The organism is Paraburkholderia solitsugae (assembly GCF_013177695.1).
GTDB lineage: Bacteria > Pseudomonadota > Gammaproteobacteria > Burkholderiales > Burkholderiaceae > Paraburkholderia > Paraburkholderia solitsugae.
On sequence record NZ_WOEY01000027.1, the window covers coordinates 1 to 56,702 of the forward strand.

The following is a 56,702-nucleotide window of genomic DNA, read 5'->3' on the forward strand; positions in this document are numbered from 1 at the left end:
TTTGCAGAACGACCGGCGGAAACGATGAGCTTTGGTCTTGTCGTCCAACGGCTCGAGACCGTCGCTCGTGAAGACCACTGTGTAGTTGAATCCAATTCTCACACTCGGTTTGATGAGCACGTTCGGCGCGACGGCGAAATGCCAGCGGGATGACAGCTTTCGGCTTTCGCCGTTAAGGGCACGTCTGCCGGATTTACCTGTGCCATCGAGGAACGTCAGCTGCTTCCCTTCAGAAAGGGGCCACGGTAGATACCAGGCAAGTCTGCTGTTCGCGAGCTCATAGGCGTGCAGGCCTCGAATTGTCATACACCGCTCCCAACCCTGTCTGACGATATCGGCAAGGATAGAGAGTCGGTCGCGCGACGACAGCGTCGGGAGCTGTGCGCAATTTGGTGCGAGGTAGGCGTCCAAAAGTATCTCGGCGGAGGTTACCTTGCCAACATAATGTTTGCGCGCGACAAAGTCTGACGCTCGAGCGAACGTGATGACGGTCTTTCCCACGACGCGCGCGGGCCATTCTCCTTTGAATGCGCGGTCGCTTATTGGGTCGCCTTCGAACTGATGCAACCTGATTCCTGCTGGCGCGTTATCTACCATCAGCCAGTTCGAAAGGAGCGTTTCGTCAGCCGTCAGCGGTTTCTGTTGTTCGTCGAGCTCTGTGGCGGTCCAGGTTGAAGCAGCGACTTCATCGTCAATCCGGCGGGGAACCTCGTCCTTATCGAACCTCTTTACCAGAGCCGCGAGGCCACGATGCCAGCCGTCGGTAAAATCGAGAATCTGCTTGTCGTGGATTTCTGCTGGCACATCCGAATGCTCGATGTCATCAGCCCGAATAGGGATAATGAATCCAGGGGTTGCGCATTCAATTGCATCGGCCATACTCAACTCGCGTCGGTAGCCAAACTTCATGGTGGCTGGCTTGGCGACAACGGTCACAAATTTTGTTGCTTGCGTTCTGATTGCCGACTCGATATCCGGCCAAAAACGGTCGCCCGCCTCGAGTTGGCGAAGCTCGACCCAAACGTTATAGCCTGAAGCGGTTAATCGCGCGGCCAGCCAGCTCGCGAACTCGTTGCTCTCGGGGGCTGCATGTGAGATGAAAATCAGGTCTTTGTTGTTCAATTTGCCGCTCGTCTATCTTGGACTTTGTCGGTTCGCAGACACTGACGATACTGACTTGATTGAAGTCACCGCGAACAAGCAGTATATCGATTTCAGCTTCAGGCGCCCTACAGGCGGCGGTCTGCCCAGCCAGAACGCTCGACGTCGGCTTTGGCCTAGTTTTTTTGAGGGAAAGGACATGGACGTTATGGACTGGCTCTGCCAGCGGCAGCAAGGTTTTGGCGAGCTTCAACAACATGAGCGAATTTGCGTGTTCGAGTTTGCAATGATATGGACCTACTTCGAATCCAAGGTCTGCGCCGCCAACGCAAACCCTACCATTCTCGTCGACACCGCACGGGAGGCGGTTGCGCATGATGCCTTCAGACCAGAAATAGTCGCAGATGCAATCGCATATTTTCGTGCTCGCTATGTTACTGAAGGTGCTCTCAATGAGCGCTTCCCGCATCTACACTTCCTGCACGGGCAAAATGAAGGCTTGGTGATGGACGTGTTGTTGGGGAAATCGAACGAATCCGCAGACACGCTGGCTGCGGCACTTCTTATTGTGCTGCGGTATCGAAACAACCTCTTCCACGGGACGAAGTGGGGCTATAACCTCAGGGACCAAGAGCAGAACTTCAAAATCTCGACGAACCTCCTCAGAGGGATGGTCGAGATTTTCGACCAGATTCGCCCTGAACGAAGGTAAAGAGACCCACTCGAGTTAAACCACGCCAATCGCGCCCGCCGACGCAACGAAAAGCGAGCTCTGAGTGCTCGCTTTCACGGTCGCTTAAGCAGCCGCAGCTTCCGGCGCGGCCGCGACATTCGTCGTCGCGCGCATCTTTTCGGCGCCAACCAATTTTTTCGCCGGTGCCTTCTTCGCTACCGCCGTCTTTGTCGCGGGCTTCTTCGCGACGTCTTTCGGCTTGCTCGAAGTGCCAGAATCCGCAACTCCGCTACCAACATAAGCAGCGGCTTATTCGATAACTCCATGTTGCCGCAGCCACTGACCGTGCTCAGAGACAATGGTCGAGAACGGCGAAGGATTTTCGCGGTACATCACCTTGAACAAAGAGAGGCAATCCGGGGGCGACTTGTCTGTGCTGACACTTTGGACTGACGCGTCAACTAATGAACTTGTGGGACCAAGCTGGATGGCCTTCTCTGCAGCGACGGTCGTTGCCATCATGTCGTCGGTACCCTGTAGAGCACATGTTTGGAAGGCGCTGCGGGCGGCCGTGTTAAACGCTGGGCTTCCCTTAACTTGTCCGAACAGTCCGAATTCGATGTTCATAGTCTGATGCCATATCTCCAGCTGTACTTTTTGCCTCTCAATGTCGGCGCCGGGCGTTTCGAAGAACACCGCTACTATCGAGAGACCCGTACAGAGGGCAGCACCTGCGTCCCACCACGGCGAACGCAAAGAATCGATGAAGCCGAGCATAACCGCCGCGCCGACCAAAATCCCGCACAAAAGGATAGCTGCCGCACCAACGTACTCAGCCGCAACCAAGGATTTGATAGCAAGGCCCACTCCCAACAAAAGAGCCGCAGCCGAAAAAGTAGGTCGGATTCTCATAAACTCCTCAGTAGCATTTTCGTGAGTCATCAGCGACCTGCCGACCGTCGCCTAGCTCGTTGAAGGAAACGGAGCGCCAAGCGCCAGGAAAAATGCGTGACCAGACGACATTTGGTCCGCGCGTCAGTCGCCCTTACTTTTGAGCAGCCGCCCATGTATTCAACCATCATTGATTGCTATCCTTCAGCGGACGCCGCTTACCTCCTAAGGCGCCCCGCCTGCCTCGGCCGCAAACTGCAGTACCTCGAGCAGTTGCCCAAATTTCTGCAGCAATTCATCGAAGGTGTGCTCGCTGCGTCCAACCTGCAAGGACTGGTGGGCGGCCCGCCTGTCTAGTTAGAAGCCGCTTTGGTCCTGACCGCGCTGGGTTCGCCGGTTTGCTTGAACATCTCGTCCATCAAGTCTTGGACCACGCCGTCCGCATTGGGAAACTGATGCAGGACGGAATTCTTCCAGTGTCCCGACGTGATAAGGCCGCCACTTGGCGCCTTGTAAAAGCGGATGTCCATCGAACGCAAGTACATAACTATGTCCCAGAACCAGCTGTCGGTGTAGGTGACATTCATGTCGGCTTTGTCGCACGCGGGGGCAACCGACACTGACACGCCGTGGTTTTCCAGATTGCGTTGGATTGCTGCGTCCATGTCAGCAGACTTGCCGCCGTGCGCAGTAAAGCACGCTGTTGTCATCGGCGAGCCTTTCGCCTGCGGACCAGCGGTGACGTTTTGGGTCGTTGAACATCCAGAAAGAATAGCGAGCGCCAACACAGCGGCGACAGCGGAGACCAGAGTGCGCATTTTATTTTTCCTGTTTGAATGCAAAGACGGCACTCTGAATATCGGCAGCTACGTCGCGAACTTGAGCGAACTGAAGACCTGTGCCTGGGCGTTGGGTTCTTGGAGTTCAACTACCACGTGGCGCAACTGCAGGTCCTGACGAGGTACCGCGCGCGGTGCGCCGACGTCGGTAATGTCGTGTTACCAATCTCGCACCGCCGTTTCACATGTGTCCGACATCGCTTCTTACACTCCGAGCCGTATTCACTGACATTGCACTCGATGTGCGAGGAGTGGCGAAGATGAACAAGAAGATACTTGGCGCAGCACTTGGTCTGGCGGTTCTGGCGGCATCAACGGCAGCATCGGCGCACGTCGACGTCGCCATCGGACTGGGCATCCCCGGAGCCGTGTATGCGCCGGCAGAGCCAGTGTACGCACCGCCACCTCCCGTCGTGTATGCTCCCGCACCTGTCGCCGTCGCGTACGGCGGTGACGACGACTGGCGAGCCCGCGAATGGCGCGAACGTCGCGAGTGGCGTGAACGTGAATGGCGCCGCCAGGAATGGCGTGAGCACGAGTGGCGCGAGCATCGTGATTGGCGCGGGTATTGAAACGACGCCTGAAGGCGCCACATCCGAAAAATCCGACCTCGGAGTACTTTCGAATGAAAACTAGCCCGATAAGAATCGCCTTGATTGCAGCGACGCTGGCCTTCGCAACGGTAGGCACTGCAAACGCCGCAGGCTGCCTCAAGGGCGCGGTTGTAGGCGGGGTCGCTGGGCATTACGCGGGGCACCACGCTGTCGTTGGTGCGGTCGGTGGCTGCATGGTCGGCAGGCACCTTGCGAAGCAGCACGCTCAAGAGCACGCTCAACAGCAAGCCGCGCAACGTCAGGCAGCACAGGCGCAATAAAACGTCGTCGGCTTGGTGTACCCGGTGGAATCAGAAAATCGCTGGTCCACCGGGCACCTGACTGTTACGTTCAGTTTGTCAACTCAGCGCCAGACTCGTCTGTGGTCACCGGAGCGGGCACGGCCACGCTCTTGCGCGGCGCTTTTTTCGCCGGCACCTTCGCGCTCACGGCCTTCTTCGCAGCAGTTTTCTTCGCAGTCGGGGCCTTCTTCGCGACAGCCTTCGTGACCGCCGGTTTCGCATCGGCCGCAGCACTGGCGCCAACAATCAGAAACTTGCTGCGGTCCTTGGCACCAGACAGCCAGGCCGGTGCCGGACCGCGTCCGCTCCAGGTAGCGCCAGACTTCGGGTCGCGATACTTAGCCGGCTGCGGACCTTTCGGCTGACCCTTGGTAGAAGTCGCATCAACTGCCTTCGAGGCGTTCTTCACCGCAGCCTTCGTCTTGCTCACAACAGATGCGTTCGTCGCAACAGTTGCTTTAGCGCCACCTGCAATCAGGAACTTACTCCTGTCTTTGGTTTCGGCAATCCACGCCGGCGCGCGGCCGCGTCCACTCCACGTCGCGCCCGACTTTGGGTCCCGGTACATCGCCGGCTGCGGCCCGCGGACATAGTTGCCAGCCGCCTTCGCTTTGCTAACAGAAACCGGTTTCGTTGTCGCCGTACTTCCGTCAACCAGGAATTTGTCTCGGTTCTTCGCGGCGGCAATCCAACTTGGAGCCCGGCCGTGTCCGGTCCAGGTTGCACCACTCTTCGGGTCGCGATACTTGACCGCAGCAGCGCTGCCTTTGCTCATGGTCTTAGCAACTGCCTTCTTGGCGCGCTGCTTGCCGCCAACGTGCGCGTCAATGTCAGCGGTGGTTAGGCCGTGCTTCGCCATTAACTCGCGAATCTTTTCGATGACGCCCGACGATTGCTTTGCAATAAGCGCATCCGCCTGCGCTTGCAGTTTTTTCATCTTCGCCTGCACTGCTTCCAAAGTTGTTGCCATCAGGTGACCTCCGTATGATTGTGGCCGCAATATGCCACGGTCGCGCTAGAAAAGGCTAGCGCATTGACTAAAGCGGCGTATCACCAAAAATCACAACACTGCGTCGCCGCGCTCCATACCCGTCAATGCGGTCCGCTCAAGGCTTGTCCTTGCCGCGAACATTACTTGGTGGTTCCCTGGTACTTCCACCGCTCCTCCTTCGGCGTCGGAAGAGAGCGCCGAATCCAACGGCGACAAGCAATGCCGTCATCAGGCCGGCGCTCATGCCGGTCGTGCCACGCGATTCACTCGCGCCCGAGGGAGCAGACGCGACCGTAGGCGAAGAGGCTTGTGTCTCCACGGGTTTCGGAAGCGCCACGCCGGCGGCACTCCCTTGGCGCACCAGAGATGCTTCCAATGTCGGCAAGGCTTGGGAAGTGGGGAGGACAATTGCTTCCGAGGTAGGTCCGACAGGAGCCATGGCAGTAGCCGAGGCCATAACCGGAGCCACTGCAGCGCGAGAAGTGGTTTCGACAGACTTGGCCATCACCGCCCACCGAACAAATACGCGGTCGATACAGTGGACGTCGGTGCAGGCGCTCCGCGATTGCCTCCACCGGGCGAGTTGTTCGCGCGAGAGCTTCCCACTGCTCAGCAGAGCCTGCTGTTGCGCGAAGATATCGTCGTACTCATTGTTCAGGATGGCGTGGTCGCATATGACGCGCTCAGCCGGTTGTCGCGTGGTTGCACATTGAATATCGCTCGCCCATGCTCCGGTTGAACCCAAAGCTGTCAGTGATAGCAGCAATGCCAGATGTCGTGTCAGATGCACCGCTCCTCCTTGAAGGTGATTGCCGTGATTAAACCGCAGTCGCTTGTGAGCGAATTCGAAATTGGTGCCAGCCGTACCCAAGGGACACTTGCCGGTTCGGCCGCGCTAGGCGTGCCAGTTCAATCGCGGGAAGGTGTGACTTGATGTCTTCTACTTTGGCCGCAGGAAGCGTGGGACCACAATGAATCCCCCTGGCTCATCGCCATACACATCGACTCGTCCCTCAAGTAAATAATTTGCCGTCAACGCACACAGCGCCGCATCAACGTCATCGATAGACCTCAGTGACGTTATTTCAACTCCCTCACGTTGGAGGATTTCCCGGCGCTGAGTTCCCTTTTTCTTCGCAGATGCGACTTCCTTCCCAAAGAATGCACAAGTTATTGCGTGGGGAAACGTCTCAAAGCACAGCCGGCCCCCCAATTTCTCCACCGTTCTTGAAAAGAGGAAAGTGTGGGGCGAATGCGTCATATACCCTCTCGCCGTTGAACATCCATCCGTAGAATCCGCTTTTACTCGCCATGGCCAGTTCACGAGTCGGGGTCGCAAACGAAAAGATTCGGTGCCGTGCAAGCGCTTTCTCAGCTTGCCTTCCGGCCTCGCCAATCCGCCACCGACAGGGTGCATCAATACCTACCACTGCAACCTCAAACTGGAGGCACTTTTCGAGCATATGCTCCGGCGCCTCCTTGCGGAGGTTGCACACAATCTGGGTGCCGCGCAGGATAACCAGATGATTTCCTTTCAGGTCGCCGCCGATATCGATTCCAGCTACAGCTCGCCCCGAGCTCATAGTCCAATTGCTTTTTTTTGATAAGTCCCAGTGCTCGCAGGGGAGGAACGCAAAGCGTTCCGTTAATGCTGGCCGGCGTTTAGTAGCATCCAAATCTGCCGCGTCGGCGGCCCGGCAAGAATTCGCGCAAACACCGCGCGACACCGAACGCAGGTGTAGTGCTCTTCTATTCGCGCATCCTTCACCGCGCCCGCGCCCGCGCCCGCGCCCGCGCCGTTGAGCGTGAGGTCCTGGTGCGGAAGCTCGTCCGCCGGCTTACCGTACAGGTGAGCGCAACGCGCGCAAGGTTGAATCCAAAGGTCCATTCGTGGGTTGCCAATACTTGCGCGCGCTCCTAGCTAACAGCTTCGGTTGCGCGAGGAGCGAGGTCGTTCGATTTACCCAAGCCCTCGTCCCAGAGCAATATGATGGCCGTCACGCCGCCAACCTGTGCTCGTATAAGGTCGGTCCCTGTCATCAAGTATCGCGTGCAGTGCCTCCAAGTTTGACGCATCCGGGTTGAGCCACGCGTCAACGTTTTCAGGTTTGATGGGAACGATGCAGCGGTGGTGTCCGGCGGCGGCGACCTCAGGTGGCAGCTCGTCCGTAATGGCCGCAAATGAGAGCAAGTCTGGCTCGCCCGGGAGACGTCCAGCGCGACCAGAGAAAAATGCCCCGCATGTCGTGCGCGGGAATCAGCCTAAACTTCAAAACAACATTCTCGTTCTTTTCGCCCTCCGCCAGCTCACGGCCCTCCATCTTCGGGCAACTCACTCACCAGCTCGGCATTGAACTTGTCGATGAGTGCTTTTACCGCGCTCGTCATCGGACTGTGACACCGAAAACGCATCTTCCATCGCCTTCGGAATCTTCGCTTTGCCGCCCTCGGCGCGCTCACAGACACCCGACGCTGGACTCGCGCGAGAGGTTTGCTCCTCTTGCCCGTGCTTCAAATCCTTTCGCATAGCCGTTTGCCTGGGCGCAGCCTTCTGCGGAGGGGTCCAGGTCATCGTTTTTGCGTCACCTCGGCGCCAAACCCCTTGTTTTGGGCCTCCCCCGTTGCAGAGTCAAATCCGGATTGCTACGCTAGCGCCGGCCTGAGGATTTGGACCTTTGCGTATTGTCGGTGACTGTGCAAAGGCAAGGGTCTCGGGCCAACCTTTGACCAATAACGAGGAATCTATGGCAACAACGAGTGCAACGAAAGCTGCAGCAAAGCCGGCTCCGAAGAAAGCTGTAACGCCGGTCGAGAAAATGGCGAAAGCGCCGACGGTGAAGAAGGCTGCGGCTCCTGTCACGAAGAAGGCGGTCGCTGCCACGCCGCTGAAGCCCATCAAGGATTCGTTCACGAAGGCTTCGCTCGCTACCCACCTCGCCGAGCGCGCAGGTGTCGAGCCGAAAGCCGCGAAGGCTTTGATGGCAGCACTGGAAGAAACGGTGCTCGCATCGGTCCACAAGAAGGGCTCGAAGGAGTTCACGCTGCCGGGTCTGCTGAAGGTTGTTGCTCAGGACGTGCCGGCAAAGAAGAAGCGCTTCGGCAAGGACCCGTTCACGGGTGAAGACAAGTGGTTTGCCGCGAAGCCCGCGTCGGTGCGTCTGAAAGTACGCCCGCTGAAGAAGCTGAAGGACGCCGCTCTCTAAGCCGGACCGCTGGAAAGGAAGCCCCTCGCGACGGAAGTCTGAGGGGTTTTTTGCTTCTATGCCTGAGGCGCACGGGCCTTCATTTAATCTGGCTACTCAAGATGAGCTGGGCGATACTGCGGAGCACTCGGCGTCCACTGCGAGGAGCAACATATGCGAGGACGACCTCATCTCAGCGACGATGGGAAGTCGAGCGCACCTACCCGGGCACCCACATGGGGTAGATGCGCGACTTCATCACCTGGTCGAAACCGCCGGCGAACATCCGCCAGCCCTTCACGCCGCGCTTGGTGCCCCACTTGAATGCCGCGTTGGGCACGACCGAGGTCGCCTGAAACAGAGCATGGCTTTTGCCCCATAGCTCGCCAACGTCGTTGATGCCGAGGAGATTCTGGAACTCGAAGTGGCGCAGCATCTTCAGCAGGTTGGGCCGCATGCTATCGCCGCCGAACGAATTCAGGCGTTTGACCGTGCGCAGTATGTCTTCAAGGGTGGATTTTGCAACTAAACCTTGAACGTAACACTGAGAGGCGCATCTCGCGGACGAAGTCTAGCTCTCGCAAACGCCAAGTTTCCTGCTTGGCCACCAAATACGAGTGTGAGTGCTCACTTCTCTGTCCGGCTGGCTGCTTGCCGCGACAGTTGGTTGCCATGCGTACGATGTTGGTTCGTAACCTACCGAACAGAATAAGTAAAGACACGAGCTGAGTATTGGCGGACGCGCCTCAATGGCGATGAATGGAGGCTCTATGAAATCCGAAGATTCACAGTTCGTGCGCGATGTTGTCGACGCGCTGCGGAATGTTCGCCACGCGAATGTCGTTCGCGCCTCGCACTCGATTACGTTCGGGGACGAAAAACCCGTGGAGGCTAGCGTCACGCTTACACGTAAAGACATTCGTGAACGAACTGGGCGACAAAGGGTGCGTGCACCTGTACTTGTGCAACTTGCGACTGAGTTTGGTAGCCAGCACGGCGTGGAGGCGTCTCTAGTAGAAAACGAGGAACTTCGTGTGCAGACGGTTCCGGTCGAAACGGAGTCCGCCTTTTCATCCGTGGAGCAATTACTCTCCGCCTCCAAAAGTTCGACCAGATTTCTAGGCGAGTATGAGGAGCCTGAGAATAATCGATGAACAGTCGGCCTCTAGCGGCGCATTTGACTTGCTGTATGACACTGGATTGTGTTTGGTTCGACTACCGGATATCGACAGTCTGTGCCCAACTACGAGCCGACCATCGCAACCTCAGGCGGAGTCGGCGACACTTCTCTGACTGGCTGACGCACCTGCCGTCGCCAACGTGAAAACAAAACCGGTGTTGGCAGCGACGCTATCGACGGGGATGCCACGTGAGCAGGACCTCGCCGCTTAATCTACCGTGAGCCGAGGGCCAATCCTTACAGGCAGATTCAAGTTTTCCTAAGGTGGCCCGTTATACAAAGAAGGGCCGTAGCCCGATTACTGCGGCAAGAGCATAATCGCTCGGGGCGTGCCAAGCTGCGGCATGTGAGCGATGAGCGTTTGATTTGATTCGATTCAAACAGCATAATTTCGCGCCGGATATCGAGACCAGTCCAGAACTATGAAAACAAGAATTTTCCTCTTGCTATCGGGTATAGCGTGGACGCCGTACGCCTTGGCGAGTGTGGGCATCGGCACCGTGTTGGCAGACACGCCGACCACGATGTTCATCTTGGTGAATATCGCGCTGACCATATTCTTCACCTTTATCAGGTTTGACCGTTTCGCTGTCGTGCACGGGCCAGAAATTCTGACGACTGTTGGCATATTTGGCTGTTTTCTCGGAATCGCCTTGGCACTGTTGCACTTCGATGCATCAAACGTGTCGGACAGCGTGCCACACCTGTTAGAGGGGGTGAAAACCGCCTTCTGGGCTTCGGTCAGCGGCGTCGCTGGCTCGCTGGTCATCCGGGCGAAGCACTATTTCGTGAAAACCCCTATCCCGCAGACAGCCGGCACACCCAAGTCCGCCACCTTGGACGATGTCGTCGCTGCAACACAAGCTCTCCAGCTCAGCCTTTCGGGAAACGAACAAGGTAGCCTACTTTCCCAACTGAAATTGATGCGCCAGGAGCAAGGCGACGAGCTTCGCCTGCTCCGAACGTCGTTCGATACTTTCGCGCAGAGAATGTCGGAGGACGGGTCGAAGGCTCTCATCGAGGCTCTGAAGGAAGTGATTCGTGATTTCAATACGCAGATTAACGAGCAGTTCGGTGAGAACTTCAAGCATCTCAATGCGGCGGTCGAGAAACTCGTTATCTGGCAGCAGCAGTACAAGGAGGAACTCGACAAACTGCAAGCGCTTCAGAAATCTTCCGCCGATGATTTGCGTGGCGCAGCTTCCGGTCTTGCTCTATTCGTCGACCGTGCCTCCGGTTTCTCCAAGACGGCAGCGGCGCTGGAAGACACGCTAAGAGGGCTCGCACAGCAACACCAACTTGTCGACCAGTCCCAGCGCTCCATGGCCGAAGTCCTCACTCAGATGAAGGATGTCACGCCCCTGTTCTCGCGGAAGGTCGACGAGATGACCGAATCGATGAAGCAAGGCGTGGCGAAAGTGCAATCGGATGTCGCGGACGTCGTCAAAAACTTTGGAGTGCAGGTGCAGTCCTCCTCCTCAGAAATGAAGCAACTCTTGACCGACACGTTGCGCAAGTCCCAGACTGAAGTAAATGACGGGCTTGTTCGCTCAATGGACGCCGTCCGTCAAAGTGTTGTTACGCTGGACAAGGGATTACAGGAAGAACTCACTAAGAGCCTCGAAACGCTTGGAAGACAGCTCGCGTCATTGTCCGAAAAGTTCGTCTCTGATTACACACCGTTGACCGACCGACTGAGGGAAGTCGTTCGAATCGCCGGAACTGCGTGAGGTCAAGGTGGATTTCGAGCATAGCAACCAATCTCATTGGATACCGATGGCAGACCTGATGACGGGTCTAATGATGGTGTTCATGTTGTTGACCGCAGCGTTCATGCTTCGTGTAGAGCAGACGACCACCCTCGTCGTTAAAGAATATGAAACCACGAAAAATGACATGCAGCTCGCGTTGCAAAAAGAATTTGCAAAGGACCTGAAGCAATGGAACGCCGAAATCCTCGGAGATATGACCATCCGCTTCAACGACCCATCGGTACTTTTCGCCACCGGGTCGTCGGAGCTACGGCCGCGCTTCAAGGAGGTACTCGGTCAGTTTTTTCCGCGATATGTCGCCTTGCTAACGTCCGGTCAATATAAGGACGCGGTCAAGGAAATCCGCATTGAGGGACACACGAGCGCATCGTGGACCGGCACAACAGATGAGAGAACTGCATACTTCAGGAATATGGAGCTATCTCAGGCGCGTACCCGGAGCGCGCTCGAATATCTGCTTTCGCTCCCTGTGGTACAGGGCAACGAAAAGTGGCTTGTGCAGCACGTAACAGCGAACGGACTCTCGTCGTCACAGCCGTTGACTCAAGGTCCACAGACTGCCGCTTCCCAGTTGGCGAACCAACGCGTTGAGTTTCGCATCGTTACTAACGCAAGCGAGAAGATGGACCTCATCGCGAACCAGTTGGCGAAGAAATGAGCTTCGAGTTACCTAATTTCTTAAGCTGGGGTTCGCTGAACGCACTGCGGCAAAAGATGGGCGCGCCACTCGCCGTCAGCTTCGTTCCGGACCATAGGTACCGGGAAATTGACCTTCCGGTACTTGAGCGCCTCCAAAGTGATGGCGTCGACGTCAAATTCGACGAGGTAGAGGTTCTCGACGACCGCACGCTCGCTTACAAGGGATACCGCGTCTTACTCTACATTAGGGACATTGCGGCAATCGGCCAGCGGGAATCCATGCCTCGCTATCATCTTGCCTATTGCCGAACGCTCGACAAGATGCGCAGAAATTCTCGATTTGAACGGTATGTTGTCGCGAATGGAGACAGTGGGAAATTTCAGGTCAACGTCATCGAGAACGAGGTGCGGACCCAGCACGTTAAACTGAACGTGTGCCAAAACTGTCTGGACGAAATCCACTGGAATGGATTCAACATGAAGATGCCGCCGGAGGGACGTCTTAACGTTGTTTCCAAATTCGCCCTTCCTGACTTCTTCGAAAAGTACCCGCGCGACCTGATGGCAGTCAGACCAACGCACTCCTCCGACACTGCGCCGCTCAATGCGTATTCGAAGGATTGGAACGAGGTGTCAGAACGTACCAAACAGCAACGTGGTTATCGATGCGGTACTTGCGGCGCCATTCTCAGACAGGTAGATTCGAAATTTCTGCATGTGCATCATCGCAACGGCCAGAAGCACGACAACGGTGATTCGAACTTGGATGTGCTATGCATCGGATGCCACGCGGAAGAGCCAATGCATGGCCATATGAAACGCTTGCCCGAGTATCAGACGTATATCCAGCGATATCGACGTTAGGGTCCCGTGTAACCCCTGTACCCCGATTCGCTCAAGGCGTTGCCAATCATCGAGACCGGATTAACGATGTAGCGTGGGTCTGCCCGGGACGACGCATCCCCCTACGGCTTTCCTGACAGGTTTCAGCAGTTTACGACGGAGCGCCATATGAGGCCCCTGCAGTGCCCTAAGTGCCAAAATGCCAACGCATCGATTTACAAGAAGCGAGAATTGCGCAAGGCGTTCGGCGCCGCCGCCGCACATACCGCGACAGCGGGTGTGATTTCTCCAGCGGTTTTCGCGACAATCTCGGCGGGAGTGCTTGCGTTGCTTACGCACGTCGCCGCGTTCTTCCACGAGCGTGAGCAGGACTATGGAGTGTGCGCCTCGTGCGGGCATCTTTGGAAAATCGATTGAACGTTTACGTACACTCCGAAAACCACACCTGCAGCATAACAACGGAAAACAAATCGACCATGGCCAGGTCCGCATTTCAAACCAATCCGATATTCCTCCGAGAACTTCTCGACGATTGCCACGACGGCGCCCTGCAACTTCCTGACTTCCAGCGCAGTTGGGTCTGGGATGAGGACCGCATCAAGAGTCTAATTGCTTCAATTTCACGCGCGTTCCCTGTCGGCGCGCTGATGACGCTGGAAACCGGCGGCGATATTGAGTTCAAACCGCGACCGGTCGAAGGTGCGCCCGACGAGGCAAAAACGGCTCGACCGCGTTCCCTACTGCTTGACGGCCAGCAGCGCATGACCTCGCTCTACCAGGTGACGCTGCGCGGCAAAGTCGTAGAGACGGTGACACCGAAGAACAAGAAAGTTAAACGTTGGTTCTACATCGACATCGCCAAAGCGATGGACCCTTCCTGCGACCGCGAAGACGCAATCGTCGGCGTTCCGGAAGACCGGGTGATACGCAAGGACTTCGGCCGCTCTGAGGTCCTCGACCTTACGACACCACAGCGAGAGTACGAGACGCTCATGTACCCAGTGTCTCGAGTCTTTGACTGGGACTCCTGGCAGGACGGTTTCGACGACCATTGGAAGAACGATGCAAATGCAGACGCCCAGAAGACGTTGTTCCGCGCGTTCAAACAGGCAATCCTGGAAAACTTCAAACAATATCGCGTTCCGGTAATCGCGCTCGACAGGTCGACCTCGAAGGAAGCCGTGTGCGTCGTGTTTGAAAAAGTGAACACAGGGGGCAAGCCACTCGATGCGTTTGAACTCGTCACCGCAATGTATGCAGCCGACGGACATGAACTGCGGAAGGACTGGTTTGGCAAGGACAAGGAGAAGGGCCGCCAGAGCCGCTTCGCGGAGACTCTCCGTCCTGCGGGCGCGACCTCAGGCATCATCGCAAATGTTACCAACACCGACTTCCTGCAAGCTATCTCGTTGTTTTACACACGCGAGAAGCGGAGAGAGGCTGAGCGGGCCGGGAAATCCGGAAAAGACCTCCCAGCGGTCAGTGGCAATCGCCAGGCGCTTTTGAGCCTACCGCTCGACGCATACAAGAAATACGAGGCGCAGGTCGAAACCGGATTTGTCCACGCAGCAAAGTTCCTGCACATGCTGCATATCTATCGCCTGTTTGACCTTCCGTACCAGTCGCAGATTGTTCCGCTCGCAGCCATCTTGGCAGATATCGGAAGCGCATGGGAGCACGACACCATCCGCGCGAAGCTGGTTCAGTGGTATTGGAACGGCGTCTTCGGCGAACTGTATGGCTCGGCGGTTGATTCGCGTTTCTCGCGTGACTTCTTGGAGGTGCCGACCTGGCTCAACGGAGGTCCTGAACCGACGACAGTCAGCGAGACTACGTTCCGCGCGGACCGGCTAAAGACAATGCGCATGCGCTTGTCAGCCGCGTACAAGGGGGTGAACGCGCTCTTGATGAAGAAGGGCGCAGAGGATTTCCGTTCTGGTCAGAAGTTCGACCACATTGTGTTCTTCGGGGAGAACGTTGACATCCACCACATTTTTCCCCAGGACTGGTGCAAGTCCCAAGGTATCAAGCCGGCCGTCTTCGACTCGATTATTAACAAAACGCCTTTGTCATACCGCACGAATCGCATCATAGGTGGAGTCGCTCCGTCCCAGTATCTTGGGAAACTCGAGGCCGGAAACTCGACGAGTCCGCCGATTAGCCCCGCACGCCTCGACGAACACATTCGCTCCCACCTGATTAATCCAGAGCTCCTGCGCGGCGATTCATTCGAAGCCTTCATGGCTGACCGGCAAAATCAGTTGCTAGTGTTGATTGAAGAGGCAATGGGCAAACGGGCCTACACGGGTGACGCTCACGAGGAAGGAGAAGACTACGAATCGGAAGAAGCAACGGATGAGGCGGACTTGACCATCGCCGCTGCCTGAAATTCGGAATCGGAAAGTTGTGGTGAGGGTTGCCGGAAGGCAACGTTCAACCTGACCGCTGCTCTCGTCTGTTAGACAAGCTTGGGAAGAATTCCTCCTACGTTGCAGTGGTTCGCATATGCCCGGCTGGCCCCTCACTGTCGCGACTAACACCTCGTCGGCTCGGGGAATCCGGTGGCCGGCCATTTGCCAGCAAGAGAGACGCCCTAGCTAGGGGATTGCACGCGGCACGCACAATCGTCGACGACCTTTTCGGCTAAAGGTTGTGCCATCCCGCCGGCTAGGCTGCCCTCCAAAATGGACAATACGGAAACGCGTGGCAGCCAGGTCAACTGCGTCGGTATGTGTAACCGACCTCGCTACGCCATCACGCCGCCAACGCGTTAAGACTCAACCTTTTGGAACGCCACCTCACCCGCTGGGAACAATTTCGCTTGTGTTTACGCATGCCCTATTGCCACGGACCAGATTACTGCAGCAATGATAGAACCGATTACACCGACGACTACTCCATAGGCCCGCTCCGTCCACTTTGCTTTTGGACTGTTGGCGCCGCGTATTTCAGCGCGCATCTCCTCAATCGCCTTGTCGCGCTTTTCCAATTGCTCATTCAGTCGCTTCAGAGCGTCGACGAGCGCCTCACCTGCTGAGGGAACCTCTTGAGGTGTGAGATGGCGAACCATCTCGTTCCAAGACATCGGCTGGGTCATCGTCGCCTTGCGAACGAACGGAACGCCTTCAGCCTTCACAGGCAGTGGTGACCGCTCGACCTTTATAACTGCAACTGACCGTCCCTCGTGAGCCTCGATTGTGAGACTTGCGTTTGGTGGCGGTTCAAGGCGCTTCAAGGCCGCTTCGTATGCGCGATGGAACTTCGCCTCGTCTACTCCAACGATTTCAGGCGGCTCTTTCACGCCGACGACAATCTGGCCACCGGAAGTATTTGCAAACGACGAAATGAGGTTTGCAAGTATCCGAGAGTCCGGTACCACAGACTTCAACTCGAGTGTTTCGCTTTCCCCAGCAAAAATCAGGTCCAACATGTTCTTTTGCACTTACAGCTCCTCATTCTTTTCTTGTTGTTGTCGTCCGAGAGCCGACGTTTGTCGACCATCTGGCGGACGCAAGAATTTTAGCCGAATTGATTGACGATTATTTAGAGACTTTCGAGCATCAAGCAGCAAGCTATCAACGCCGAATGCGCAGGAGGCGTGAATAGCGAAAATGTGCTCACCATGCCAGCGAATTTAATAGGGTTGTCAAATCTGCTGCGCCATCGCTGACAGCGCAAATTGACAGGGCCGAGCACGCCAGATTGCAAACGATAGGAAACTCACGGCTAACGCTAGAAGCAGTGTGTCCGGCGCGACCCGAGATAGCCGTGCCGGACACGGCGACTTCTGCCGGCACTCGTAGCCGTTTTGAGCTCTACTATCCTTGCGGTGCAGACGAAGCAACCGTAATACTGCCCCATCCACCGCCTAGCACCCGGACAAGATTCAACGTCACTATTTATTGCCTACGCACCGGCAAGTTGCACTGCGGACCGGCGAGCCTGCAACTTGCAATGCGCAGATACTGACTCCTCGATTTACACGCGCTTTCATCCAGGGCGAAGTGATGGCAGTCATGCCGCCAACCGGTGCTCATAGTACGGTCGGTCTCTGTCATCAAGAATTGCGTACAGCGCCGCCAAGTCCGAAGCATCCGGATTCAACCAGGCGTCGATATTCTCGGGCTTAATTGGGATAATGCAACGGTCATGGCCGGCGGCCGCAACTTCCGGTGGAGGCTCATCTGTAATGGCAGCAAAGGACAGGAGGTCCGGCTCGCCGGGCGCCGACCATCGGGACCACAGGCAAGCGACGAGCATGTCGTGAGCGGGGTTGGGTTTGAACTCAAGCACTACATTCTCGTCTTTCTCCCCTTCGGCAAGCTCCTGGCCCTCCATCTTGGCACGGCTGACGTTTTCATAAAACGCGTTGACGACAAGGATGCCGTGCAAATAGCCGAATAGTGGCTTCCAAAAACCTTCGAGGTTGTCGCGCCGAGCGTTGTAGGTGCCGGGATATTTAAAGTCGTACGAGGCAGGCTTGCCAGCAATGCGGCATTGATAACGCATCGGTTTAATGACGCGTTGGCCGTCTTCCATCACCATCACGGGCGCATAGTGCCCGGGGAAGATGCGTGAATCGCGGGCCTTGGGCTCAGTCCGCTGAATGTCCTCAAGTTTGCCGCGGGTCCACTCGATTTTATCGGTGGCGATTCGCTGGCTTTCGGCGGCCGCCTTCGTGACCCTCGTCTGAAGTGTGCGTTCTGCGTCAGCCAGTCGCTTGCGCTGCTTGAAAAGGTCTTGCTCAAGCTTCGACGTCTGTTCGGCGTTGAACTTTTCAATGAGAGATTTGATTTCTCGCTCGGCTTCGGTATGGGGTTGAGCAAACGCGTCCTCCATTGCTTTCGGCACTTTTGCCTTGCTGGTGCCCTCTGCGCGTTCGAAGAACAGGCGTGCGAACTCGTGAATGTCCATCAGAGCGCCGAAAGTGCGCACAAACTTCCGGTAGTCCGCCAGAATCTGAGCCGAGTAGCACATGGACGCCTCCGTTTCCTGCTCCCATGATACGCATTCTCCGGAACAGGGCGAGCGCCACGAATATGCGATTTGGATGACAGGCCGCGTGAAACTTTAGCCGGCATCAAGCTGCCAAAGAACAAGTGGTGTCTCGGACATTTGGGTATGGCAAGCGTGCTGCTGGTAGACGACGACGCGGAAGCCCTTGCAGCATGGGCGGCGAACTGTATCGCAGGCGGATTTCAGGTGAAGACGGCGAGCGACGGCAAGTCAGCATTGGCAATGTTCATCGAATCCCCTGTAGACATAGTGGTCGCCGACTGGCGCATGCCGGTGATGTCGGGGAGCGAACTGTGTCACCGATTGCGCACTCTCCCCGGATTGGCTGACGTTGCTTTCATATTGGTTTCCGGAGAACCCAGCCCGCCGGCCTTCATCAGCTACGATGGTTTCCTTCGCAAGCCCGTAGATGGGCAAATTTTACTGAGCACGATGCGACGGCTGCTGACAGAACACGCAACCCATCGAGAGCAACGGCGCGGCGGAACAACGTAGTCATAGGACCGTCCGGTGCTGCGTATGAAACGAGCCCAACCCCAGTTCGTGATAGGGAGGCACCCACATTGCGGTGCCGCGTCAGCAAAAATTCCTGCTCGCTGTCGTCAGACTACCCAGCAGAGGTGACATGTCGACAAGCCGCTGTGCGACCAGATGTCGAACCTCTCCTTGACACTGCCAGGTCCCGTACACCGCAAGTAGAGATGCGCCCAGCGCCTCTTTCCGCTGTTTCTCAAAGAGGCTCGGCCAGATGATGACATTCACGTTGCCCGTCTCGTCTTCCAAAGTAACGAAAAGCACACCCTTTGCTGTACCCGGACGCTGCCGCACGGTAACAAGCCCGCAGCCTCGTGCGAGTCGCCCGTCGCGATAGGTGCGCAGAGTCGATGCTGGCATCAGGCGGTTTGCAAGCAACTGCGGCCGCAGCAGTTCAAGCGGATGCCGGCCTAGCGTCAGACCAACTGACCGATAGTCCGCGACAATATCGTGAGCTTCCGTCGGCGCGCCGAGCCCGGGAGTTTCGTCCTCAACGGTTGCTGCGGCGAGCATGTCCTTGTCCGGAACAGCAGCGACGGACTGCCATAGCGCTTCACGACGATTGCCGGCAAGCAGGGCCAATGCGTTGGCGTCAGCGAGTACGTGAAGGTCCTTCCGGTCAAGTTGTGCGCGTCGAGCCATATCTTTGACGCTCTCGAAGGACCGAACCGCGCGCGCGTTCTCAATGCGTTCCGCAGCGCCGTCCTTCATACCGCGAAGCAAAGACAAGCCGAGTCGCACTGCTGGTCGCTCAATGTCGACGAGCTTGACCAATGCTGAGTCCCAACCGCTCACGGTCACATCAACTGGCAGGACCTTGACTCCATGTCGCTGTGCATCCTGCACGAGTTGTGATGGTGAATAGAAGCCCATGGGCTGCGAGTTCAACATGGCAGCAAGAAACGCCTCAGGCTCGTGGCACTTCAGCCAGCTGCTCGCATAGACGAGCAATGCGAAACTGGCCGCGTGACTCTCTGGAAAACCATATTCACCGAAACCTTTAATCTGCTCGAAGATACCCTCAGCGAAAGCCAGGTCGTAGCCGCGCTCCTGCATCCCGTTGACGATGCGGTCGTAGTATTTTTCGAGGCCGCCTTTCCGTTTCCACGCGGCCATCGCGCGACGCAGTTGGTCAGCCTCGCCGGCGGTGAAGCCCGCGGCAAGAATTGCAACCTGCATCACCTGCTCCTGAAAAATCGGAATGCCGAGAGTCCTGCCCAAAGCAGTCTTCAATGCTTCGCTCGGATAGGTTACTGGCTCGAATCCCTGACGGCGTTGCAGATACGGATGCACTGCACCGCCCTGAATCGGACCCGGCCGGACAATGGCGACTTCGATGACGAGGTCGTAGAACGTGCGAGGTTGCATCCGCGGCAACATCGACATCTGGGCACGCGATTCAATCTGGAAAACGCCGACAGTATCGGCAGCCGAAATCATCTCGTACGTCTTCGGGTCCTCTGCCGGAATGTCCTGCATTTCAAAGCGCTCGCCACGCTGCTCGGAGACAATATCGAGCGTGCGCCGGATAGCTGAGAGCATGCCAAGTGCAAGCACGTCGATTTTTAGAAGCCCTAGCGCCTCGAGGTCGTCCTTGTCCCATTCGATAACGCTGCGGTCAGCCATTGCCGCATTCTCGACCGGCACGAGTCGCGTGAGCTTCCCTCGGCTGATGACAAAACCGCCCGAATGCTGTGACAGATGGCGCGGGAATCCGAGTAGCTGCGACGCCAGTTTCGCCCACGCCTGGATAAGGGGTTTCTCCGGGTCAAGACCGGACTCGGCGAAGCGCTTGAGCAGGTCCTGACTCGTGTCGAACCAGTGATGGCTTTTCGCGACCAGGTCAACTATCTGCGGGTCAACGCCAAGCGCCTTGCCAGTTTCGCGCAGCGCGCCGCGGGGGCGATACGTCGAAACGGCGGCAGCAATCGCAGCCCGGTCGCGGCCGTATTTTTTGTAGATGTACTGGATGACCTCTTCGCGCCGTTGATGTTCGAAATCGACATCGATGTCTGGCGGCTCACCACGCTCTTTCGAGATGAAGCGCTCAAAAAGCATGCTGCCTCGAGCCGGGTCGACCTCAGTGATTCCGAGGCAAAAACAGACCGCGGAATTGGCCGCCGAGCCACGACCCTGGCAAAGGATGTGCTGGCTACGTGCAAAGCGCACGATGTCGTACACCGTGAGGAAGTACGCTTCATATTGCAGGTCCGCTATGAGGTCTAGTTCGTGCTCAATCTGCTCCTGGACCTTGTGCGGGATTCCCGACGGAAAGCGTCGTTGGGCACCGATGTACGTCTCTTGCCGCAGGTACGCCGCCGACGTGAAGCCGGCTGGCACCAATTCGTCTGGGTACTCGTAACGGAGCTCATCAAGAGAAAATGTGCAGCGGCAAGCGATATCAACCGTTGCGGCAAGTGCTTCGTCTGGATACAAATTCGCGAGTCTCAGCCGGGAGCGGAGATGTTGCTCTGCATTGGGCGCAAGGTCGTAGCCGCATTCATGGACAGGCTTGCCAACCCTGATGGCCGTCATCGTGTCCTGCAGAGGCTTTCGCGAGCGCACGTGCATGACCACATGGCCAAGCGCGACAACAGGCACGTCCTGACTGCGGGCGACGAATTCCACCGCGCCCCGATGAATATCGTCCATGGCACGTTGGTGCATCACGAGGCCTACCCAAGCCCGCCCAGTGAAGGTGTCATCGAGCCACTCGACCTGTGCCGCAAGAACATCTTCCTTTGCCGGAAAATCGGGCACGAGAATGGCAAGACAATCTGGCATGCCGAGCAGATGCCGGTTTTCCTTGTCGGGTCGGGACAGGTCCTGCGGAGTGAGACGATATTCGCCTTTTGGTGCGCGCGTGCGGGCCAGCGTAATCAGTTCAGACAGGTTGCCGTATCCCTCGCGATTTCTGGCCAGAAGAATCAGCCCGAACGCAGGCGAACCGTCAGCGTTCGCCAGGCGGAAGTAAGAGCCAACGATAAACGGCAGCTTTGCTTTCTTCGCCGCAACGTGCGCGCGCACGACGCCCGCCAGCGAGCACTCATCGGTTACCGCCAGAGCTGAATACCCCAGTTGCGCCGCACGCTCGGACAGCTCTTCTGCGTGAGAAGCCCCGTGTAAAAACGTAAAGTTCGAAAAGCAGAAAAGCTCGGCATATGCCGGCAGCATGGTGAACGAAGAATCCATGGCGTGTCATCCGAACAGGCCGTGGAGAAACCACCGCTGGTCTTCTTCTGCGTCGCGACTGCTGACGCGCTCACGGTAAATCCAGAAGCAGCTCTGGTCTTCACCTTGTGCGACGAAATAGTCGCGTGTCACCAGTTCACTATCAAACCAGCCGGCTTCGATGCGTTCACCCGGCGACACCATGCGCAGCGGCGACCCGTAGAACGGCCGATGTTTTCGCATCAGCAGGCGCACGGGTTTTTCCAGCAGCCAGGTTGGTCGCGGAAGGCCCTCAGGCAGTGCGGTGCCTTTAGACCGGCTCGCAACGGGGACCCATCGATTTGCAATCTCAGGCCGGTAATCCGCAGTCGGTGCAGGCCGAAGTACGTTTTCATCACCAAGTCGTGCGACCAGCAATTCGACCAGACGTGCGTGCTCCTCGGCCGAGCCACCAGGCTCCGGAAACAGGGTGTCCGATGCAGGTACCGCCGGTTGCACGTTCGATGCATCGAGTCGCAGCGCGATGACAGGCGCAGTCAGTTCAATCCGGCCAAGGCGTTCCTTGACGAGCCGTACAAGATGGTCCTCGCGCCACGTCGGCTCGCCGAGCGCAATCTCGATTGCCGTAGGGACTACCGCCTGCCTGCCGCGCTCATGCTCCAGCAAAAGCGTCGCGCCCGTTAGTGCCAGTTGCTTTGCGCACAACCAGCCACAAAGCTGCACGATGAGGCGATGCGCGCCGAAGAGCGCCGCTTCCGCATGCTCGATACGGTCGGGCATTTCAATGCGGGCAGAAAACGTTGGAGGCAATTCCAGCCAGTCAAACAGCTCCGGCGCCGTGCCGAAAGCGCGGTCCAGCGAATCGAGCAGGTGCTCGCCGCAACGGCGCTGCAGCCCGGCACGCGGCAGTCGTCGCACGTCAGCAATCGTTTCGCAACCAAGTCCTGAGAACCAGTCTCCAAACGGCCGCACCTCCGGCACTGACAGCAGCGGCAATGCGGAAAGTTGCCGCTCAAGCGAGTCAATCTTGAGTACGCGCCGGTTCTTGTGCTTCGCTAGTAGCCACGCGCCCTGACCAGTTGGTGCGGCACTTATCCGCGCGGTCAGTCCAATGGCTTCGAGTATCGCTTTCGCCTGCCGACAGACAGCGAGTAGTCCACCAAACAGACGCAGACTTGCGCCGATGTCTACTACGACAACAGCCTCTTCGAGCACCGCGACATCGGGCGAGAACTGCATGAGCGCCACTGCCACTTCGCGTTGCGTGGCATGTTCACGGCCGACGTCGCGCTCGTACATCTCTACCTCTGGCGCGAGCGTCAACACACCGCCGCGCTTCATGCCAACCCGCACGCCCGCAGACCTGGCTACCCCGTCTGCGATGAGTACCTTGTCCCTGTCCAGGACCACGCAGCCGCGTGCGGGCTCAGGCAGCCACCTTGGTCGGAAGACCTCGAGCTGCAACCGGGGCAGGTGAACGGCGAGAAATACGCGCATGGTGCGAAAACAGGACAGGTGTTGGTTGAAGTGGAATGGACAGAGGCTCTGCGCGTGCTGGACCTCGTCGCTTCGTAATGTCGACGGTCAGACCGTCCCGTTCTGGCCTGAGCGCCAGTCTTAAAACCGCTGGAGAGGCATCCTGTGCTGACGCCAGCGGGCGGACCATGAAGAACAACGTTTCCGAAGACTGTGCTGCGAGATGCAGTCTTCGCAGCGAAGAGGTCTGAACGTATTGCGCCCAGAACAGCAGTGCACCGCAACTGCCGGCGCGCAGAATCTGCTCTGCTGCCCACAATGCGTCCGCTGTCTTCGAGGCCCGAATCTGCATCAGTTGCTCAGGGGAAAGGCCGATGTACTCAAGGCCAAGTCCGTTCGGAACATGCGGCGGTTGCACCATCGCAACCGGTCGCTTGCCCAGCTCGCTAAGCGCAGGGCGCAGCAGCCGCATCTCACCCACGCCGGCCTGCTGGACAAGCAGGTCAACGAGCGCGCCAATAGGCCATCCGCCGCCAGGCAATTCTGCCGACAGCGCCGCATATCCAGTCTCGACCGTACGGCCGCGGCCACGCGCAAGCTGCGACGCCCGCCACAAGGACGGGTGAATTGCTTCCGGAATGGGGGACGGGACAGTCATTGGATTGCGAAAATACCTGTATGGATGTACAGTATCCTACACGGATTTTCGTAGCGGCGAACAGACACTTTTTTCGGGAGACGCTCCATGGATATGCGCGTTCGCAAGCCAGTCAGCCATCCAATGCCCGAGATTGCGGGGTTCGTCGCAGACATGAAAGCGGCGTTTGGCGAGCAGGAAATAGATGAAGCCATTCGCCGCGGCAAGGCGGGAGAGTCGACGTTTTATGCACGCGAAAATGGGCGCGCTGTCGGCACGCCGACGCCTGCTAAACCCGACGTCTGGCTTGTTGACCGCTCAGTGCGCGACCGTCACTACTGCGCAGGGTGCGACGGCTCCTGCGTCGGCACCACGAATTCCTGCCGTACTTAAAACCGGACGCAAACAGAGGGAGAGGTCATGCTTCGATTTTTGGGCGCGGGCGCAATACTGCTTGCAACGGCTTCCACCGGGCTGGCGGGCGAGCACTACGTCGAAATCTGGAATCCGCCTGAAGCCCGACTGATGCATCCACCGGCGAATGGCAAGCCTAAGTCAGACAAAGCGTCACTCCTCTCGCGCCACACGCCGAAAGCAACACCACGCCGGGTTGCTGACCCGGTTGCGAAGTCGGTTCCGAGCGCACGCGCCGGAGCTAGCCCTACGAAACCTATGACTGCGCAGCCGACGAACATCCCTAGAATCATGACGCCAGAGGGTAATGTCCTGCGAGTTTAAGTTCGACGACATGCCAGTCAGGGTGATTCGATGATGGGAGGCGACCGCCTGTCGCAGTAATCTCGCTCGGATACGTCGGCGCCGCGGACGTTTGGCCGGCCGTTCCACTCATTTTGCTGTAAAGCGTCGCATGGAAGCTGACTCGAGCGCACGCGTCTCCAACTATCAAACTTTCGGATGATTCCAGCGGCCGACATGGACGCTCGGTACGCACCAGATTGGCGCGTTCCTAAAGTTCGTGGTGGACGCGTTGCGCCGGGCGTGCTCTGGAGAAGGGCGCTCGGTTTGCGCAGACGATGCGGGACTAGATAACGATAGAATCGCGCGCCACCATGCGATAGTGACCCGCGATTCACGAGCGGCTAGCGTAGAGCAGAACGGCTCGCATTAGGTAGGCGCAACTCAACCGCGACTGACACCCCCATGACTCGGCGGAGGTTCGTTTTTTTCGCGTTTGCCTCGTGATTCGTACTGTGCCAATTTTTTGGATGCTAGCTCGCGTCGCCGACTGAACTCCGCTTTTGTCCCTGGCTTACCCATGAAGCGGTCGAAAGCATGAGCCTGGACCCTTTTTCGCGGGTGCAGCAAAGTGCGTCTGAACAACCAAAACGACGCGACGGCGAACCCAATCGCTACGAAAGGAATGCCAAGGACAACGGCCACGTGCACGTAATTTGCGTTCATCACATTACCCGAAGCCTGTAGTACGACACGAAGGCTGCGACGCCACAGAAAAGGGATGCCATAATTTGCGTCGTCCAACCGTAAGGAACTGTGATATCACCCCCATTTTAGGCGACCAGGAGCAAACGCGCTCCATAAGACAAATGCGAGCGCGGCCATAATTGTGGAGACGAAAACGAGTACTTTGGCGATGCGGTCATATTTTTATTCGGCTATTAAATAGACAATTCGGCCGGGTCGCGTGCTGCATTTCCTTAAGTCTCGCCACCGATTCCAAGAGAAACTGAGGGGCACGGGCGGCACAGGAAGCAGTTTGAGAGGTTTAGGCCAGATTAACCCAGGGACAAGTGGCGCCATTGCGGCCGCCAAAACGGTGGGGCCATAGAACTCTAAAAAGTCACATTCAGGATTACGTCGGACGAAGAGCGCCAGTCGACTGACAATAACATCAAGCAGCAGGCGCTAATAAGCCCAGCCCTCCCTACGGCACTCACGCCCGGAGAGCATTCCGGTCAGCGCTCCTGAGCGAATCACCTCCACCATCCTGTCCGGCAAGACCCCCTGTGACGTCTTCAAGTCTCCGGGCGCCCGCTCTGCTCTATCCGACAGGCATTTTTTATTCGCGCCTTGATGGGCATGGCGATGGGAAAACTTCGGCAAGGAGGTACTTGCCGATTAGTCGGGCTCGGCCGTGAGGGAGAAAATCTCACGCGATGCTTGCCGCCTCATTTCGACCACCCGCTCTGCGGCCAAGGCACGTTTCGACTTCCGGCAGCCACCAACCACTCAATCGCCCCGGCCGGATAGTTCTCCGCCCACTCTCTTGCCAGCAGTGCCACAGCTTCCCACATCGTATTGGCACCAAAGGCACCTATCAGGAGGTGTGCCCTCAACCAGGAATCTTCTTGATAGGGAATGCGAATTGACGACTGCCTCAGCGCGCGCCGAGGCAATCCAACGAAGTCTCGGTAACGAGATGCCGGGCTCCCTGGAGGACTCTCAAACTAAGCCAGCGCCCGACAATTGCGCGCTACCGCGAGGACGGTATGCCTGATACCCCCTGACTGACAAGCCGCTGAATTTCGCTGGCTCTCCAGGCAACACAACGAGGGCCGAGGGAAACCGCCTGTGGATAGCGGCCGCTTTTTACGCCGGCGTACCAGGTGGCACGTGAAACAGGGACCAGCGCCAGCACTTCGGGAAGACGCAACAGGGAGTCATGCTGATTTTGCATTGACTATCTCCATAAAAACGCCCTTGGAGATATGTCCTAATCCACGAATGAGGCCGTGGAAATATAACTATTTAATTTGCCCTCAAACCTGCCGGTGTCGGGCTGACCGGCGGCTATCGCCTAATAACGATAGCTGCATTGTGACTCATCGTCCATTGAACCGTCAAGCAGTTCGAACTATTTTCAAATTTATCTTGGTCGGCAATAAAAGCTTAAACGCCATCCTAAATATGTATTCGAAAGAGAAGCTCGCGCTGACCGGGTTTCTCACGCGGAGCAGACGTTCGCTGTTCAGACGTGGTGACCCCGCGCGCGAAAACGGCAATCTCTACTCACCGAAGCCGTCCAGTCTCTCAACCAGATTGACAGGCGGACACTCATGCGTCCGGGCGACTCCGAGCTTCGCGGCGCACCTCCCCCCGAGGCGGCGCGGGGCAGCCGCGTAGGCGTCAGCGCGCTCCATTTATACTGGCGGTCACCGGTCATTCACGAAACGTGTTCCTGGCAGATTACCAACCCGCGAACGCCGCTAAGTCACTCAGAGAGCGAATGGCATTCCCCAAACCAGATGAGCTTGCGAGCCGTCCATACGTATGCGCGTATTCGTAGACACTGAATTCACCAATCTGAAGGACCGTGAACTCATCAGCCTTGCGCTCGTCACCGACAACGGACGCGAGTTTTATGGAGAGTCGACCGATTTTGAGGTATCCCGCTGCAGCGAATTTTGTTCGCGAGACAGTGCTACCGCAACTCGGCTCTCCGGCTGGGCGCGCAATGCCGCTTGACCAGCGTCGCCTCGACGTGACGGACTGGCTCCACAGCATTCCGGTTCGCGACTGCCGCATTCTCTGCTATGACTATGTCGGAGACCGGGAACTGCTTGAGCGCCTGATGGGCGGCCGGCTTCCGAAGGGATGGCAAACCGAGAATATCTGGACCCGGCTGGACGCAGCGCGACAGGAAGCATTCTTCGCCGAGCACGGACACCATCATCATGCGTTGTGGGATGCCCGTGCCAATCAGGCCAACTTTCAATCAGCCGCGCGCCGGTGGAGTCAGGATGTCGCCGGGCGTTAGCCGGGACGCCCTCCACGTGATACCCGCGCCCCCTCCCGACCTGTTCGAAGACGTGGAAAAAGTGGGCGTTCCGCCAACCCTGGATTTCTCTGCGACGACCAGAGTCGGTAGCGCCGGCAACACGTATTACCGGCCTTCGCGCGGACCAAGCGGCGCGGGCGCAACAGGGGCTTCGCCCTGGTCGCCGTTACGCAGGCGGTCGAGATAGTCGGCCCACTGCTGCATCATCGCCCGGCGCTCGGCCAGGAACTTCGTACGGTTATAGGCGGTACCCAGCGGGTCGGGCACCATGTGCGCCAACTGATGCTCGATAACCTCTGGCTTGAAACCCAGTCCCTCATGCAGGATGGTACGCGCCATGGCCCGGAATCCGTGTCCTGACTGTTCCGTCCGGGTGTTGATGCCGGCCCGCCTGAGCGCGTTGTTGACCGTGTTCCCGGACATCGGCTCCCTTTTGTCATCCCGGCCGGGGAAGACATACGGCCATCGTCCCGTCAACGGATACAGCTCGCGCAGGATGGCGACTGCCTGGGATGCCAGCGGAACGAGATGGGGCGTTGTCGTTTTGCCGACGACGTAGCGCCATTCCGCTGCGTCCAGATGCACCTCGTCCCACCGCATCATGCGTAGCTCGCCAGGCCGGCAAAACAGGTATGGGGCGAGCCGCAGCGCAGCCTTCACCGGAAACGAAGCCCCCACTGCATCCATCTTGCGCAGCAGCGGCCCCACCTGCCGGGGGTCGGTGACGGCCGCAAAGTGGCCCAATTTCGCTGGCTTTAATGCCCCTTTCAGGTTCGGCACCGGGTCGGTCTGCGCCCTGCCGCTCGCCACCGCGTAGCGAAATATCGCCCCACAGTTTTCCCTCGCGCGGTGTGCGGTGTCGAACGCCTTCCGGTTCTCGATGCGCTGCAGACAGCTCAGTATCTCGGGGGCGGTAATGTCGGCTATCGGCCGGTTGCCCAGCCACGGAAAGAGGTCGTTCTGCAGGCGGGCGAGCACCTTGTCCTTGTGGGAGGGGGCCTTGTCCGACATCATCCGCTCGAACCACTCGCGGGCAACCGCCTCGAACGTGCTGGCAGCCTTCGCGAGCCGCTCCGCCTTGAGCGCCTTTTTGTGCTCGCCAGGGTCTATCCCGTTCGCGAGCTGCTCGCGTGCCTCCTCCCGCTTCGCCCGCGCGGCCGCGAGGCCGACGTATGGATACTTGCCGAAGGACAGTTTTTTCTCCCTGCCGTCGAACCGGTACTTCATGCGCCAGAGCTTCGAACCGGTCGGGGTAATCTCGAGATGCAGTCCGCCGCCGTCCCAGAGCTTCTGGGTTTTACCTACAGGTTTGGCGTTCTTGATGGTGAGGTCGGTGAGTGTCATTTGGGGGCATCCTAAAATTAGTATAGGCACCGATGCCCCGAGAGCTGCCCCAAAAGGCGCCCGGATTTCGCCAGACGCCGTTGGACGACGCTGGACGTGAAAAAGGCCGGAAGCCTTGCTGGGCAAGGACTTTCCGGCCTTCTCTGGATTTCGTCAGACTTGTATGTGGTGGAGAGGAGGAGGATCGAACTCCCGACCTTCGCATTGCGAACGCGACGCTCTCCCAGCTGAGCTACCCCCCCAACGTGAAAACAATTCTAGCACAGGCATTTTGCGTTTGGACAAGCCCCCGGCGTGGCAAAACCCGGGGGCAAACCGGGCGCTAAAACATCACTTTGATGGCGCGCCAGCCAGCACCCAATCCACCACCGTGCGAATGTCAGCATCGCTCATCGATTGATGCGCCGGCATTGGAATCATCCCCCATACGCCGGAGCCGCCCTCCTTCACCTTGCGCGCCAATTTTGCCGGCGCTTGCGCATCGCCCTTGTACTTCGTAGCGATCTGCTGGAACGACGGGCCGACCAGTTTGCGGTCTACCGCGTGACAGCCCATGCACGCATTCGAGTTGGCAACGATCTGACCACGCGGCACATCGGCCGCACGCGCTGAAGAGGCAACAGCACCAGCCAACGCGCTAACCGTCAACAGCGCGGCAATGAAAGCAACGCCCCGCTTCACGGCGTCGTCGCGGCCGGATTGCCCGGATGCACCGAGTTCGAATTGCTGACCGGCGCCGGCGGCTGCTGATCGAGCGGACGCGAACTCACCGATGAATCGGGAATCGTACCGACGGTCGGCGCGCTCGCGTCAGGCTGCGAAGCGGCTGCCGGCGCGGCGGCCGCTGCAGCGGCCGCCGCCGCCGCTTCCTGCGGCTGAATGTACTGGAACACCTTCACGACCTGCGTCACACCCGGCACGCGGCTCGCAACGTCGGCGCCACGATTGCCTTCGTCCATGGTGACGAGGCCCATCAGATACACCGAGCCGCGCTCGGCCACGACCTTGAAGTTGTTCGCCGAAATGTTTTTCTCGGCGATCAACGCGGTCTTCACACGCGTCTCAAGGTAAGTGTCGTTCGTGCGCGACGAGAACGAGCTCGCCGGCATGATCGCCAGTTCGTTGACGATCGTGTTCACGTTGTTCAAGCCGCGCACGATGGTCTCGGCGCGTTGCTTCGACACGTCCCCCGCCACTTCGCCGGTCAGCAGCACGCGGCGGTTGAACACCGACACGTTGACGTGCGCGTTGTCGGGCAAATTCTGGCTGATCTGCGACAGTGCCTTCACCTGCAACTCGCGATCCTCGGTCTGCGCGCCGAGCGTGCGCCGGTCGGTCGCCACCAGCGCGCTGCCGCCCGCCGCGCCGGCAACGGCGAGAAAGCAACCCTGCAACGTCGCGGACAGTCCCGCCGCGAACCCGACCACCAGCACGGTTCTCACCAGTGTCTTCTTGACGCGGAATACGCTCATCAACTAGCTCTCCTTCGGAATCAATCTCAGTCTTCGCCCAGCAACATGGCATCGATGCCGTCGCACAGACAATGGATGGTCAGCAAATGCACTTCCTGAATACGCGCAGTGCGATCGGACGGCACACAAATATGGATATCGGTATCGCTCAGGACGTCCTGCATGCGGCCGCCGCCCTTGCCGGTCAGCGCGACCACGATCATTTCGCGCTCATGCGCGGCCTCGATCGCGGCCAGCACATTGGCGGAATTGCCGGACGTGGTGATGGCCAGCAGCACATCGCCCGGCTGGCCGAGGGCCCACACCTGCTTCGAAAAAATCTGCTCGAATGAGTAGTCGTTGGCGATGGCGGTGAGCACGGACGTGTCGGTGGTCAGCGCAATCGCCGGCAAGCCCGGGCGCTCACGCTCGAAGCGGCCGATCAGTTCAGCGGCGAAATGTTGCGCGTCGGCCGCCGAGCCGCCGTTGCCGCACGCAAGAATGCGACTGCCGTTGGCAAGCGCGGCGAACATCGTGTCGATCGCAGCGGCGATCGGCATCGACAGGGTTTCGAGGGCTTCGAGTTTGACTGCCGCGCTATCGCGGAAGTGTTGTTGAATGCGTTCGACTGACATCGAGTCTCTATTTTCTACCGCGAAGGGACCGCAATGCGCGGCCGTGTTGTGAAGTCGTATTGCGAAGTCGTGCCGCTCTGATGAACCATGCCGGCAACGCAGTGCGGATGCGCAAAAACATCGCGAAATGCGCGGCTTCTTCGCTGCTTCCTTTATGCCGGCGGCGTCCACGAGGACCGCACGCGAGCGCAAGTTTATCGCACTAACACGCCTTTTCCGCGCCCTGCATCAGACTTCGTCGGCGCGAAATGCATCGCGCAGCCACACGAGCCGGCCCGCTTCGAACGCAACCACGTCGAAACGGCACGCGGGCTCATCATGCGAACGCCTGCTGCGGGTTGCCAGATAATGCCGCGCGGCACGCACGATCCGCTGCTTCTTTTGCCACCCGATGCTCGCTGCCGCGCCGCCGTAACGCTGCTGCCCACGCGCGCGAACTTCGACGAACACCAGCGCGCCGTCACGGTCGCGCATCACCAGATCGATCTCACCGCCACGGCACAGCACATTGCGCGCGACGAAACGCAAACGCTGCCGCTGCAAAAATTCCATCGCACGCGCCTCGAAAGCCGCGCCGACGAGTTTGGACCCGGTTGGTCTCGAAAAGTTGTGGCCGTCGGCCCGCGCACTCACCTGCCCACCACCCGGTTCACGCGCCACTGCGTGGCACAATGGCGGCCTCGTTCTGTCTGTCTGCGTCTTCTGCCTCATGACTCCTCTCTCCGAACTCGCGCAAGGGCAGCAGTACCCAGCCGCCGCGCTGTATGTGGTGGCCACGCCGATCGGCAACATCGCCGACGTTACGCTCCGCGCGTTGCATGTGCTCGGACTGGTGGACCGCATCGCCGCCGAAGACACCCGCAACACGGGCCAATTGCTCGCGCGCTACGGCATCTCGAAGCCACTCGTCGCGGTTCATCAGCACAACGAGCGGGCCGCTGCGCTGCGCCTGATCGAACATCTGCAAGCGGGCGAACGCGTGGCCTACGTATCCGATGCGGGCACGCCCGGCATCTCGGACCCCGGCGCGAAACTCGTCGACGCCGTGCGCGAAGCCGGTTTCCCGGTCATTCCGCTGCCCGGCGCCAGCGCGCTCGCCACCGCGTTGAGCGCGGCCGGCGACTGGGTCGCGACGTTCTCGTTCCTCGGTTTCCTGCCGCCAAAGGCAAAAGCACGCGCCGCCGCACTGCAACCGCTCGTGCGCCATCCGCACGCGATGGTGTTCTACGAAGCGCCGCACCGGATCGTTGAAACGGTGCAAGCGCTGGCCGACGCATTCGGCGGGGAGCGCAAGCTGCTGATCGCACGGGAGTTGACGAAGTTACATGAAGCGCTGCACCGCGGCACCCTGGCCGAAGGGCCAACGTGGCTCGCTGCCGATCCGAACCGGCAACGCGGCGAGTTCGTGCTGGTGGTGGAAGGCGCGCAGCCGGAAGCCGCGGGCGAACACGATCACGACGCGTTGCTGGGCATCCTGCTGGAAGAGTTGACGGTAAGCAGCGCGGCAAAAGTCGCGGCGACCCTCACTGGGGCGTCGCGCAACGCGCTCTACACGCGCGCTTTGGCCTTGAAGAAAGACGAGGAATAAACAGACGGGCAAACGAAAAGGGCCGCGCGATGCGGCCCTTCGTCTTTCGGCAAACACGGCATGAATTGCCGCCGTGCAGCCCGGCGTCACGAACGCGCTTCTTGCGCGCCCGCGGCCACTACATTACTGCTCTGCGGTCGAACCCTAGTTCGACGCCAGTGTTTGATTCAGCTCAGCACGGGCTTCCTGCTGCGTCAAACCTTCGATCTCGACCCGCGCCGTACCGGCATGGCGCATGTGGAGCGCGGTTGCGGCGGCCATCGACAGGTCAATGATCCGGCCACGCGCATACGGGCCACGGTCGTTGATCCGCACGACCACGGAGAGCGCGGTGGCCGGATTGGTCACGCGAACATACGAGCCGAGCGGCAGCGTACGATGCGCCGCGGTCAGCGAGTGCATATCGAAACGTTCGCCGTTGGCGGTGAGGCGGCCATGGAAGGCGCGACCGTACCACGAAGCGCGACCGGTCTGATGAAAGTCCGAAATGCTGGAACCATCGTCAGTAAGCGGCTTGGCATCGGCCAGCGGCGTGCCCTTGGCGGCTGCGTCGGATGCCGGTGCGCTACCAAAAGCTTGTGGGCCGAAGGAGCCTGCCTGCGTATTCTTCGTGCTAAGCGGTGCGTCGCTTGCGGAAGTGCTCGCGCCCGGAGGCGTGGCGCAGCCGGCCAGCACAAAAAAGGCAAAAAGAGTCCCCAGACCACGGGTTAACCGAGTTTTCATAAGACATGCAATCAAATTGTCGAGCCGCATCACGCGAAAAGTTGAGCGTGTTGCCTGCGACTCCGGCGGCAATGGACGACAACGCGCCGCGCAGAAAAGCGCAGTACGTCAAAGCCCGGATGCGGCTACCCAGCCGCTACCGCACGGTTAATTTTCACGTCTGGCGCAACCTGTCCCCGGCAGCCTGACCAGACCCCACATGCCGCCATCGAACGTGGCAAACACGTTCTTGCGCGCGGAACTCAGCGCACAGGAACGGCGGCGTAGGCCCCACCCAGCGTCACGGCAGTTAAGTCCGTTGCAGGCGCGCGGCGCCTGGCTGGGTAAGACGTGTGCATCGAAAGCATCGATACCTGATGGCCGCCCATAACTGCGACAGCCCATACTTGAGTGGCAATCCGCGTGCCCATTTTTGATGGGGACGCATCGCCGTGTGGCATGCACAATTCCTTGTGCATGGAGCGCATTATACCCAAAAGAAAATTTTGGAATGGCAAGCGACTGAAAACCTTGATGAATTTTCACTTCTGCTGCAAAAATGGGCAGCCGAAAGCCCGCTGCGACGGGGCCTCAGCGCCCTCGACGAGCGTTGACGAGACGCCGGTACAATCAACGTTTTTCCAGCGGCGCCGTCACTCATGAAAGTCACCTTGATCCCTGTCACGCCGTTCCAGCAGAACAGCTCGCTGCTCGTTTGCGAGGCAACCGGACGCGCGGCCGTCGTCGATCCGGGCGGCGACCTGGATGTCATCCAGGGTGAAATCGCACGCCAGAACGTGACGGTTGAAAAAGTATTCCTCACGCATGGCCACATCGATCACTGTGCCGGGGCGAAGACGCTCGCCACGCATTACGGCGTGCCGATCGAAGGTCCGCATCCCGACGAAAGCTTCTGGCTCGACAAGCTGCCGGATCAAAGCACGCGCTTCGGCTTTCCCGCCGCCGAGGCATTCGAACCGGACCGTTGGCTGCAAGACGGCGAGACCGTGCAATTCGGCAACGAAACCCTCGAGGTCTATCACTGCCCCGGCCACACGCCGGGCCACGTGGTGTTCTTCAGCCGCGCGCATCGGCTCGCGCTAGTAGGCGACGTGCTGTTCGCCGGCTCGATCGGCCGCACGGATTTTCCGCGCGGCAATCATGCCGACCTGATCCGCGCGATCCGCGAAAAACTCTGGCCGCTCGGCGACGACGTCACCTTCGTTCCGGGTCACGGTCCCACCTCGACGTTCGGCGCCGAGCGCCGCACCAATCCGTATGTGGCCGACGGAGTCAAAGCATGAGCAGCGAAATCTATGTAAGCACCGATGTCGAAGCAGACGGCCCGATTCCCGGTCCGCATTCGATGCTCAGTTTCGCCTCGGCCGCGTACACGGAAGACAAGCGGCTGATCGCCACCTTCTCGGCGAATCTCGACTTGCTCGACGGCGCCAAACCGCATCCGGTGCAGGAAGCATGGTGGAAGACCCAGCCGGAAGCATGGGAAGCCTGCCGCAAGGATTTGCAGGATCCGCTGGCCGCGCTGACGGCCTATGTCGAATGGGTCGAGGCGTTGCCGGGCAAGCCGGTGTTCGTGGCAATGCCGGCCGGCTTCGACTTCACCTATATGTTCTGGTACATGATGCGGTTTGTCGGCCGTTGCCCGTTTTCGTGGTCGGCGCTCGACATCAAGACGCTGGCCTTCGCACTGACCGGCCTGCCGTACCGCAAGAACATCAAGCCACGCTTCCCGAAACACTGGTTCGACGAGCATCCGCATACTCATGTCGCACTGGACGACGCGATCGAGCAGGGCGCGCTCTTCTGCAACATGCTCAAGGATCTGCGCGCCGTTCAGGCGGCCACGCTGGCGGCCGGTCGAGATGGGGGCGACTCAGGACAAAACGCCGCTGAGGAACCGGCAAATTAGGCAATCTCCCTCGCCGAAGCCGTTTTACATTGCGTTTCGTTTTCGAGCCCTCTACCATGCGTTGATACGGCGACGCAAACGGAGGCGCAGTTGACACTCGATACGTTCTCTCAAAAAATCCTGCGCCTGCTGCAGCTCGATGCACGCCGGTCCGTGCAAGAGATTTCCGACCAGGTCGGTCTGTCGAGCACGCCATGCTGGCGGCGCATCAAGGATATGGAGCAATCGGGGGTGATCCAGCGCTACACAGCATTGCTGGATCGTGAAAAGTTGGGCCTGCACGTGTGCGCGCTCGCGCATATCCATCTCACGCGCCATACCGAGGGCGGGGTCGAACAGTTCGAGCGGGAAATCGCCACCTGCCCGGAGGTCACCGAGTGCTACAGCACGACCGGCGAATCCGACTACATCCTCAAGATCGTCGCGCCAGACATCAAGGCGTACGACAGCTTTCTGCACGAACGCATCTTCAAGATTCCCGCCGTCGCGCAGGTTCGCACGAGCGTCGTGCTGCGCGAGATCAAATTCGATACGCAATTGCCGCTATAAGGCCGTGAAGCCGCAGCTCGCGCGCTCCCTGTGGGGCGCGCGGCTAGTGACGTCAGTCAGGTGGCGCCGTGCGATTCCGCAGCCTTGGCGGGGGCGATCGCCTCGCCGGGCCCTGCTTCCGTCGAGGTACCGCTTTCAGCCCGCAATGCGTCCACCTCCTGCAGCACGTCCAGCTTGCGGGCACCCAGGCTGCGCCTGAGGGCGTCGAGATCGACACGAGAAAGACTGGGTGCATCGTTTTCGGCCGTGCGCAAATCCGGCGGCGCCAGGACCACTTCGACATTGAGCCCCGTGCTCAAGTAGTGGATATTGACCGACGCGGGCTTCAGGCCGGCCGCGGCGAAAGCCGCATTGACTTCGCCGACGACCCGCTCCCGGTTCGGCAGATTGACGGTCGGGCGCGCAACCGCGTCGTTCTCCGGGTCGACATGGATCAGCGCGTCGAGCACGCGACTGTCGGCCAGCACACGCAAGCGCGCCGATTCGGCGATGTAGTGCCCTTCCGATACCGAGATCAGCGGGTCGACCAGAATATGCGCGTCGACGAGCGCGAAGTCACCCATCTTGCGGGTGCGCATTTCATGCACGTCGCGCACGCCAGGCGTCGCGAGCAACAGCGCGCGCATGTCGGCGGAGGCGGTTTCGTCGAGCGCGCGGTCGGAAAGATCCTGCAGCGCATCCCAACCGAACGTCCAACCCATGCGCGCCACCATGAAACCGACAATCGCCGCCGCGATCGGATCGAGCAGACGCACGCCTGCGAGGCTGCCGATAATGCCGAGCGCGACTACCAATGATGAAGCGGCGTCCGAGCGTGCGTGCCATGCGTTCGCAATCAACATCGCGGAACGCACGCGTTGCGCTTCACGCAGCATGTAGCGAAACAGGCTCTCTTTGGAAATCAGCACCAGCACGGCGACCGCGAGCGCACTCATATGCACGGCGGGGATGCTTTGCAAGTCGGCGAGACGCGTCCCGGCGCGCCACAACATACCGACGCCAACCGCGATCAACAGCGCACCCAGAAATAACGAAGCAACCGTTTCATAACGGCTGTGTCCGTAATTGTGATCCGCATCGGGCTCGGCGCCGCTGTGCCGATTAGCGATCAGCACGACAAAATCGGAAATCAGATCGGCTAGCGAATGGATACCGTCGGCAACCAGCGCCTGCGAATGGGCAAACACCCCGATGACGATTTGCAGCGCCATCAGCACCGTATTGAGCACAATACTGACAAAGGTGCTTTTTCGCGCGACGCGATGTTTCTCGGTGGACTGGACAGCGGTGGCGGAAGGCATCTTAGAAACGAAGTGAGAAGTTCAATGCCTGCATTCTACCCGGCGCACCTCGGAATGCGCTGAAGAGACCACAAAAAAACCTTTTAAATCAGCCGCTTATCTAAACGAAAAGCATTCGTGTTCCGGTTTCGTGGAGCGCGTGTGACAAAGAGTCACAACAATTTTCCGAGGCAATAAAAAAAACCGCGCCCTGGTCGGTACGCGGCTTTTTCTGGCAGCAGCGGCGCGCTATAAGCGCCACTGATTGACCATATAAATATTACTTCTGGATCAGAAACTTCTCGCGATCCAGACCTGCGATCCAGCGCGGCGGCTTGCCGCGGCCCGACCACGTGCTGCCGCTATCCGGGTCACGATACTTCGGCGCGACGCCTGCACGCGGGCGACCGGCTTTAGCAGCCTTGGCACCGCGGCCACCACCGAGTTCAGTCAGCGTAATGCCGTAATCGGCCATTTTCTGCTTGATCTCATTCAACACTTCTGCGTACTCGCGCGACTTTGCTTCTTCGATCTGCTTTTCGAGCTTCTCGCGCTGAGCGAGTAGTTCCTTGTAGGACGACATAGGTTCCCTTGTGATTTGGATAAATGACTGCCAGTCTTAAGCCAGCTTGCCCTTTGAAGGTGATCATGCCTCGGAATTTGATGGCGAGATTAACACAAAATAGAAAGACTACAAAAGCGCCGTCGTAAAAAGTAATCCCAATTCGTTTCAATAAATTTCGCTAGAACGCGATGTTACGCGGACCCTTTCAAATAGATAATTTCGCATTTTGCTGAAAAGCGTGGCCGCAGGTCCGTAATTATTAGATTAACTATCAAAAAATGAAATTTAAGATGAGAAATTAGCGCCAACATTTCATGCCATGAGAGCTTTTACATGAAATGTCGGAGCATATTGCGACACACGCTCGACTCCGTTATTACGGCATGAGTGTTTTCCCGAAACAGCAATCAAAACTCAATTAACGTAGCGCTGGATGCAATCTTCGAGCGCCGCATGCAAGGTTTCGGTATTGAGTTTGGCGTCGTCGAAGACGAAACGGATGCGCGCACCTTCCCGCTTCAGATCGGCGCCATATCGATCGACGCCGAGCAGTTGAAGTCCCCCGGCGCCCGAGGAATGACCAGCGAAGTGCGTGATCAGCGCGTTTTCTTCATTGAAGCCGAGTGGCGGCAGTGGATCGAGTTCGGCGCCGCCGAGCCAGCCCATTGCGCCGAAGCCGCCAATGTAGCGCAGCCGTTCGAGCCTCATTGCCCAGAACGTGAAATCGCCGAGCACCAGGTAGCGTTCCGCGTCCGGGTGATAGCGCAGATAGCGCTGCACGACTTCGGGCGTCGGGTCGACCGGTTCGAACGTGCCGAGCAAGGTCACGCGCTGGCCGCTAAGCACGTCACCGTCGGGCGCGTCGACGACCAGAAAGCCGGCGCGCGGATCGGCGTGCAGGTTGTGCGTATGCTCGGCGAGCCGGCTCACGAGGATCATCGGGCGATGCTGCGGGTCCGGTGCAAACGGCAGCACCGAAGGATACGGAAAACCTTCCGGCTGACGCGCGTGGGTAGCAAGCGTACCGATAGCGGCGCTATGCAGCAGATGCAAGGGAGCATGAGCGGGAATGTTCAAGTGCGCGTTCCTCGATGAATAAGCATTGGATCAATCCACTCCAAGCATAAGACAGCGCGCTTCGTTAGAATCGGAAATTCGCTTTCAACGCGCTTTCTTGCGCGGCCCCTCCACGAGAGTTCAGTGTCCGACCGCTCCTCCGAATTCGCCGCCCTCCCCGCTGCCCATCGCGATCTCTCCGACACCGCACGGCAGCGCGCCCGTATCGCCACGATGGCGGTGTTCTTCATCGCCGGCATGATGTACGCGTCGTGGGGGGTGCATGTGCCGACCGTGCGCGACCGCTTCCATCTGAATGCGGCGTTGCTCTCGTTCGCGCTGCTGGCCGTGGCCGGCGGCTCGATCGGCGCAATGGCGGCGAATGCTTCGTGGATCGCGCGGGTTGGCACGCGCCGCGCCTGCCTGACGGGCGGTCTCGTGATGTCGGCGTGTGCGGCGCTGATCCTGATCGTGCCGGCTTACTGGATGTTGCTGCTCGTGCTGGCGATCTTCGGCGCGGGCATGGCCACGCTCGACGTCGCGATGAACGCGGAAGCCAGCGCTGTCGAGAAGGCGCTCGGCAAGCCGATCATGTCGTCGCTGCACGGCATGTTCAGCGTCGGCGGGATGTTCGGCGCGGCAGTGGGCGGCGCCTTGTTGGCGCGCGGCATGGCGCCGGCTGTGCATCTCGCGCTGGCTGCGGCAGCCAGCGCGCTGGTGCTGATCGCGGCCTGCCCTTCGGTGCTGCCGCACGTGCCGCACGCTGACCATCCCGACGCCGCCACACCACGCGCCAACCGCTGGCGCTCGCCGGCCTTGTGGGCGCTCGGCGCGATGGCGCTGGTCGCGCTGATCGCCGAAGGCGCGATGTACGACTGGGCGACCGTCTACATGCGCGACGTCGTGCTGTCCACGCCGGCCCTCGCGAGCGCGGCCTACGCGGCGTTTTCAGGCGGCATGGCAGCGGCGCGTTTCGCCGGCGACGCCGTGCGCGCACGCTTCGGTGCACCGCAACTGGTGATGGCGAGCGCGTCGCTCGCCTGCGCGGGGATGGTCGGTGCGCTGCTGCTGCCGAACCCGGTCGCCGCCCTCATCGGCTTCACGCTGATGGGTCTCGGGCTCGCGAATATGATGCCCGTGCTATTCGCTGCGGCGGCGAGCGTCAAAGGCATTCACGCGGCCGAAGGGCTCGCGCACGTGGCCGGGCTGGCGTACTTCGGGCTGTTGTTCGGGCCGGTGATCATCGGCGCGGTGACGCAGGCGACCAGCTTGCCGATCGGTTTGTCCGTGGTGGCCGTGTGTTCGGCGCTGATCGCGATCGCGGGTCCGAAGGTGCTGAGGCGTTTGAAGATCTGACGCAGACGGGCGCTGCTGCTGCATCGGCGAATGTCACGCCATACGAAAAGTCACAACCTTACGTTACGTTACGCGAGGCCTGCACGCTGATGTGTTCCCCACCACATCGGTGGCATCAACACGTTCCCTGCTTCACATCAATACTCACAACCTGTTGATTCATATGAATTTAATCTGTTAATTGGCCGTTCAAACAGAAATGGCATAGGCCTTGCAGTTAGCTCCCCAGCCAGTGTCCAAATTACGGGGGAGCAGACCATGAATCGCAATTTCAAACTGTCGGCGATCGCCATGTGCGTGACGTCGATGATCTTACTGACCGGATGCGGAAGCACGTTGACCCTGCCGGGCGTCAAGGCCGGTTCGGGTAGTGGTTCCGGCAGCGGCTCGGGTTCCGGCTCGGGCTCAGGTTCGGGAAGCGGAACTCCGACGCCCACGCCAACACCCACACCGACGCCTACACCCACGCCGACTCCGACTCCGACTCCGACGCCCACACCGACACCGACGCCGAGCAGCGCCAATCCAATCGGCGTCGTCGTCCAGAACACAGGCAATGTGATTGGCGCGACCGGCCAAACCGTCTCTGCGATCGGCAGCCAGATCGGCCTCACGCCGGTTCCCGGTGCGAATCCCGCCACCACCACCGCGCTCGGCAACGTCGTCTCGAACCTCGGCGCAGGTGTCACTGCGGTCGGCACAGGCGCGGCGAACGGCCTCGGTCAGCTCGGCAATTCCACCGACCCGCTCGGCACGACGCTGGCGAGCAGCGGCAACCTGGTTTATGACGCAGGCCAGGCCGTCAACAGCGCCGGCCAGCTCGTGACGAGTCTCGGCAGCGGTCCGACCGCGCCGCTCAGCCCGCTGACCACGCCGCTCGGCAGCACCGTCTCGACACTCGGCAATACAGTCAGCGGCCTTGGCACGCAACTGGGCTCACAGCTGACAAACGGCCCGGTCCAGCAAGTCACGCAAACGCTCAGCACCGCGATCACGCCGATCACCAGCACGCTCGCACAAACGACCCAAACCGTCGGCGATACGACCGGTCTCGGCTCACCGCTGAACGGTCTGCTGTCGACCATCGGACATGGCCTCGACAGCGCCGGCAGCCAGCTCAGCAGCGCGACCAACAACCCGATCGGCCAGAACCTCGGCAATGTCGTGACCAAGCTCGGCGACACCGTCACGTCGGCCGGCGGCCTGCTGACCGCGGGCGGTTCCAGCAGCGGCAACCCGCTCGGCGGCCTCACCGGCATCCTGAATCCGGGCGGCAGCGGCGGCGCGACGGGCAACCCGCTGGCGCCGCTGACCAGCATTCTCACCGCTTTGCCCGGTACCTTGAGCGGCGGCCTCACCGGTGGCAGCGGCTCGGGCAGCCCGCTGGCGCCGCTGACCAGCGTCATCAGCACGGTCACCGGCAGTCTCGGTGGCGTAGGCGGCGGCTCGGCCAGTCCGCTGGCGCCGCTGACCAGCGTCCTCAACACAGTGACCGGCAGTCTCGGTGGCCTCTCCGGCGGCTCGAGCAGTCCGCTTGCGCCGTTGACCAGCGTCCTCAGCACGGTCACCGGCAGCCTCAGCGGCGTCGGTGGCGGCTCGGGCAGCCCGCTTGCACCGCTGACCGGCGTGGTGAACTCGGTGACCGGCGCATTGAGCGGCACGACGGGTAGCAGCGGCAACCCGCTGGCACCGGTGACGGGCGCGGTGTCGTCGCTGACAGGCGCGCTCGGGTCGGCTGCCGGTTCGGGTTCAGGCGGCACAAGTGGGACCAGCAACCCGCTCGCGCCGATCACAGGTCTGCTGAGCACCGTTACCGGCACATTGAGCGGTGCGGCGGGCTCGACGGGCGGCACCACGGGTGGCGGTTTGCTCGGCGGTCTGGGCGGTCTGGCGCCGAAGAAGTGACGAATACGAATAACGACAGCAATTAACGGCGCGGCAAAACAAGCGTCGAAGGGGGGCGGCGAGCCGGGTCAACCGGCTCGCCGTTTTTTTATCGCCGCAATCCAAAGCGCCCGCGCATCCAACGGCACATCACAATTCGTGATACGTCACGTAATCACGCGAGAAGTCGTTACGTTGCAGAAAATTGGTGAACGTCATGGTCACCGATGCATCGAGTCCTTCCACGTAATGCCACCAGCCGATCGGCAGAAACAGCAATTCGCCGGGTTCGAGCGTGCATTCCATCAAATGCGCATGACGCATCGACGGGAAGCGTTCGTAATCGATCGCACTACCGTCCACCTGCGAATAGCAATGCAGCGTGTTCGCCATATGCGGCGTATCGGACAACGGAACCAGCTTGATCTGTTTGCGGCCGATCACCTGCGCCATGAAGTTATTGGTCAGATCATGGTGAAACGGCGTCTTCGTTCCCGCCGGTCCCATCCAGAAAAACCCGGTATCGGGCGATCCGGCATCGAGATACTCACCGATAGCCGGCACATCGGACCATAACGCCGCGAGTGCCGCGCGATTATGTGAGGTGTTATTGGCCGTCATGTAGAAGTCGTTAGTCGGGCCGCTACGCTCGACGAGATCGACATAATCGGCAAAGCGCATCATGCGCTTGAGCTTCGGCTGATTGACTTCATAATTCGCATCCGACTCGCGGCCGAACTGCACTTCGACTTCGCAATCGCCGCAACGCTCGCGGAAGTAGTCGAAATTCCACTGCGTGCGCGCCAGCCAGAAATCGAAAGCGCCGGTGATGATGACCGGCCGGTTCTGAAAGTAGTACTGCTCAAAGAATTCGTCGCGCGATAGGCGCCCGCGCCTTTCAATCACACCGCTTCCAGCGCGCAGGCGATTGAGCGTGCCGTACACCGACAAGATCCATTCGCGCTTGCGCAAACGATTGCGCAACCGCACCGCACCCTCAAAGTAAGGACTCGCGAGCGCAGCCTCGATTTCGCGCACCGCTTCGGCAGGGTCGAAACCATGTCCGACCAGCGCACCATGCACGGCGGGCGGTGGTGCGTCGAGCAGCAGATTCTCGGCGATCCAGCGGCGCCAGCCGTTATCGATCGAACGGATCTCAGGGGTCACGGCATTCTCCCAAACAATGTTCTCAAACCCGCCAGCCTCGCACGCAGGTGCCCAAAAGAAAAGGCACGCGAGCCATGCGGCTCGCGTGCCTTTTAACTACTTGATCGAAGACAAACAAAGCAGTCTTCGGTCAGGCGGCTCTTACATCTTCACGACGTCGAGCAGCGTCTTCTTGCCTGCCTTGTAGTTGTACAGCGAGATCACGCCGTGTTGAAGGTCGCCCTTCGAGTCGAACGTGGTTTCACCGATCACACCCTTGTAGTCGGTGCTCGGCATCGCTGCCAGGATCTTCGCCGGATCGGTCGAGTTAGCACGCTTCATAGCGTCGACGATGATGTACACAGCGTCATACGTGAACGGAGCGTAGATCTGGATCGGCTGACCGAAACGCTTCTGATACTTGGCGAGGAACGCTGCGCCGCCAGCCATCTTTTCGAGCGCCATACCGGCCTCCGAGCAGACGATGTTGTCGGTTGCGTCGCCAGCCAGGTCCGACAGCTTGTCGGTACACACGCCGTCGCCTGCCAGCACCTTGGCGCGCAGGCCGAGTTGCTTGGCTTGCTTGGCGAACGGGCCGCCGGTGGCGTCCATGCCGCCGTACATGATCGCGTCCGGGTTTTCGCCCTTGATCTTCGTCAGAATTGCGCGGAAGTCGACAGCCTTGTCGTTGGTCGCATCATGCGACATCACGTTCATGCCGAGCGACTTGGCGGTCTTCTCGAATTCGTTGGCGAGACCCTGGCCATAAGCGGTCGAGTCGTCGACGATTGCGACGCTCTTCATCTTCATGGTCTTGGATGCGTAGTTAGCCAGTGCCGGACCTTGCTGCGCATCGGTTGCCACGACGCGGTACGTCGTCTTGAAGCCTTGTTGCGTGTAGGCCGGGTTCGTTGCCGACGGCGAGATCTGCACGATGCCTGCATCGCTATAGATCTTCGAAGCCGGGATCGACGTCCCCGAGTTCAAGTGACCCACCACTGCAACGACCTTGTCGTCGACCAGCTTCTGCGCGACTTGCGTAGCCGTACGCGGGTCAGCTGCGTCGTCTTGTGCGTCGAGTTGCAGCGTGATCTTCTGGCCGCCGATCGTCAGGCCCTTGGCATTGATTTCTTCAACTGCCAGGCGCGCGCCGTTTTCGTTGTCCTTACCCAGGTGAGCGATACCGCCGGTCAACGGTGCAACGTGGCCGATCTTGACGACCTCGTCCGCCACCGCGCCCGTTGCCAACGACGCAAACAACATGGCCGCAGCGCTGATCGGCAAAAGCTTTTGAATCTTGATGTTCATGTAAGTCTCCAGTTTCGGTCCCAAAAACAACGTAATCGCCCTGTGCCCCCGCTTCCCTACACGTGTCGCTCAGTCCCGTGGACGACCACGCCGGTTGCATCGTTCATGCACTTGGCCAGCACGTTCACCGGACTGTTTGTGGCAGGCGGCAAACCGTACTTGCGCGCAAGTGTAGGCCATCAAATTAAATTGTGGGACTTTTTTGAGGAAGTGGGATGAACACTAATAGCGTTTATCCAACAGAGGCCGATTCCGACTGGACAGACAGGCTGGAAAGCACCAGCCCATGCGGGTTTCCGCTAGGTGTGCGTTTCGTCTAACAGCACAGGCTAAAGCTTTTAGCGCGTTAAACCGTTAATGGTTCAAATAGGCTTTGTGTTTAAAAACAAGGTGCGCCGCAGGTCACTGCGAGGCGCGCCTGAGTCATGCTGAATCAACGTTTGAGCGCGGCGATCCGTGCTGCCGCGGCATGCCATTCCTGCTCGAGTTGCCCGACCAGTTCCGCCGCGCCGAGTCCTTCCCGGCGCTTGCGGCCAAGCGGCGCGCCCTGGCCAGACCATAGAGACAGATAGTCGCTGTTCTCCGCGCGGCTCGCGGTTTGACGCAATTCCTGAGTCAAGGCGTTTTGCACCGGATAAGGCGCGACCTTTTTCGCCGACTCACTCAAGCGTTGCATCAACGGATTGCGTATGCCGCGCGCATGACGGCCGGTGATCGCGCGCGTCACGGAGGTCGACGTGTCCGACATCGAACGCACTCGGGTTTTCCATGCCTGCGGTATTGCGCTTTCCAGACAGGTGAGGAACGCGGTGCCCATCACCGCGGCTTGCGCGCCGAGCGCGAGCGCGGCGACGATGCCACGCCCGTCCATGATGCCGCCCGCGGCCAGCACCGGCAGGCCGGTTTCATCGACGAGTTGCGGCACGAGCGCCATCGTGCCGACCAGCGCGTCCTCGAATGCACCGATGAATGTGCCGCGATGCGCGCCCGCCTCCGCGCCTTGCGCGGCGATGGCATCGGCACCCGCGTCGCGCCAGGCGACACCCTCGGCAACATGCGTCGCGGTGCCTATTACATAGAGGCCGTTTGCATGCAAACGGGCGACGTCGGCGGCGGAGAGCAGTCCGAACGTGAAGCTCACCACCGGCAAGCGCAATTCAATCAGCGTTTCCAGTTGCGCGCGGAAATCCGGCGCAAAGCGTTCGAGCGGCTGACCCGGCGGCAAACCGAGGTCCGCGCGCAATGGATCGATTGCTTCGAGCGCGTGGCGCACGGTGGCTTCGTCCGGCGCGGCCGGATCCAGTACGAACAGATTCACGCCGAAGGGGCGATCCGTCAGCGCGCGAATCGCCGCCACTTCGCTCGCGATCTTCTCGGGCGACAGCGCTGCCGCCGCCAGAAAGCCGAGGCCGCCGGCATTCGATACCGCGGCGACCAGCGCGGGCGTCGTTGCGCCGCCGGCCATCGGCGCCTGCACAACCGGCACCCGCAACTCGAAACGCGCCGCGAACGGCGTCACAAAACTGCTTTCGTTCATGATCGACTTCCTTTCCGACAATGCGGTTGCAGCATCGACGATGCCAATACTTTGGACTGTACCGAGCCCTGCGCTTGCGGAAAAATGAATTATCGAGAATGTTTCAATCGCCTTACGAGATTATCGCCGCGCGGCGAGCGTCGTCAGCCCGTGCGTGGCCTCGCTGCAAGGCGTTTCTTTTGATGGCAAACTGACCGCCCGCTTCAGGCATTCAGGCCTCGGGCATTCATTCGGACCGACCACCGCGTATCAGCGCACTGGTAAATGGAGAGCAACATGAGCACGACTTCCCGCTGGATCGACATTCCCGCCGGCAGCGACAGTTTCGGCGGCTATCTGGCGTTGCCCAAAGGCGGCAAGGGACCGGCCGTCATCATCATTCAGGAAATCTTCGGCGTGAACAGCCATATCCGCTCGATCGCGGATCAGTACGCGCAAGACGGCTACGTCGCGCTCGCGCCGGACGTGTTCTGGCGCGTGCAGCCGCGCGTCGAATTGACGTATGACGGCGCGGATCGCGAGAAAGGCATCGAGTTGATGCAAAAGACGAACGTCGACCAGGCGGTGGCCGATATCGGCGCAGCCGCCGCGGCACTGCGCGCGATGCCGGAAGTGACCGGCAAGGTTGCGGCGATCGGCTTCTGCTTCGGCGGTCAGCTCGCGTATCTGGCAGCCGCGCAAGGCACGCTCGACGGCGCGGTTGCGTACTATGGCGGCGGCATTCAGAACAAGCTCGATCAGGCCGCGAAGATCAAAGTGCCGATGCAATTCCACTACGGCGAACTCGACGCGCATATCCCGCTGTCGGCTGTCGGCCAGATTCAGGAACGCTTCGCCGGCCGCACCGATGCGGAATTCAACATCTATCCGAATGCCGATCACGGCTTCAACTGCTCGGACCGCGCGTCGTATAACCAGCACGCCTCGGCGTTGGCGCATGGCCGCACGCTGACCTTCCTCGGTGAGCGGCTGTAACTCGCGGTTGTAACGCGCGGCTTCAATCGCCGCCTGTAACTCGCACCTGTACCTGGGTTACTCTCTCGAAGACGGCGCGCCATCGGCGCGTCGTCTTCTTGCATGCGTATCGATAAACGGGGGACGACGGGACGTCCGGCCAAGCCGTTCATCATGCGCATAGGCAACCGGCAGATCCAACACTCGATAGCGAGGGCCCCTCCGTCGTGCAATCAGACTATCTCGCCCATGACGCCATCGGCCTCGCCGAACTGGTTCGAAGCCGCGAAGTAAGTGCGCGCGAGTTGCTGGACATCGCGATCTCCCGCACCGAGGCCGTCAATCCCGCGATCAACGCGATTGTTCTGAAGGACTACGACGCAGCGCGTCAGCGTGCCTCGCGTGATGATGCGAGCAGAGCAAATGGCGCGAACCAACCGGATGATGGCAGCACGCAAGCAGCGCTCGCGGGCGTGCCTTATCTGATCAAGGATCTGGGCGCCGCGGTCGCCGGGTTGCGCATGGCGATGGGCAGCCGCCACTACCGGCACTTCATTCCTACCCAGGACGCACCCGTCGTCGCGCTCGCGAAAGCGGCCGGCCTCAATATCTTCGCCAAGACCAGCACCTCCGAGCTCGGTCAGATGCCTTATACGGAGCCCGAATTGTTCGGCGCGTGCCGCAATCCGTGGAATCTCGACCACACACCCGGCGGTTCAAGCGGCGGGGCGGCCGCGGCGGTCGCCGCGGGCATCGTGCCGCTCGCGCATGCGTCGGATGGCGGCGGCTCGATCCGCATTCCCGCGTCATGTTGCGGCCTGTTCGGCCTCAAGCCTTCCCGCGGACGTGTGCCGCGCGCGACGCCGACCGCCGCGGTCGGTGAGCTCGGCATCGATCACGCGGTATCGCGCAGCGTGCGCGACAGTGCATTGCTGCTCGACCTGCTGGCAGGCAACGCGGACCGACCGACCGGCGCGCCGGGCACATTCCTCGGCGCAAGCCGCGAGCCCTGCAAGCCACTGAACATCGCCTACGTCACCGATTCGATGCTGGCGCCCTCGCTCTCCGCCGACTCGCGCGCCGCACTCGAAGACGCCGCGCAACTCGCCAGTGCGCTAGGCCATAACATCGAACCCGTTTCGCTCGGCATCGATTTCGCGGCAGTTCGCCACGCGTTCCTGATGCTCTGGTCGGTGACGGCGGAAGAGATGGTGCTGCACGCCGATCGCATGACTGGCCGCAAACCGCTGCGCGACGAATTCGAAATCTCGACGTGGGCCATGGCGCATGTCGGCCGCAAACTCGGCGAGCGCGGCCTGCCAGCCGCGCTCGAAGAACAGCGCCGCATTACCGAACGCCTTACCGATTTGCTGAACCGCTACGACGTGCTCCTGTGCGCGACGCTCGCCGGCGCGCCGATCAAGATCGGCGAAATGCACCCCACCTCCGCTGAGCGCATGCAGATGCGCGCCGTCACGGCGATGCCGCTCGAAGCCCTGATGAAGAAACTGCTGACCGAAGCGTCGAACAAGGCGTTCGCATGGGCGGGGTGCACGGAGCTGTTCAATCTGACCGGACAACCGGCGATGTCGGTGCCGCTTTACTGGAACGCGCGCGGGCTGCCTATCGGTGCGCAGTTCGCCACGCGTAATGGCGGCGAAGCAACGCTGTTGCGACTAGCCGCGCAACTCGAAGCGGCGCGGCCGTGGTTCGACAAACGGCCGCCGTTGATCCCGGCGCGCAGCTAGACGCTCAAGCCGGCTTGCGCTGCGCATCGAGATCCGCATGGCGCTTGCCGGGGATGCAGGCCACCGCAACGATCGACAGTGCCAGTCCGCCCATCACGTAGTAAGTCGGCGCAAGCGGCGAACCTGTGGTGTTGATAAGCCACGTCACGACGAAAGGCCCGAAGCCGCCGAACAGCATCACCGCGACGTTGTACGCGAGCGATAAACCAATCGAGCGCACGTTCGCCGGGAATAGTTCGGCAATCAGCGCGCCGAACGGTCCGTAATAGCCAGACAGCGTAATCGACAGAAGCGCCTGCACGAGAATCAGTTTCGATACGCTCGGCTCCGCCGCGAGCCATGCGAACAGCGGGTAGATGATCACAAGCGTCAGGATCAGCGACCACAGCGAAAGCCCCTTGCGTCCGATCCTGTCCGACCATGCGCCCGTCAGCGGCGAAAGCACGGTCAACAACAGATTGCCGACAATCACGGCGTAAAAGGATTGCGCATAAGGCAGCTTCAGTTGCTTGACCGCGAAGGTCGGCAGATAGCTGATCAGCACGTAGATCGTGACGGTGAGCGCGATCACCGCGCCGAGTCCGCACAGCACGTCGCGGCTATGGCTCGTGAGCACTTCGCCGAGCGTCGCGCGTCGCGCCGTTTTTTGCGCAAGCAGAAAGGCTTCCGAATCGGAGAGATGCCGGCGGATATAAAAGCCGACCGGCCCGATGATCAAGCCGAGAATGAACGGTACGCGCCAGCCCCATGACTTCAATGCCTCAGGCGAGAGGCCGTGCGTGATCAACGCGCCAACCACAGCGCCGAGCAGAAGCGCCGCCGCCTGGCTCGCCATCTGCCAGCTGCCGTAGAAGCCGCGCTTCGAGAACGGCGCCGCTTCGATCAGCAAAGCAGTGGAGCTGCCGAATTCACCACCGGCGGAAAAGCCCTGCAGCAAACGCCCGAGCACGATCATCAAAGGCGCGCCGATGCCGATTGCCGAATAGGGCGGGGCAATCGCCAGCAGCAGAATGCCGAGCGTCATCAGCGCGATGACGAGCGACAGCGCCGCCTTGCGTCCCGCACGATCCGCGTAAAGTCCGAGTACGATGCCGCCGATCGGCCGCATGACAAATGCGACACCGAAGGTTGCGGTGGTCAGCAGCATCGACGCATAGTCATTGCCTGCCGGAAAGAACAATTGTGCGATCACCACCGTGAGAAAACCGAACACGGTGAAGTCGTACCATTCGAGCGCATTACCGATCACAGCCGCCACGACTGCGCGCGTGTTGAGGCTCCTTGACGCTGGTGCCATTCGAGTCTCCAGCATGCGAAAAATGTCGCGTGGTACGGCGTCTCAGCGTAGATGTGCGCAAGCGCCTCAGGGTGACTGAGAAAAAACAGCGCCGGCCGCAGCAATCGGATGGAGTGTAAAGAGCGCGCAAGCTGTTTTCAAGCGACAAAAAGGCGTCTGTCGCGCAGGGCGGCAGACGCCTCGATGATCGGACCGCAGTCCGGCGCCGCGATGTTGCGGCGCATTTTCCGCGCCACTGAGCGTGTGCGCGGCTGGAACGTAATCAGGCCTTCTTGTTATATGCGCTGCACCAACCCTTGCCCGAGACCTGCTTGCCCGGGAACATCGGGCAACCGGCGTAGGCGTCGGTCGGCTTGCCTTGATAGAAGCTGCAGTTGCCGCAGTCCTCGCCCGCCGCATATTTTGCGTACTTGGCCTTGTCGACTTTGGTCGCGTCGGCCTTGTAGCCGAGCGCTTGAGCGGTCGGATCGGTCTCGGCGACCTTCGGTGTGTCGGCGAAAGCCTGGCGCGACAGAGCAAAGGTGGATGCCACACCAATGCTGGTGATCAAAAACGTACGACGGGAAGATTTCATGGGGACTCACTCCATTTATATTGAACTGATCGCCGTTCTCGTGACAGCGGTCCCCAAGGATAGCAACGAAGCCGCCGCGCGTGATGGCTCAAATGATAGAGATAAGCGAATTGGTACGACGCCGCGCCCGAATATCGAGCGCGGCATGCCGGTTGATCGCGTGGCGTAAGAGCCCGGGTGAAAACCCGGGGTGCGACGATTAGGCGCGCCCGCTCAGTTCGCAGACGCGCTGCGCGATCGCCAGCGAAGCCGTCAATCCCGGCGACTCGATACCGAACAGATTGACGAGCCCGCGCACGCCATGCGCGGCCGGCCCCTGGATCACGAAGTCGGCGGCGGGCTCGCCTGGACCTGAAAGCTTCGGACGAATCCCCGCATAAGCGGGCTGCAGCGCATCGTCGGGAAGCGCGGGCCAGTACGCGCGAATCGCCGCGTAAAAGGAATCCGCACGACGCGGATCGACGTCGTAATTGATCACATCGACCCATTCGACGTCGGGACCGAACCGCGCCTGGCCACCGAGATCGATCGTCAGATGCACGCCTAGACCGGCTTCGTTCGGCATCGGATAGATCAGGCGGCTGAACGGCGCCCGCCCCGAGATGCTGAAGTAGTTGCCGCGTGCGAGGTAGAGTGGCGGCACATGGCGCGCGTCGAGGCCGCGAATCTTGCGCGCCAGCGCGTTCGCCTGCAAGCCGGCGCTGTTGATCACACAGGCGGCGCTGATCGTGGTCGGCACGCTGCCACCCACATTGATGACGAAGCGGCCGTTGCTCGCCTCGATCGCCTTGACCGGCGCATGGAATGCACACACCGCGCCGTCGCGCTCGGCGTCGCCCTGAATCGCCAGCATCAACTGGTGACTATCGACGATGCCAGTCTGCGGCGAGAACACGGCCTCCACACATTCGAGCGAGGGCTCGAGCGCTTGCGCCTGGTCGCCGTTGATCCGCATCAGGTCGAGTACGCCGTTCTCACGGCCCTTCGCCATGATGCTTTCGAGCTGAGGAATCTGATTGCGCGAGGTGGCGACCAGCAGTTTGCCGCAGCGCGAATGCGGCACGTTGTGCTCGACGCAGTAGTCGTAGAGCATCTCGCGGCCGCGCACACAGAGCGCCGCTTTCAGCGAGCCGCGCGGATAGTAGATCCCCGCGTGAATCACCTCGCTATTGCGCGAGCTGGTGCCCACGCCAATCGCTTCGGCTGCTTCCAGCACAATCACCTCGCGCCCGCGCGCCGCCAGTGCCCGCGCCACCGCGAGACCGATCACGCCTGCGCCGATCACTACACATTCGATTTGATCCATGTCCCTTGACGCGGCTGACTTCGCCGCGCACTGCCTCGTTCACCCGATAACCATAAAGACAGGGTGCGGCTATCGAGGACCGCACACCGCTCGCTGTCGAACGTACCTGGCCTGACGCAACCGCTTTGCAAAATTGTACGACGCTGCACAGACAGAAATGCCCGCAGTCGGACGACTGCGGGCATTCGGTCTTGAGTAGGTCTAAAACGTATGGGCCGGACAGGATTAGTGTACGCCGTCGACGGTCGCCACGCTCGGTCTTCGCGGGCACGGCGCGGTCTGGTGCTGTGCGTGACGTGTGGTGACGTGCAATCGCATCTCATAATTAGCAACAATTGTCGCAGCATTCATCGTGTTTCCTGCGTGGACACCCGATTGGGGACCATAAAAAAGCCGCCCAAAGGCGGCTTTCAAGCAAAAAGAGGGCAAAAAACCTCAAAAACCGATCGGTTTCCGGCGATTTCCGTAGTCCAGACGGATATCGCCGGCTTCGATCCGATCCCGTCCGGCGATACGCGCCGCGCCGAAGCCATTCAGAATCGCACGCCGCATTTCACGGGGCGATGCCAGCTTCAGCGCATCGAGCGCGGCGTCGCCGAGCGTTTCGGGAAAGCGCAGACCCCAGTTATGCGCCGAGCGAATCTCGTCGTAGATCGATTGAGCGATACGGCGTGTGCCGTCACGATCTGGCGGCGGAATTTCGTACACGTTCATCCGGTTCAGAATCGGCTCCGGGATGGAGCGCTCGTCGTTCGCCGTCGCAATCCAGATCACGTGGCCGGCATTGATCGGAATCTCGGCGAATTCGTCGATGAAGGCCTGCGCCGTGTCGTGCTCAAGCAACGCGTAAAGCGCGCCGAGCGGATCGTATTGCGAATCGCCGGTGGCCTTGTCGATTTCGTCGACGGCGATCACGGGGTTCGCGTAGCTGCCGTTCACGAGCGCATCGAACACCTTGCCCGGCTTCGCGTTCTTCCACTGCGACGAGGCGCCCGACAGAATCCACCCCGCCGTCAGCGAACTCATCGCCACGTATTGATAGGCGGTACCGAGCAGGCGCGCCAACTGCTTGGCAAAGTGCGTCTTGCCGATACCGGGGTCGCCGAGCAGCAGGATCGGCATTAGTTCGAGCCGGTCTTCGGTCTCGAGACACAAGGCGACCTGCTTGCGGATGTCGTCGAGCGGTGCTGAAAAGTTGGGCAGCGCATCGATCAGATCGTCGATCGAGGGCATCCGGTTCGGCTTGACGCAAAAGCGCAGATTGCCGGTTTTCAGCATCTTTTCGTAAGTGGCGCGCAGCGCCTCGTTTGCGCCTTCGCTGAGATCGTTCAGCGCGTGCTCGACCTGATCGAGGTCGTACACCCGGCTGAAAGACGCCACGGCAAGTTCCTGTTTGACCATTGCTGTTGTCATGATTCACCCCGTCTCACTGGCCCTGCTGCTGCGGCGCCTGGTGGGCACCGTTTCAAGTCCAGTGTAGCGAGGCCATATTCGCGTGCAAGCCAGCAGTCGTGCGGCTCTGCTGCTAACAACGGCTTGTTTTCAGCAACGCCCGCCCCATCTGAAATACAGAGTTGCTGAACCCGGCCCGGGTTGAAATGTCAGAAAAGCGTTCCGCCCATCAGGCGTAAGATGGCCTTCTGACTACCCTGCCGGACGCAGTGACCGGAAAATCCTTCTATGTGGAAAACCAGTATCGCGGCCGTGCTGGCCGCCGCGCTGTTCGGCACTTCGCTGCTTGCGAACGCGCAAGGGTCGACCCAGCAGGTCGTGCAATGGCAGTTGCAGGTCGTGCGCGACGGCCAGCAGATCGACTCCTTCGACGGCACCACCACCGTCGGCCAGGCGCGCACCGACACGCATCACAAGATGGTGCAGCATAACGTCGGCTGTAAAGACCAGCCCGGCGGCAGCATCGATCTGGCGCGCACGTTGACGATCTCGCCGCTGCAGGCGGATGCGAATTCGGTCACGCTGTCGATCGAAGCCCAGGAAACATTCGAGGAAGATACCGCGCAGCAAACCGATACCGGCTGCAAGCTGCCGCCGCAACCGCGTCAGGTGAGCGCGAGCCATCCCGGCCTGAAAGTGCCGGCCGGCCAGTGGACCAGTTGGACGATCGTCGACAAGGATCCGAACCTGGTCTATCGGGTGCGAGCGAGTCTTGCGAATAGCCCGAGCTAAGGCACACCCGCGCGAATTGTTGCGAACTGCGCGAACTCAAGCGAATAACCGAAGCCTCAACAGAACACGTGGACAACGCGGTATGCGAAACCCAGAAGAATTGATCCGCGAGAGCGTCGCGCCCAAGGATTTCACTGCGGTGAGCTGGAATCTGCACAAAGGCCGCACACCGCTCGGTTTTCAGGCGTGGCAGGCGATGCAGCGCTGGGTTCAGTCGACCCATGCGGACGCGTATTTTTTACAGGAAGCGATGGCGCGGCGCATGCCCTCGCCAATCCTGGCAAGTAGTTTCGGCTCGCCGCTCGCCGATCCGTTGAGCGATGTCTGGCACTGCCAGGCCACCGAAATCGCACGCGCGGCCGAACTCGAAATCGCGCTGGGGCCGAACGTGTTCAAGCCGTCGTGGCGGCATGGCAATGCGATTTTGTCGCCGCATCCACTCGATCTTGGCGGGCGCTGGGATATCTCAGCGCATCGCTTCGAAAAGCGCGGGTTGCTGGTGGCGCGAGCCACCTTTGGCGGTCATTCGGTCACGTTGCTGTGCGCGCATCTCGCGCTCACGCGCTCGGCACGCTTGCGGCAGATGAACTGGATCGCACACTGGATCGCGAAGGAAGCACCGGAAGGTCCGCTGGTGCTGGCAGGCGACTTCAACGACTGGCGCAACGACTCGGTGCCGCTCTTCGCCGAACACGGCTTGCAGGAAGTGGCGACGCTGCTCGGCGAATCGGGCCGCACGTTCCCCGCCTTCTCGCCGGCGCTCGCACTCGACAAGATGTTCATACGCGGCATGCAGCCGATCGAATGGATCCAGCCGACGCAGGAAACTGCGTGGCTGTCAGATCACTTGCCGTATATTGCGCGGTTGCGAGTGGATTGAACTAGCCTCTTCGAGGCGTCCATTCCAGCGTCGCGGCGATCTCCTCGCCCGGCTGCAGCACGCAGCCGCCCACCTGCTCCTGTATGCCCGCCGCGTTGAAGCAATCGGTGGTGTTCGTCACCGGTTCCACACACAGTTGCGCGTCGTTGGCAGGCGCGAATACCACCATATGATCGAAGGGCGCATCGGCGGTCATCGTCAGTTGGCGGTGTTCGTCGGGCCATGCAATCGTCGCCTCGCGCGACCAGTTAGCGAAGTTGTTGTCGAGCGCGAACGCGTCCGGCGCCAGGCCGTCGCGCAGCGCATCGATCGCGGGGTGTGGGCCGAGATGTGTGGGCAGCACGTCGGCATCGGCATGCCACATAGCTTGCACGTGTGCGTAGACGCGGGTCTGCGCGGTGCGCGGATAGTACGGGTGATGCCCCATACCGAAGGGCATCGGCCGGTCGCCGAGGTTCTGGGCAGACAACGTGATGCGCAGCGCGTCGACGATCAACTCGATGCGTTGCTGCGCGCGATAGCGAAACGGCCAGTCGCCGGGCTGCTGCGAATCCGGTTCGTGTTCGAAGTGCAAATCCACTGAGCTTTCCGTGCGCGTCCCCACCTTCCAGGGATGCCGCCACGCATTGCCGTGCAGCGCGTGCGCAAAACGCAAATCATTGCCGCTCAGATCAACGATGCCGCCCTCGAACTGAAAGCGCGCGTCGCGAATCCGGTTGCAGTAGGGAAAAAGCGGGAAGCTCGCCATGCGCAACGGATCGCGTTCATCGAACGCCGCTTGCGTGGCCGGCCGCAGCCAATGCAGCGGGCCTTCCGGCGTCGACTCGTAATAAGCCGCCAGCGCGCCGCCGACTTCAGGCGCGATCACCACGCGCATGGCGCCGGCCACCAGCGTGACAAGCGCCTGTGCGATCACGGGGTCGTCGAGCCACGTGAGCTCGGTTGCGAACGGACGGATCGGACTCAAGGAAACGTCGCGCATGGTCAGAAAAGGCGGGGGCTCAGGCGGATGGCGGCATGAACGCGCATCGATGTCTCCTATGACGTGCCGCGCACAGCGCGCGGTCGGCGAACCGTCAGGGTCCGCGCGACCGAGAATCGCACGCCAAAGCAGATCGGTCAATATTATTAGTAATAAATTGCTCATAACGAGACTGTAAACGCGTTACCTAAACTCCCAAAATGACGGGTTAGCGCGCGTTGCCGCACGCATATTATTAGTGGTACCGTCAGCACCACAAATGCCACCGGCATGCCCCTGCTTTCGCGCCGCTGCAACGCGGCCCGCACAATGAAAAAATCGACTCAACGCCGTCCGACCATGACCGACATCGCCAAGCTCACCGGTGTGTCGCAATCCACTGTCTCGCTCGTCCTGAACAACGCGACCGGCGCAAAATTCTCCGAGACCACCCGCAACAAGGTGCTGAAGACCGCGAACGACCTCGGCTACCGGCTTTCGCCGCGCGAACCCGTATCGGTTTCGGATGACGAACGCAATCTGATCGTCTATCTGGCCGACGAGATTTCCACCAGTCCGCACCCGGTCGTCAACGTCGATGGTGCGCGCGACGCGGCCTACGCAAGCGGCAAGATGCTCGCCGTCTACTCAACGCACGGCAACGCCGACATCGAAAAGCAGGTGCTCGACGCCACGCTGTCGAACCCGCATGTATTCGGCGTGATCTATGCGACCGTCTACACCCGCAAGGTCACCCTGCCGGCCGCGCTGGCGAAGGTGCCCACCGTGCTGCTGAACTGCTACACGAGCGAAGGCGGGCAGTCTTCGGTGGTGCCGGCGGAAGTCGCGGGCGGCCATCTGGCGACCGAC

Annotated in this window: 54 protein-coding genes, 1 tRNA gene and 2 pseudogenes (1 of these 57 running past the window's edge); 26 read left to right on the plus strand and 31 right to left on the minus strand. The window is 60.0% G+C overall.

From position 1 onward, the window contains the following. The coding region (locus GNZ12_RS06700; RefSeq protein ID WP_172309606.1) for a toll/interleukin-1 receptor domain-containing protein at positions 1–1,122 on the minus strand (1,122 nt) is incomplete at its 3' end. 55 nt (positions 1,123–1,177) lie between these two features. Here GNZ12_RS06700 and GNZ12_RS43880 point away from each other — a divergent pair. Then, a complete protein-coding gene (locus tag GNZ12_RS43880) occupies positions 1,178–1,813 on the plus strand; it encodes a hypothetical protein (RefSeq protein WP_216673120.1) in 636 nt (211 codons plus the stop codon). A 270-nt stretch (positions 1,814–2,083) separates the two neighbouring features. Here the strand turns inward: GNZ12_RS43880 and GNZ12_RS06710 are convergent, their stop codons facing one another. Continuing rightward, positions 2,084–2,716, minus strand: coding sequence for a hypothetical protein (locus GNZ12_RS06710; protein ID WP_172309607.1), 633 nt, complete (start codon positions 2,714–2,716; stop codon positions 2,084–2,086). A 123-nt stretch (positions 2,717–2,839) separates the two neighbouring features. Between GNZ12_RS06710 and GNZ12_RS06715 the strand changes: the two genes are divergently transcribed. Next, positions 2,840–3,022: a hypothetical protein gene (locus GNZ12_RS06715; RefSeq protein ID WP_172309608.1), complete on the plus strand. Its 183-nt coding sequence runs from the start codon at positions 2,840–2,842 to the stop codon at positions 3,020–3,022. Here GNZ12_RS06715 and GNZ12_RS06720 read toward each other — a convergent pair. Further along, on the minus strand, positions 3,019–3,483 hold the full coding sequence (locus GNZ12_RS06720) for a hypothetical protein (protein WP_172309609.1): 465 nt from the start codon (positions 3,481–3,483) through the stop codon (positions 3,019–3,021). The two genes, GNZ12_RS06715 and GNZ12_RS06720, sit on opposite strands and share 4 nt — an antisense overlap. A gap of 281 nt (positions 3,484–3,764) precedes the next feature. Between GNZ12_RS06720 and GNZ12_RS06725 the strand changes: the two genes are divergently transcribed. Both GNZ12_RS06725 and GNZ12_RS44170 read left to right on the plus strand, forming a co-directional pair. Continuing rightward, positions 3,765–4,076: a hypothetical protein gene (locus GNZ12_RS06725; protein WP_120302439.1), complete on the plus strand. Its 312-nt coding sequence runs from the start codon at positions 3,765–3,767 to the stop codon at positions 4,074–4,076. A 53-nt stretch (positions 4,077–4,129) separates the two neighbouring features. Further along, positions 4,130–4,378, plus strand: a complete 249-nt coding sequence (locus GNZ12_RS44170; RefSeq protein WP_235993628.1) for a hypothetical protein — start codon at positions 4,130–4,132, stop codon at positions 4,376–4,378. 70 nt (positions 4,379–4,448) lie between these two features. Here GNZ12_RS44170 and GNZ12_RS45250 read toward each other — a convergent pair whose 3' ends face one another. The 3 genes and pseudogenes from GNZ12_RS45250 to GNZ12_RS44175 all read right to left on the minus strand — a co-directional run. Further along, positions 4,449–5,336 (minus strand): H-NS family nucleoid-associated regulatory protein, encoded by an 888-nt coding sequence (locus GNZ12_RS45250; RefSeq protein ID WP_172309610.1) that lies wholly within the window; start codon positions 5,334–5,336, stop codon positions 4,449–4,451. Positions 5,337–6,330: 994 nt separating this feature from the next. Then, positions 6,331–6,973 (minus strand): annotated as a pseudogene (locus GNZ12_RS06735) (DUF429 domain-containing protein). 414 nt (positions 6,974–7,387) lie between these two features. Then, positions 7,388–7,714, minus strand: a pseudogene (locus GNZ12_RS44175) (SOS response-associated peptidase family protein); the annotation flags it as partial. Positions 7,715–8,134: 420 nt separating this feature from the next. Between GNZ12_RS44175 and GNZ12_RS06740 the strand changes: the two are divergent. Continuing rightward, the gene (locus GNZ12_RS06740; protein WP_172309611.1) at positions 8,135–8,593 is read left to right on the plus strand and encodes an HU family DNA-binding protein; all 459 of its coding nucleotides are present in this window, start codon (positions 8,135–8,137) and stop codon (positions 8,591–8,593) included. Between the two features lie 199 nt (positions 8,594–8,792). Here GNZ12_RS06740 and GNZ12_RS06745 read toward each other — a convergent pair whose 3' ends face one another. After that, the gene (locus GNZ12_RS06745; protein WP_172309612.1) at positions 8,793–9,029 is read right to left on the minus strand and encodes a hypothetical protein; all 237 of its coding nucleotides are present in this window, start codon (positions 9,027–9,029) and stop codon (positions 8,793–8,795) included. A gap of 313 nt (positions 9,030–9,342) precedes the next feature. Between GNZ12_RS06745 and GNZ12_RS06750 the strand changes: the two genes are divergently transcribed. The 6 genes from GNZ12_RS06750 to GNZ12_RS06775 all read left to right on the plus strand — a co-directional run bounded on the left by GNZ12_RS06750 (position 9,343) and on the right by GNZ12_RS06775 (position 15,393). Then, entirely contained in the window at positions 9,343–9,726 is a 384-nt protein-coding gene (locus GNZ12_RS06750) for a hypothetical protein (RefSeq protein ID WP_172309613.1), read from the plus strand. A 448-nt stretch (positions 9,727–10,174) separates the two neighbouring features. Next, positions 10,175–11,482, plus strand: a complete 1,308-nt coding sequence (locus GNZ12_RS06755; protein ID WP_172309614.1) for a hypothetical protein — start codon at positions 10,175–10,177, stop codon at positions 11,480–11,482. 46 nt (positions 11,483–11,528) lie between these two features. Next, positions 11,529–12,182, plus strand: a complete 654-nt coding sequence (locus GNZ12_RS06760; RefSeq protein ID WP_216673121.1) for an OmpA/MotB family protein — start codon at positions 11,529–11,531, stop codon at positions 12,180–12,182. Next, on the plus strand, positions 12,179–13,027 hold the full coding sequence (locus GNZ12_RS06765) for an HNH endonuclease family protein (RefSeq protein WP_172309616.1): 849 nt from the start codon (positions 12,179–12,181) through the stop codon (positions 13,025–13,027). The genes GNZ12_RS06760 and GNZ12_RS06765 overlap by 4 nt, the downstream gene beginning before the upstream one ends. A gap of 147 nt (positions 13,028–13,174) precedes the next feature. Beyond that, positions 13,175–13,423 carry a hypothetical protein gene (locus GNZ12_RS06770; protein ID WP_172309617.1) on the plus strand — a complete coding sequence of 83 codons (249 nt, stop codon included), beginning with the start codon at positions 13,175–13,177 and terminating at the stop codon, positions 13,421–13,423. Further along, entirely contained in the window at positions 13,420–15,393 is a 1,974-nt protein-coding gene (locus tag GNZ12_RS06775; RefSeq protein ID WP_235993629.1) for a GmrSD restriction endonuclease domain-containing protein, read from the plus strand. The genes GNZ12_RS06770 and GNZ12_RS06775 overlap by 4 nt, the downstream gene beginning before the upstream one ends. Before the next feature lie 440 nt (positions 15,394–15,833). Here the strand turns inward: GNZ12_RS06775 and GNZ12_RS06780 are convergent, their stop codons facing one another. After that, entirely contained in the window at positions 15,834–16,448 is a 615-nt protein-coding gene (locus GNZ12_RS06780; protein WP_172309618.1) for an AlbA family DNA-binding domain-containing protein, read from the minus strand. Between the two features lie 572 nt (positions 16,449–17,020). After that, entirely contained in the window at positions 17,021–17,983 is a 963-nt protein-coding gene (locus GNZ12_RS06785; protein ID WP_172309619.1) for an SOS response-associated peptidase family protein, read from the minus strand. 144 nt (positions 17,984–18,127) lie between these two features. Between GNZ12_RS06785 and GNZ12_RS06790 the strand changes: the two genes are divergently transcribed. Next, positions 18,128–18,517 (plus strand): response regulator, encoded by a 390-nt coding sequence (locus GNZ12_RS06790; RefSeq protein ID WP_172309620.1) that lies wholly within the window; start codon positions 18,128–18,130, stop codon positions 18,515–18,517. Positions 18,518–18,598: 81 nt separating this feature from the next. Here GNZ12_RS06790 and GNZ12_RS06795 read toward each other — a convergent pair whose 3' ends face one another. From GNZ12_RS06795 to imuA, 3 genes are read right to left on the minus strand one after another with little or no spacing between them, the layout of a single operon-like run. Next, a complete protein-coding gene (locus GNZ12_RS06795) occupies positions 18,599–21,748 on the minus strand; it encodes an error-prone DNA polymerase (protein ID WP_172309621.1) in 3,150 nt (1,049 codons plus the stop codon). Positions 21,749–21,754: 6 nt separating this feature from the next. Continuing rightward, positions 21,755–23,224: a Y-family DNA polymerase gene (locus GNZ12_RS06800; RefSeq protein ID WP_216673122.1), complete on the minus strand. Its 1,470-nt coding sequence runs from the start codon at positions 23,222–23,224 to the stop codon at positions 21,755–21,757. Beyond that, positions 23,154–23,861, minus strand: coding sequence for a translesion DNA synthesis-associated protein ImuA (imuA, locus tag GNZ12_RS06805; protein ID WP_172309623.1), 708 nt, complete (start codon positions 23,859–23,861; stop codon positions 23,154–23,156). Before imuA ends, GNZ12_RS06800 begins: the two co-directional genes overlap by 71 nt. An 87-nt stretch (positions 23,862–23,948) precedes the next feature. On the opposite strand from imuA, the gene GNZ12_RS06810 reads away from it, so the two are divergent. Continuing rightward, entirely contained in the window at positions 23,949–24,233 is a 285-nt protein-coding gene (locus GNZ12_RS06810; protein WP_172309624.1) for a hypothetical protein, read from the plus strand. Positions 24,234–26,292: 2,059 nt separating this feature from the next. On the opposite strand, the gene GNZ12_RS06815 is transcribed toward GNZ12_RS06810, so the two are convergent. After that, positions 26,293–26,496, minus strand: coding sequence for a helix-turn-helix transcriptional regulator (locus GNZ12_RS06815; RefSeq protein ID WP_172309625.1), 204 nt, complete (start codon positions 26,494–26,496; stop codon positions 26,293–26,295). Positions 26,497–27,273: 777 nt separating this feature from the next. Here GNZ12_RS06815 and GNZ12_RS44180 point away from each other — a divergent pair. Continuing rightward, positions 27,274–27,576 (plus strand): hypothetical protein, encoded by a 303-nt coding sequence (locus GNZ12_RS44180; RefSeq protein ID WP_235993630.1) that lies wholly within the window; start codon positions 27,274–27,276, stop codon positions 27,574–27,576. A gap of 126 nt (positions 27,577–27,702) precedes the next feature. Here GNZ12_RS44180 and GNZ12_RS06825 read toward each other — a convergent pair whose 3' ends face one another. The 6 genes from GNZ12_RS06825 to GNZ12_RS06850 form a co-directional block, all read right to left on the minus strand. Continuing rightward, on the minus strand, positions 27,703–28,941 hold the full coding sequence (locus tag GNZ12_RS06825) for a tyrosine-type recombinase/integrase (RefSeq protein ID WP_172309626.1): 1,239 nt from the start codon (positions 28,939–28,941) through the stop codon (positions 27,703–27,705). 166 nt (positions 28,942–29,107) lie between these two features. Further along, positions 29,108–29,183 (minus strand) — tRNA-Ala (locus GNZ12_RS06830). Positions 29,184–29,271: 88 nt separating this feature from the next. Further along, positions 29,272–29,622 (minus strand): c-type cytochrome, encoded by a 351-nt coding sequence (locus GNZ12_RS06835; protein WP_172309627.1) that lies wholly within the window; start codon positions 29,620–29,622, stop codon positions 29,272–29,274. Continuing rightward, on the minus strand, positions 29,619–30,413 hold the full coding sequence (locus tag GNZ12_RS06840) for a BON domain-containing protein (RefSeq protein WP_172309628.1): 795 nt from the start codon (positions 30,411–30,413) through the stop codon (positions 29,619–29,621). The genes GNZ12_RS06835 and GNZ12_RS06840 overlap by 4 nt, the downstream gene beginning before the upstream one ends. 26 nt (positions 30,414–30,439) lie before the next feature. Further along, positions 30,440–31,027, minus strand: a complete 588-nt coding sequence (locus GNZ12_RS06845; protein ID WP_120297385.1) for a phosphoheptose isomerase — start codon at positions 31,025–31,027, stop codon at positions 30,440–30,442. A gap of 228 nt (positions 31,028–31,255) precedes the next feature. Next, positions 31,256–31,738: a YraN family protein gene (locus GNZ12_RS06850; protein ID WP_172309629.1), complete on the minus strand. Its 483-nt coding sequence runs from the start codon at positions 31,736–31,738 to the stop codon at positions 31,256–31,258. Here GNZ12_RS06850 and rsmI point away from each other — a divergent pair. Beyond that, entirely contained in the window at positions 31,737–32,615 is an 879-nt protein-coding gene (rsmI, locus tag GNZ12_RS06855) for a 16S rRNA (cytidine(1402)-2'-O)-methyltransferase (protein ID WP_172309630.1), read from the plus strand. The genes GNZ12_RS06850 and rsmI overlap by 2 nt on opposite strands. A gap of 144 nt (positions 32,616–32,759) precedes the next feature. Here rsmI and GNZ12_RS06860 read toward each other — a convergent pair whose 3' ends face one another. Then, on the minus strand, positions 32,760–33,338 hold the full coding sequence (locus GNZ12_RS06860) for a septal ring lytic transglycosylase RlpA family protein (RefSeq protein ID WP_407947683.1): 579 nt from the start codon (positions 33,336–33,338) through the stop codon (positions 32,760–32,762). Between the two features lie 638 nt (positions 33,339–33,976). Here GNZ12_RS06860 and GNZ12_RS06865 point away from each other — a divergent pair. The 3 genes from GNZ12_RS06865 to GNZ12_RS06875 all read left to right on the plus strand — a co-directional run bounded on the left by GNZ12_RS06865 (position 33,977) and on the right by GNZ12_RS06875 (position 35,796). After that, positions 33,977–34,621 (plus strand): MBL fold metallo-hydrolase, encoded by a 645-nt coding sequence (locus GNZ12_RS06865; protein ID WP_172309632.1) that lies wholly within the window; start codon positions 33,977–33,979, stop codon positions 34,619–34,621. Then, positions 34,618–35,247, plus strand: a complete 630-nt coding sequence (locus GNZ12_RS06870) for a 3'-5' exonuclease family protein (RefSeq protein ID WP_172309633.1) — start codon at positions 34,618–34,620, stop codon at positions 35,245–35,247. The genes GNZ12_RS06865 and GNZ12_RS06870 overlap by 4 nt, the downstream gene beginning before the upstream one ends. Positions 35,248–35,337: 90 nt before the next feature. Next, on the plus strand, positions 35,338–35,796 hold the full coding sequence (locus tag GNZ12_RS06875; RefSeq protein WP_012431468.1) for an Lrp/AsnC family transcriptional regulator: 459 nt from the start codon (positions 35,338–35,340) through the stop codon (positions 35,794–35,796). Between the two features lie 56 nt (positions 35,797–35,852). On the opposite strand, the gene GNZ12_RS06880 is transcribed toward GNZ12_RS06875, so the two are convergent. The 3 genes from GNZ12_RS06880 to GNZ12_RS06890 form a co-directional block, all read right to left on the minus strand. Continuing rightward, a complete protein-coding gene (locus tag GNZ12_RS06880; RefSeq protein ID WP_172309634.1) occupies positions 35,853–37,097 on the minus strand; it encodes a cation diffusion facilitator family transporter in 1,245 nt (414 codons plus the stop codon). Between the two features lie 259 nt (positions 37,098–37,356). Further along, a complete protein-coding gene (locus tag GNZ12_RS06885) occupies positions 37,357–37,659 on the minus strand; it encodes an H-NS histone family protein (protein WP_074285686.1) in 303 nt (100 codons plus the stop codon). 396 nt (positions 37,660–38,055) lie between these two features. Further along, positions 38,056–38,718 (minus strand): HugZ family pyridoxamine 5'-phosphate oxidase, encoded by a 663-nt coding sequence (locus tag GNZ12_RS06890; protein WP_172309635.1) that lies wholly within the window; start codon positions 38,716–38,718, stop codon positions 38,056–38,058. 123 nt (positions 38,719–38,841) lie between these two features. Here GNZ12_RS06890 and GNZ12_RS06895 point away from each other — a divergent pair, with 123 nt between their 5' ends. Together GNZ12_RS06895 and GNZ12_RS06900 are read left to right on the plus strand one after the other, a co-directional pair. After that, positions 38,842–40,053 carry an MFS transporter gene (locus GNZ12_RS06895; protein WP_172309636.1) on the plus strand — a complete coding sequence of 404 codons (1,212 nt, stop codon included), beginning with the start codon at positions 38,842–38,844 and terminating at the stop codon, positions 40,051–40,053. 258 nt (positions 40,054–40,311) lie between these two features. Beyond that, positions 40,312–41,958 carry a collagen-like triple helix repeat-containing protein gene (locus GNZ12_RS06900; protein WP_172309637.1) on the plus strand — a complete coding sequence of 549 codons (1,647 nt, stop codon included), beginning with the start codon at positions 40,312–40,314 and terminating at the stop codon, positions 41,956–41,958. A gap of 129 nt (positions 41,959–42,087) precedes the next feature. Here GNZ12_RS06900 and GNZ12_RS06905 read toward each other — a convergent pair whose 3' ends face one another. From GNZ12_RS06905 to GNZ12_RS06915, 3 genes are all read right to left on the minus strand, one after another. Next, a complete protein-coding gene (locus GNZ12_RS06905; protein WP_172309638.1) occupies positions 42,088–43,104 on the minus strand; it encodes a cupin-like domain-containing protein in 1,017 nt (338 codons plus the stop codon). A 141-nt stretch (positions 43,105–43,245) separates the two neighbouring features. Beyond that, complete coding sequence (locus tag GNZ12_RS06910) at positions 43,246–44,391, minus strand: branched-chain amino acid ABC transporter substrate-binding protein (protein WP_172309639.1); 1,146 nt, start codon at positions 44,389–44,391, stop codon at positions 43,246–43,248. A gap of 433 nt (positions 44,392–44,824) precedes the next feature. After that, positions 44,825–45,928, minus strand: a complete 1,104-nt coding sequence (locus GNZ12_RS06915; protein ID WP_172309640.1) for an NAD(P)H-dependent flavin oxidoreductase — start codon at positions 45,926–45,928, stop codon at positions 44,825–44,827. Positions 45,929–46,204: 276 nt separating this feature from the next. Here GNZ12_RS06915 and GNZ12_RS06920 point away from each other — a divergent pair, with 276 nt between their 5' ends. Next, complete coding sequence (locus GNZ12_RS06920) at positions 46,205–46,903, plus strand: dienelactone hydrolase family protein (protein ID WP_172309641.1); 699 nt, start codon at positions 46,205–46,207, stop codon at positions 46,901–46,903. Between the two features lie 206 nt (positions 46,904–47,109). Continuing rightward, positions 47,110–48,630 (plus strand): amidase, encoded by a 1,521-nt coding sequence (locus GNZ12_RS06925; RefSeq protein ID WP_172309642.1) that lies wholly within the window; start codon positions 47,110–47,112, stop codon positions 48,628–48,630. A gap of 4 nt (positions 48,631–48,634) precedes the next feature. On the opposite strand, the gene GNZ12_RS06930 is transcribed toward GNZ12_RS06925, so the two are convergent. Together GNZ12_RS06930 and GNZ12_RS06935 are read right to left on the minus strand one after the other, a co-directional pair. Then, entirely contained in the window at positions 48,635–49,927 is a 1,293-nt protein-coding gene (locus GNZ12_RS06930) for an MFS transporter (RefSeq protein ID WP_172309643.1), read from the minus strand. A gap of 262 nt (positions 49,928–50,189) precedes the next feature. Then, positions 50,190–50,501: a high-potential iron-sulfur protein gene (locus tag GNZ12_RS06935; protein ID WP_172309644.1), complete on the minus strand. Its 312-nt coding sequence runs from the start codon at positions 50,499–50,501 to the stop codon at positions 50,190–50,192. Here GNZ12_RS06935 and GNZ12_RS06940 point away from each other — a divergent pair. Continuing rightward, entirely contained in the window at positions 50,500–50,670 is a 171-nt protein-coding gene (locus GNZ12_RS06940) for a hypothetical protein (protein ID WP_172309645.1), read from the plus strand. The genes GNZ12_RS06935 and GNZ12_RS06940 overlap by 2 nt on opposite strands. 30 nt (positions 50,671–50,700) lie before the next feature. Here the strand turns inward: GNZ12_RS06940 and GNZ12_RS06945 are convergent, their stop codons facing one another. Together GNZ12_RS06945 and GNZ12_RS06950 are read right to left on the minus strand one after the other, a co-directional pair. Then, a complete protein-coding gene (locus GNZ12_RS06945) occupies positions 50,701–51,807 on the minus strand; it encodes an NAD(P)/FAD-dependent oxidoreductase (RefSeq protein ID WP_172309646.1) in 1,107 nt (368 codons plus the stop codon). 435 nt (positions 51,808–52,242) lie between these two features. After that, positions 52,243–53,220 (minus strand): AAA family ATPase, encoded by a 978-nt coding sequence (locus tag GNZ12_RS06950; RefSeq protein ID WP_172309647.1) that lies wholly within the window; start codon positions 53,218–53,220, stop codon positions 52,243–52,245. A 267-nt stretch (positions 53,221–53,487) separates the two neighbouring features. Between GNZ12_RS06950 and GNZ12_RS06955 the strand changes: the two genes are divergently transcribed. Continuing rightward, positions 53,488–53,991, plus strand: coding sequence for a hypothetical protein (locus GNZ12_RS06955; RefSeq protein ID WP_172309648.1), 504 nt, complete (start codon positions 53,488–53,490; stop codon positions 53,989–53,991). Between the two features lie 82 nt (positions 53,992–54,073). After that, positions 54,074–54,871, plus strand: a complete 798-nt coding sequence (locus tag GNZ12_RS06960) for an endonuclease/exonuclease/phosphatase family protein (protein WP_172309649.1) — start codon at positions 54,074–54,076, stop codon at positions 54,869–54,871. A gap of 1 nt (position 54,872) precedes the next feature. Here GNZ12_RS06960 and GNZ12_RS06965 read toward each other — a convergent pair whose 3' ends face one another. Next, positions 54,873–55,853, minus strand: a complete 981-nt coding sequence (locus tag GNZ12_RS06965) for an aldose 1-epimerase (protein ID WP_172309650.1) — start codon at positions 55,851–55,853, stop codon at positions 54,873–54,875. Positions 55,854–56,192: 339 nt separating this feature from the next. On the opposite strand from GNZ12_RS06965, the gene GNZ12_RS06970 reads away from it, so the two are divergent. Then, on the plus strand, positions 56,193–56,702 hold the beginning of the coding sequence (locus GNZ12_RS06970; RefSeq protein ID WP_172309705.1) for a LacI family DNA-binding transcriptional regulator. Its footprint extends 543 nt past the window's final position; 510 of the gene's 1,053 nt are visible here — the first part of the coding sequence; it begins with the start codon at positions 56,193–56,195; its stop codon lies beyond the right edge, outside the window.

Bases quoted from the DNA above. Each gene is read 5' to 3' on its own strand.
- GNZ12_RS06910 (WP_172309639.1), bottom strand. From the start codon at position 44,391: ATGAACATCAAGATTCAAAAGCTTTTGCCGATCAGCGCTGCGGCCATG.
- rsmI (WP_172309630.1), top strand. From the start codon at position 31,737: ATGACTCCTCTCTCCGAACTCGCGCAAGGGCAGCAGTACCCAGCCGCC.
- GNZ12_RS06770 (WP_172309617.1), top strand. From the start codon at position 13,175: ATGAGGCCCCTGCAGTGCCCTAAGTGCCAAAATGCCAACGCATCGATT.
- GNZ12_RS06840 (WP_172309628.1), bottom strand. From the start codon at position 30,413: ATGAGCGTATTCCGCGTCAAGAAGACACTGGTGAGAACCGTGCTGGTG.
- GNZ12_RS06710 (WP_172309607.1), bottom strand. From the start codon at position 2,716: ATGACTCACGAAAATGCTACTGAGGAGTTTATGAGAATCCGACCTACT.
- GNZ12_RS06810 (WP_172309624.1), top strand. From the start codon at position 23,949: ATGGATATGCGCGTTCGCAAGCCAGTCAGCCATCCAATGCCCGAGATT.
- GNZ12_RS06745 (WP_172309612.1), bottom strand. From the start codon at position 9,029: ATGCGGCCCAACCTGCTGAAGATGCTGCGCCACTTCGAGTTCCAGAAT.
- GNZ12_RS06790 (WP_172309620.1), top strand. From the start codon at position 18,128: ATGGCAAGCGTGCTGCTGGTAGACGACGACGCGGAAGCCCTTGCAGCA.
- GNZ12_RS06815 (WP_172309625.1), bottom strand. From the start codon at position 26,496: ATGCAAAATCAGCATGACTCCCTGTTGCGTCTTCCCGAAGTGCTGGCG.
- GNZ12_RS06785 (WP_172309619.1), bottom strand. From the start codon at position 17,983: ATGTGCTACTCGGCTCAGATTCTGGCGGACTACCGGAAGTTTGTGCGC.
- GNZ12_RS06885 (WP_074285686.1), bottom strand. From the start codon at position 37,659: ATGTCGTCCTACAAGGAACTACTCGCTCAGCGCGAGAAGCTCGAAAAG.
- GNZ12_RS06720 (WP_172309609.1), bottom strand. From the start codon at position 3,483: ATGCGCACTCTGGTCTCCGCTGTCGCCGCTGTGTTGGCGCTCGCTATT.
- GNZ12_RS06865 (WP_172309632.1), top strand. From the start codon at position 33,977: ATGAAAGTCACCTTGATCCCTGTCACGCCGTTCCAGCAGAACAGCTCG.
- GNZ12_RS06755 (WP_172309614.1), top strand. From the start codon at position 10,175: ATGAAAACAAGAATTTTCCTCTTGCTATCGGGTATAGCGTGGACGCCG.
- GNZ12_RS06725 (WP_120302439.1), top strand. From the start codon at position 3,765: ATGAACAAGAAGATACTTGGCGCAGCACTTGGTCTGGCGGTTCTGGCG.
- GNZ12_RS06850 (WP_172309629.1), bottom strand. From the start codon at position 31,738: ATGAGGCAGAAGACGCAGACAGACAGAACGAGGCCGCCATTGTGCCAC.
- GNZ12_RS06765 (WP_172309616.1), top strand. From the start codon at position 12,179: ATGAGCTTCGAGTTACCTAATTTCTTAAGCTGGGGTTCGCTGAACGCA.
- GNZ12_RS06880 (WP_172309634.1), bottom strand. From the start codon at position 37,097: ATGCCTTCCGCCACCGCTGTCCAGTCCACCGAGAAACATCGCGTCGCG.
- GNZ12_RS06800 (WP_216673122.1), bottom strand. From the start codon at position 23,224: ATGCGCGTATTTCTCGCCGTTCACCTGCCCCGGTTGCAGCTCGAGGTC.
- GNZ12_RS06930 (WP_172309643.1), bottom strand. From the start codon at position 49,927: ATGGCACCAGCGTCAAGGAGCCTCAACACGCGCGCAGTCGTGGCGGCT.
- GNZ12_RS06860 (WP_407947683.1), bottom strand. From the start codon at position 33,338: ATGAAAACTCGGTTAACCCGTGGTCTGGGGACTCTTTTTGCCTTTTTT.
- GNZ12_RS06795 (WP_172309621.1), bottom strand. From the start codon at position 21,748: ATGGATTCTTCGTTCACCATGCTGCCGGCATATGCCGAGCTTTTCTGC.
- GNZ12_RS06915 (WP_172309640.1), bottom strand. From the start codon at position 45,928: ATGAACGAAAGCAGTTTTGTGACGCCGTTCGCGGCGCGTTTCGAGTTG.
- GNZ12_RS06950 (WP_172309647.1), bottom strand. From the start codon at position 53,220: ATGACAACAGCAATGGTCAAACAGGAACTTGCCGTGGCGTCTTTCAGC.
- GNZ12_RS06825 (WP_172309626.1), bottom strand. From the start codon at position 28,941: ATGACACTCACCGACCTCACCATCAAGAACGCCAAACCTGTAGGTAAA.
- GNZ12_RS06900 (WP_172309637.1), top strand. From the start codon at position 40,312: ATGAATCGCAATTTCAAACTGTCGGCGATCGCCATGTGCGTGACGTCG.
- GNZ12_RS06920 (WP_172309641.1), top strand. From the start codon at position 46,205: ATGAGCACGACTTCCCGCTGGATCGACATTCCCGCCGGCAGCGACAGT.
- GNZ12_RS06940 (WP_172309645.1), top strand. From the start codon at position 50,500: ATGGGGACTCACTCCATTTATATTGAACTGATCGCCGTTCTCGTGACA.
- GNZ12_RS06845 (WP_120297385.1), bottom strand. From the start codon at position 31,027: ATGTCAGTCGAACGCATTCAACAACACTTCCGCGATAGCGCGGCAGTC.
- GNZ12_RS06965 (WP_172309650.1), bottom strand. From the start codon at position 55,853: ATGCGCGACGTTTCCTTGAGTCCGATCCGTCCGTTCGCAACCGAGCTC.
- GNZ12_RS06870 (WP_172309633.1), top strand. From the start codon at position 34,618: ATGAGCAGCGAAATCTATGTAAGCACCGATGTCGAAGCAGACGGCCCG.
- GNZ12_RS44170 (WP_235993628.1), top strand. From the start codon at position 4,130: ATGAAAACTAGCCCGATAAGAATCGCCTTGATTGCAGCGACGCTGGCC.
- GNZ12_RS06760 (WP_216673121.1), top strand. From the start codon at position 11,529: ATGGCAGACCTGATGACGGGTCTAATGATGGTGTTCATGTTGTTGACC.
- GNZ12_RS06960 (WP_172309649.1), top strand. From the start codon at position 54,074: ATGCGAAACCCAGAAGAATTGATCCGCGAGAGCGTCGCGCCCAAGGAT.
- GNZ12_RS06740 (WP_172309611.1), top strand. From the start codon at position 8,135: ATGGCAACAACGAGTGCAACGAAAGCTGCAGCAAAGCCGGCTCCGAAG.
- GNZ12_RS06955 (WP_172309648.1), top strand. From the start codon at position 53,488: ATGTGGAAAACCAGTATCGCGGCCGTGCTGGCCGCCGCGCTGTTCGGC.
- imuA (WP_172309623.1), bottom strand. From the start codon at position 23,861: ATGACTGTCCCGTCCCCCATTCCGGAAGCAATTCACCCGTCCTTGTGG.
- GNZ12_RS06935 (WP_172309644.1), bottom strand. From the start codon at position 50,501: ATGAAATCTTCCCGTCGTACGTTTTTGATCACCAGCATTGGTGTGGCA.
- GNZ12_RS06715 (WP_172309608.1), top strand. From the start codon at position 2,840: ATGTATTCAACCATCATTGATTGCTATCCTTCAGCGGACGCCGCTTAC.
- GNZ12_RS06945 (WP_172309646.1), bottom strand. From the start codon at position 51,807: ATGGATCAAATCGAATGTGTAGTGATCGGCGCAGGCGTGATCGGTCTC.
- GNZ12_RS06750 (WP_172309613.1), top strand. From the start codon at position 9,343: ATGAAATCCGAAGATTCACAGTTCGTGCGCGATGTTGTCGACGCGCTG.
- GNZ12_RS44180 (WP_235993630.1), top strand. From the start codon at position 27,274: ATGCCGCTTGACCAGCGTCGCCTCGACGTGACGGACTGGCTCCACAGC.
- GNZ12_RS45250 (WP_172309610.1), bottom strand. From the start codon at position 5,336: ATGAAAAAACTGCAAGCGCAGGCGGATGCGCTTATTGCAAAGCAATCG.